This window comes from Streptomyces phaeoluteigriseus, from assembly GCF_001896135.2.
GTDB classification, from domain to species: domain Bacteria; phylum Actinomycetota; class Actinomycetes; order Streptomycetales; family Streptomycetaceae; genus Streptomyces; species Streptomyces phaeoluteigriseus.
Window position 1 is genome coordinate 83,264 of sequence record NZ_MPOH02000017.1, and the last position, 53,228, is coordinate 136,491.

The window sequence follows — 53,228 nt, forward strand, 5'->3', positions numbered from 1 at the left end:
GCGAGCGCGTCGGCCGCCGCGATCCCCCGCAGCATCGCCGGGCCGTTGTAGTGCAGCGGCACAGCGTGGTCGCCGCGCAGGACGACCGGGACGAGCCGGGTGTCATGCGGGTGACCGTGCGCCGCCTCACGCAGAGGCAGCGTGTACGGCTCGGGAGCGGGCCGGCCGGCGAGGGTCCGCAGCAGGGGCTCAGCGAGCGTGAGCAGCCCGGAGACAGCCGCGAGCGGGTTGCCCGGCAGACCGACGAGGTACCGGTCCTCCGTGAGCCTGGCCAGCAGCATCGGGTGGCCTGGACGCACCTCGACGCCGTCGACCAGCAGCTCGGCGCCGAGACGACGCAGGGTCGGGTGGACATGGTCGACAGGCCCCGCGGCCGTACCGCCGGTGGTGACGACCAGGTCGGCCGCGGATGCGGTGAGGGCCTGGTGCAGGGCTTCCGCGTCATCGCCGAGCCTGCGCAGGGCCACCACCTCGGCACCCATCGCCCGCAGCCACGGGGGCAGCATCGGACCGAGCGCGTCACGGATGAGTCCGTCGTGCGGGCGACCCTCGGTGAGCAGCTCGTCGCCCAGGACGAGTACCTCGACCCGGGGACGGGGGACCGCGGCGAGCGTGTCGTATCCGGCCGCCGCTGCGAGTCCGAGGACCGCCGGGGTCACCACCGCTCCGGCGGGCAGCAACTGATCGCCGCTACGGCACTCCTGGCCACGCGGCCGGATGTCCTGGCCGTGCTGGAGATCACGGCCCGGGTGCAGCCGGCCCTTCTCGTCGGTACGGCCGTGCTCGCTGCGCAGCACCGCGGTCGTGTCCGGGGGGATCGTGGCGCCGGTGGCGATCCGGACGGCCTCGCCGTCGACGAGGCCCGCGGGCCCGTGCTGGCCGGCCAGGACGCCCTCGTCCCGTACGGCCCAGGGGCCGGGCCCGGCGACCGCCCAGCCGTCCATCGCGGAGGTGTCGAAGGAAGGCAGGTCGGTGAGGGCGGTGAGGGGGGCCGTCAGGACGAGACCGAGGGCGTCCTCGAGAGCGACGGAGACGGGCGTACGGCGGGCGGCGAGGGAGCGGGCGGCGCGAGCGGCGCGGATGCGGGCGTCCGCCCAGGGGGTCGCGGAGGTCTTCCGGTGCCGTGCTTCGGGGTAGGGGGCGACAGGGGAGCCGTGGCCGCGTGTGGCCGTCGGGTCGTGGGTGGCCTCGGTGGTCGGGCGGCAGGTCGGTTGCCGTCCTTCACGAGGGCGAGCACCTCCTCGACGTCGAGGTCCTCGGCGTCCTGGCCGTCCCGGACGCCGGGGGCGGTCATCCGGCGTCCGGGCGGGTGTCGGGCGTGGCATCGGGGGCCACGTCGGGCTGTCCGGCGGCCGGGGCGAGACCGGGGGCGGTCCCGTCGGCCTTGTCGGCGGCTTTGTCGGTCTCGCTGGTCTCGTCGGCCCAGCGGTTCGCCAGGGCGGTGGCCTTGCGGACCGCCTCGGCGACGGCTTCGGGGCTTCCCCCTGCCCGCCCGGCGGCGTAGCCGACCAGGAAGGTGGTCAGGGGGGCAGCGGGCCGGGCCACTCCGTGGGCGGCGTCGCGGGCGAGATCGAGGAGAGCGCCGGTGTCGACGTCGAGATCGATGCCCAGCTCGTCCTTGACTGCGGAAATCCATTCATCCAACACGTGGCCATGCTCCCTGATGCGTGCTCTGGCGGCGGCGATGTCGTCCCAGGTGTCGCAGTCGAACGACGCGACGGGGTCGGGGACGCGGGTGAGGTCGAGCCCGGCGGTCAGCCGGCGCAGGGGCAGCCCCGTGAGGCCGCCGTGCTCCTCGCCGAGCGCCGACAGTTCACGGCGCAGGGCAAACGTGCGGTAGGCGGCGACGAGCGGCTGGTCACGGCCGTCGGCATCGGTGAGCAGCGCGCCTTCGGCGCCCTGCCGGTCGAGGGCGGCCAGCAGTCGCCGGACGGTGTCCGCCGCGAGGAACGGCAGGTCGGCCGAGAGTACGACGACGGTGTCCGCGGCGGTGTGGTGCAGCCCGGCGCCGAGTGCGGCCACGGGGCCGGCGCCGGGCGGGTCCTCGCGCGCCCAGCGCACGGGCCGGGCGGTCGGCCGTGGGTCGGCGACGACGACAGTCGTGCGCGCCTCGGCGCAGGCGCGGAGCACCCGGTCGAGCAGCGCCCGCCCGCCGACCCGCACACCGGGTTTGTCTGCGCCGCCGAGCCGACGGGCCCCGCCACCGGCGAGCACGACGGCATCGTGGGTGAGGGGCCCGCCGACGCCCTGATCGCAGGGCACGGCGGCGTCCTGGTCGGGGCGATCGCCGGAGGTGACCGCCCGCGGCTCGTTCGGAGTCACCCCCCGAGTATGCGCGGCGCCCCGATCACGGGGAACGCCGGAGCGCTCACGCACTCACGCATTCACGCATTCACGCGGTCACGCGGTCACGCGGTCACGCGGTCACAATGTGCGCAGCAACACCGCCGGTTGTTCCACGCAGTCCGCCACATGGCGCAGGAAGCCGCCCGCCGTGCCGCCGTCGCACACCCGGTGGTCGAAGGTGAGCGAGAGCTGCACGACCTGACGCACGGCCAGTTCGCCGTCGTGCACCCAGGGCTTGGGGATGATGCGGCCGACGCCGAGCATGGCCGCCTCGGGGTGGTTGATGATCGGCGTGGAGCCGTCGACACCGAACACGCCGTAGTTGTTCAACGTGAACGTGCCGCCGGTCAGATCGCCCGGCGTGAGGGTCCCGGTGCGGGCCGCCTCCGTGAGCCGGCCGAACTCCGCGTTGAGGCCATCGGTGTCACGGGCGTGCGCGTCACGGACGACGGGCACGACGAGGCCCCGCTCGGTCTGCGCGGCGAAACCGAGGTGGACCTGGTCCAGCCGGACGATCTCCCTCGTCTCCTGGTCGACCGTGGAGTTGAGTTCCGGGAAGCGGGCCAGGGCCGCCGTGCAGATACGGGCCAGGAGCGCCAGCAGGGAGATCTTCGGCCCCCCTGCCTCGTTCATCGCCGCACGGGCACGCATCAGCTCGGTGGCGTCCGCGTCGACCCAGCAGGTCGCGTCGGGAATCTCGCGGCGGCTGCGGGACAACTTGTCGGCGACGGCACCGCGGACGCCCTTGAGCGGGACGCGGGTGCCGGCGGAGGTCGCGGTGGGGACGGCGGTCGCCGTCGGCTGTGCCGCCACGCGTGGGTGCGACGCGGGCGCCGCCGTCGTGGTCCGGCCCTGCACGGCCGCGGCGCGCAGCGCGTACTCCACGTCGGCCCGCAGGATCAGCCCGTCGGGCCCGGAGCCGGTCAGCTCCCTCAGGTCCAGGCCGTTCTCTCGGGCCAGCCTGCGCACGAGGGGAGAGATCACCGCCACCGGGCCGTCCGCCGACTCGCCGGTTCGGACCCGCCCGTTCGTCGGCTCGGCCGACGCCGGGGGCGGGGCCGGGGGCGCGGTGACGGGAGCCGGCCGGTCCGGCCGTACCCTGCGGCGTCGCGCCGGCGCCTCCGAGGTGCCGTACCCCACGAGGACGTTGCCCGAGCCCTGGCCGTCCGCGGCGGCCGGGGTGCCCTGGGCGACGGGGAGCTTCGCGGCGTCCGTCGGGCCGTCGGAGGCCGGCGCGCCGACCGCGACCGTGATCAGCGGGGCGCCGACGGGCAGTTCCGTGCCCTCCTCGCCGAAGCGGGCGGTGACCACACCGCCGTAGGGGCAGGGCACCTCGACCATCGCCTTGGCCGTCTCGACCTCGACGACCGGCTGGTCAACGGCTACGACATCGCCGACCTCGACCAGCCAGCGGACGATCTCCGCCTCGGTGAGTCCCTCCCCGAGGTCGGGGAGCTTGAACTCCAGCACCTGTGCCATCAGCTCTCGGCCTCCCACTGCAGACGCGCCACGGCGTCCAGGATGCGGTCGACGCCGGGCAGGTGGTGGCGCTCCAGCATCGGCGGCGGGTAGGGGATGTCGAACCCGGCGACGCGCAGCACCGGCGCTTCCAGGTGGTGGAAGCAGCGCTCCGTGACGCGGGCCGCGATCTCCCCGCCCGGGCCTCCGAAGGAGCCCGATTCATGGACGACGACCGCACGTCCGGTCCGTCGCACCGAGGCGGTGACCGTCTCGTCGTCGAACGGCACCAGGGAGCGCAGGTCGACGACTTCGAGGTCCCACCCCTCGGCCCGGGCCGCCTCGGCGGCTTCGAGGCAGACGGGCACGACGGCCCGTACGTGATGAGTGTGGCGCTCCGGCCCGAGCGCCGCACCACCGCGCGGCCGATGGGTTCAACGGCTGACGGCTCCTCCGGGTTCCAGGAGTCTTTGGACCAGTAGAGGCGCTTGGGTTCGAGGACGACGACCGGGTCGTCGGAGGCGATGGCAGCGCGCAGCAGGCCGTAGGCGTCGGCGACCGTGGCGGGCGTGACGACGTGCAGTCCCGGAGTGGCCATGTAGTAGGCCTCGGAGGAGTCGCTGTGGTGCTCGACGCCGCCGATGCCGCCGCCGTAGGGGACGCGGATCGTGACGGGCAGGGGCATGCGGCCGCGGGTGCGGTTGCGCATGCGGGCGACATGGCTGATGAGCTGCTCGAACGCCGGGTAGGCGAAGGCGTCGAACTGCATCTCCACGACCGGCCGGAGGCCGTACATGGCCATGCCGACCGCGGTGCCGAGGATGCCGGCCTCGGCGAGCGGGGTGTCCGTGCAGCGGTCCTCGCCGAACTCCGCGGCGAGTCCGTCGGTGACCCGGAAGACGCCGCCGAGGGTGCCGACGTCCTCACCGAGGACGTGCACGGAAGGGTCGGCGGCCATCGCGTCGCGCAGTGCGCGCGTGAGGGCCTGTGCCATGGTGGCGGGTTTGACGGCGACGGTGGTCATCAGTGCGTTCCCCCCTGCTCCGCCTCGATCTCGGCCCGCAGCAGGTCGCGCTGCTCCCGCAGTTGCGGGGTGGGCTCGGCATACACATGGGCGAAGAGGTCCATGGGGTCGAGCGGAGCGTCCTGGTTCATGCGGGCGCGCAGGTCGGCGGCCATGGCCTCGGCGGCGTCCCGGGCGGCCTGTTTCGTCTCCTCGTCGAGGAGTCCGCGCTCGGTCAGCTCCCGCTCCAGGAGGTCGATCGGGTCGTGTCCGCGCCAGGTCTCGACCTCGGCGTCGCCGCGGTAGCGGGTCGCGTCGTCGGCGTTGGTGTGGGCGTCCACACGGTAGGTGATCGCCTCGACGAGCGTGGGCCCGCCGCCCGCACGCGCGTGCCGTACGGCGTCCGCCAGCACGGCGTGCACGGCGACCGCGTCGTTGCCGTCGACCAGCCGGCCCGGCATGCCGTACCCGACGGCCTTGTGGGCCAGGGAGGGGGCGGCGGTCTGCTTGGCGAGCGGGACGGAGATCGCGAAGCCGTTGTTCTGGACGAGGAAGACGACCGGCGCCCGCCAGACGGCGGCGAAGTTCAGCGCCTCGTGGAAGTCGCCCTCGCTGGTGCCGCCGTCGCCGACCATGGCGAGCGCCACCACGTCGTCGCCCTTGAGGCGGGCGGCGTGCGCGAGCCCCACGGCGTGCGGGAGTTGGGTGGCGAGCGGCGTGCACAGGGGGGCCACGCGGTGCTCGAAGGGGTCGTAGCCGGTGTGCCAGTCGCCCCGCAGCAGTGTGAGGGCCTCCACCGGGTCCACGCCGCGGGCGACGACCGCGAGGGTGTCGCGGTAGCTCGGGAAGAGCCAGTCGCGCTCCTCAAGGACGAGCGCGGCGGCGACCTCGCAGGCCTCCTGGCCCGTGCTGGAGGGGTAGACGGCGAGGCGGCCCTGCTTGGTCAGGGCGGTGGCCTGGGCGTTGTACCGACGGCCGCGCACCAGATCGGCGTAGAGCCGGCGCAGCAGCTCCGGGTCGGCCTGTGCGGCCGCCTCGGTGCCGAGGACGCGGTAGGGCTCCGCGTCGGGCAGCAGCGGCGCGGGGTCGGTGCGGGGCTGCCAGGCGGGCGGCGGTGTCGGCCGGTATCCGCCCCGCTGCTCCATGACCGTCATGACGGCACCTCCTCGTGGGAGTGGCTACGGGAGACGGGTCGGCTGTGACCCGCCTCACCTACCGATTGTTCGGTCGTCGGCACATTTTGGCTACCGGCCCCCTCAGGCTGTGGACAAACGGTTCTCCACAGCCTGAGATGGACGCAGTACGTCCACGGCGGAGAGGCGGGGGGACATGACACCTGAACAAATGGCCGACAGCCCGGACGGCGGCGCACCCCCGCGCGGGGAGGGCAGGGCCGCGCCGCGCGCGGGCACCACGGCGACGTCCGCCCGGAGAGCGGCACCCCGCCCCGCCCGCTCGACGCCATCGATCAGGACATCCTCCAGATGCTCCAGGCGGACGGCCGCGCCTCGATACGGTCGGTCGCCGAGCGGGTCCACGTGTCGCGCGCCAACGCCTACGCGCGCATCAACCGGCTCGTCGAGGACGGCGTCATCCGCGGCTTCGGCGCGCGCGTGGACCATGAGCGCGCGGGCCACGGAACGTCCGCCTACATCACGTTGAAGATCGTGCAGAACTCCTGGCGCACGGTCCGCGAGCAGCTCAGACAGCTGCCCGGCGCCTCCCACATCGCCCTGGTGGGCGGCGACTTCGATGTCCTGCTCCTGGTGCACACCCCCGACAACAGGGCACTGCGCGAGCTGGTGCTCACCCGTCTCCAGGCGATTCCCGAGGTGCTCAGCACGCGCACCCTGCTGGTGTTCGAGGAGGAGGACCTGGAGCCGCAGGGCTGATCTCAGGCCTGCCGCAGCCCTGAGAAGACCAGCCGGGCGACCGCCTCGCTCACCTCGCGCTCGCCCATGCCCCGCCCGTCGGGGCGGTACCACTCGACGATCGAGTTGATCATCCCGAAGACGAGCCTGGTCGCGAGCCGCACCTCGACATCGCCACGTACGTCCCCGTCGGCGGCGGCCGCCCTCAGCAGCTCGGCGACCCGGTGGTCGAAGTCGCGCCGCCGCTCCAGGGCCCACCGCTCGGTCCCCGTGTTGCCCCGCACCCGCAGCAGCAGCGTGACGTACGGCAGCTCGGAGAGGAGCACCTCGACCATGCGCTGCACGACGTACTCCAGGCGCTCCACGGCGCGTCCCACGCGCGCGGGCTCCTCGTCGAGGATCGCGAAGAGGCCGTCGAGCGCCCGGCTCACCGCCCGCCGCAGCAGCTCCTCCTTGCCGCTGACGTGGTGGTATATCGACGACTTGGAGATCCCGGCCGCCTTGGAGAGGTGCTCCATGGAGGTGCCGTCGTAGCCGCGCTGGATGAAGACCTGCACGGCGACCGACAGCAGGGTCTCCGGGGTGTACGTGTCGCGCTTGGCAGTGGTCACGGGGTGCCCTCCCGCTTGTCGGCGGAGTGTCCGTGGCGGTAGAGCGCCAGGGAGGGCGCGTAGCGGCCGGAGGGCTCGCGCAGGTGCAGCTCCTCCAGGAGGTCGTGGGCCCAGACCCGGCCGAGCCTGCGGCTCCACTCGAAGGGGCCGAGCGGGTAGTTGACGCCCAGGCGCATCGCGGTGTCGATGTCCTCCTCGGTGGCGACGCCCTTGGCGACGGCGTCGTGCGCGAGGTCGACGATCCGCGCGACCGTACGGGCGACGATCATGCCGGGGACGTCGCCGATGACGCTGACGTCCTTGCCGAGCGCCTGGAAGAGGCCGATGGCCTCGGACAGCGTCTGCTGAGGGGTGTCCTGGGAGGCGGACACGGCGACGCGGGTGGCCTTGCGGTAGTCCAGGGCGAGGTCGAAGTAGACGACGTCCCGGAACTCCACGGAGGTCTGGCCGTCGGCGAGGGCGAGCTGGCCGCCGCTCGGCAGCACCAGGCGCGTGCCGTTGTCCTCGTCCTCCTCGCGCACGGGGATGCCCGCCTCACGGATCATCGCGAGCAGCTCGGAGGCGGGCCCCAGGTCGCCCTCGACGATGACGTGGGCGGGCGGCCGGCGCTTCTCCGCGGTGTGCGGTTCGGCGCGCTCGGCCCCGTCACGGTGGTCGTACCAGCCCTGCCCGGTCTTGCGTCCCAGGTGGCCGGACTCGACCAGGCGGCGCTGGGACAATGAGGGAGTGAAGCGCACGTCCTGGAAGAAGGCCTGCCACACGGAGTGCGTGACGGACTCGTTGACGTCCTGCCCGATCAGGTCGGTCAGTTCGAACGCGCCCATCCGGAAGCCGCCGGACTCGCGCAGGACCGCGTCGATGGTGGCCGGATCGGCGCCCTGCGCCTCATGGACCGCGAAGGCCTCCGCGTAGAAGGGCCGGGCGATGCGGTTGACGATGAAACCCGGGGTGTCGGCACAGGCGACGGGGGTCTTGCCCCAGAGACGGGCGGTCTCGTACGCGCGCGTGGCCGAGGTGACGTCGGTGGCGAACCCGGAGACGACCTCGACCAGCGGCAGCAGGGGCGCCGGGTTGAAGAAGTGCAGGCCCACGAGGCGGCCCGGGTTGCGCAGGGCGGCGCCGATGGCCGTCACCGACAGGGAGGAGGTGTTGGTGGCGAGCAGACAGTCCTCGCCGACCACGTCCTCCAGGGCGCGCATCAGGTCCTGCTTGACGTCCAGCCGCTCCAGGACGGCCTCGACGACCAGCGCGCAGTCCGCGAGTCCGGCGAGGGTGTCCACGGGCGTGAGGCGGGCGCGGGCGGCGTCCCGTTCGGCGGCGGTGAGACGGTCCTTCTCGACGAGCCGGTCGAGACGGGCACCGATCGCGGCGGCCGCTTCCCCGGCCCGCCCGGCGACGGCGTCGTACAGCCGCACGGGGTGGCCCGCGGTCAGCGCGACCTGGGCGATGCCCTGGCCCATGGTGCCGGTGCCGACGACGGCCACGAGGCTGCTGAGGTCGAGTGCTGTCATGTGCGCGATCCTCCCGCACGGGGTTTTCCACAGATGCGGCGGACCCCCTTGTCCCGACCGATCGTTCGGTTACTCTAACTCTGACTGCCCGTTCCTGTCCCTGTTTCCGTCCAGGTCCGGAGCTCGACGAAGAGCTGTCCAGACGAGGAGATGGTCCCGCATGGCCGCCGAACTCACCGCTCACGATCTGATCGCCAAGCACCGGCCCACTCTCGACCAGGCCCTGGAAGCGATCCGCACCCGCGCGTACTGGTCCCCGCACCCCGAGCACCCCAAGGCCTACGGCGCGGACGGCAGTCTGGACGCGGCGGCCGGCAAGGCGGCCTTCGACGCCGTCCTGGGCACCCGCCTCGACCTCGGCCAGCCCGGCACGGACGACTGGGTGGGCGGCGAGACCTCGCCGTACGGCATCGAGCTGGGCGTCGAGTATCCGCACGCGGACATCGACGAGCTGCTGCCTGCCATGAAGGCCGGTCAGCGCGCGTGGCGGGACGCGGGCGCGGAGATCCGCGCGATGGTCTGCCTGGAGATCCTCAAGCGCATCGGCGACCGGACCCACGAGTTCGCCCACGCGGTCATGCACACCTCCGGCCAGGCCTTCATGATGGCGTTCCAGGCGGGCGGCCCGCACGCGCAGGACCGCGGCCTGGAGGCGGTGGCGTACGCGTACGTGGAGCAGGTCCGCACGCCCGACACCGCGGAGTGGACCAAGCCGCAGGGCAAGCGCGACCCGCTGGCCCTCACCAAGCAGTTCACCCCGGTCCCGCGCGGGATCGCCCTGATGATCGGCTGCAACACCTTCCCGACGTGGAACGGCTATCCGGGCCTGTTCGCCTCGCTCGCCACCGGCAACGCGGTCCTGGTGAAGCCCCACCCGCGCGCGGTGCTGCCGCTCGCCCTGACCGTGGCCGTCGCGCGCGAGGTGCTCGCCGAGGCCGGCTTCGACCCGAACCTGGTCGCGCTCGCCGCCGAGCGGCCCGGCGAGGGCATCGCCAAGACGCTGGCCACCCGCCCCGAGATCAGGATCATCGACTACACCGGCTCGACCGCCTTCGGCGACTGGCTGGAGACCAACGCCCGCCAGGCGCAGGTCTACACCGAGAAGGCCGGGGTCAACACGGTGCTCGTCGAGTCGGCCGGCGACTACAGGGGCATGCTGTCCAACCTGGCGTTCTCGCTGTCCCTGTACAGCGGCCAGATGTGCACCACCCCGCAGAACCTGCTGATCCCCCGCGACGGCATCCGCACCGACGAGGGGCCCAAGACCTACGACGAGGTCGTCGCCGACCTCGCCCGCGCGGTCGACGGCCTGCTGGGCGACGACGCACGCGCGAACGGCCTGCTGGGCGCGATCGTCAACCCGGACGTGAAGGCCCGCCTGGAGGCCGCGGCCGGTCTCGGCGAGGTGGCACTGGCCTCCCGCGAGGTGAGCAACCCGGAGTTCCCGGCCGCCGTCGTGCGCACGCCCGTGATCGTCAAGCTCGACGGGGCCAAGCCCGACGACGAGGCGGCCTACATGAGCGAGTGCTTCGGGCCGGTCTCCTTCGCCGTCGCGGTCGACTCGGCGGCCGACGCCGTGGAGCTGCTGCGGCGCACGATCCGAGAGAAGGGCGCGATGACGGTCGGCGCCTACACCACCGACGAGGAGGTGGAGCGGGCCGTCCAGGAGGTCTGCTTCGAGGAGGCCGCCCAGCTCTCGCTGAACCTGACCGGCGGGGTGTACGTCAACCAGACGGCCGCCTTCTCCGACTTCCACGGCTCCGGCGGCAACCCCGCGGCCAACGCGGCTCTCACCGACGGCGCGTTCGTCGCGAACCGCTTCCGCGTGGTCGAGGTCCGCAGAGAGGCCTGAGACCTCAGGCCTGGGCAAGGCCGCCTACACGCGCGTGGCGCCCCCGGTCGCACTCCAGTGGTACAGCGTCATGGCCACACTGGTGGCGAGGTTGTAGCTGGAGACCTGGGGGCGCATCGGCAGGGCCAGCAGATGGTCCGCCCGCGCGCGCAGCGCCCCGGACAGCCCGCTGCGCTCCGAACCGAAGGCGAGGACGGCGTCGTCCGGGAGCTTCACGCCCCGGATGTCCTCGCCCTCCGGGTCGAGCGCGAACATCGGCCCGGCCGGCAGTTCGTCGGCGGTCAGCCGCTCCACGGCCGTCGCGAAGTGCAGCCCGGCCCCGCCGCGCACCACGGTCGGGTGCCAGGGGTCGAGCGTGCCGGTGGTGACCACCCCGGTGGCCCCGAAGCCGGCGGCCAGCCGGATCACGGCCCCCGCGTTGCCCAGGTTGCGCGGATCGTCGAGGACCACGACCGGCGCGGTGCGGGGCGTGCGGGCCAGCGCCCGCAGATTGGCCTCCCGGGAGGGCCGTACGGCCAGGGCGGCCATGGCGGTGGGATGCGGCCGCGGCACCAGCGAGGCGTACGTCGCCTCCGGCACCTCCGTCAGGAGCGCTTCCAGCGTCGCCCGTACGTCGGGGGCGAGATCGTCGGCGAGGGCGAGCGCCGAGCGCCGGTCCACCGCGACCGCCACCGGCACGTCGGCCCCGAAGCGCACGGCGTGCTTGACGGCGTGGAAGCCGTCGAGCAGCACCGAGGCGTCGGCGAGCCGGCGCCACGGGCCGAGCGGATCGGGGTCGGTCATGCCGTGAAGCCTACGCGGCTGGGCTCGGCCTTCCCGGCCTCGTGCGCCCCCCGCTGTTCCGGTACCGCGGCGCCGCGCCGCGGCAGGAGCGCCTCCCACACGCGCGTGGCCCAACCGCCCAGCCACCGCAGGAACGGCGTCGGCAGGAAGACCGCGTCCGTCGCGATCATCGCCAGCGAGAAGAACGGCAGCCCCAGGATCACCGCGATCGCCAAGTGCTCGGTGATCATGGCGACGAGCAGGACGTTCTTCACCCGCCGGTTGAACAGGGTGAACGGGAAGGCGACCTGCACGACGACCGTCCCGTACGTCACGAGCATCACCATGGTGCCGCTGGCGGACAACAGGTCGCCGAGTGCCGGCCAGGGAGAGAAGTAGTCCAGGTGCAACGGGTAGTAGACGGCGGTGCCGTCCTGCCAGCGGGAGCCCTGGATCTTGTACCAGCCGGCCGTCGCGTAGATCAGGCACGCCTCGGCCATGATCACCAGCAGGGCGCCGTTGTGCAGGATGTCGGTGATCACGTCCAGCACGATCCGGGGTTCCGCGGACGCCGTGAGGCGCCCCACGGCCCACCGCACGCCCAGCGCTGCCCACACCGCCCACAGGATCACCGGCACGGTCCAGTCGCCGTCGAGCCGGCCCCCCGCGGTCGCCGCGACCAGCACCACGCCGAACACGGTCCACAGAGCGGGCCCCACCCGGTCGGTGACCCGCTCCCCCCGCGCGCGTGCCTCGACCGCGCGCCGCTCACGCCGCGCGTCCAGCGACCACACCCGGCCGCAGCGCATGAAGACCAGGTAGATCGACATCAGGTGCAGGACGTTGTCTCCGCCGTCGCCCACGAAGACGCTGCGGTTCTGCAGCGAGAGCACGCCCACCATGAACAGCACCGACATGGCGCGGGTGCGCCAGCCCAGCAGCAGCAGCAGGCTCGACAGGACCGACAGCGCGTACACGGCCTCGAACCAGACCCGGCCGTCCGACCACATCAGGACCGTGAAGGCGCCGTTGTCGTCGATCAGCTGCCGGGCCAGCTCCCAGCTCCACGGCCCGTCGGGGCCGTACAGCTCCGCGCGGTGGGGAATTTCACGCAGCAGGAACAGCAGCCAGGTCAGGCTGAACCCGATGCGGACCACCGCGCTCTGGTACGGCCCGAGCGCCGACCCGGTGACGCGGGCGATGACGGCGGACACCGACAGGGAGAACCGGTTCACTGCGCACCTTCCTCGGTCTCACCGGCGGGCAGCTGCCACCAGGGCAGCACCCGGTAGACCGGCTTCGACGTGACCTTGTCGGTGCCCCACTCGGGGGCCGGCACGTTGGTGGTGCGGGAGCGGACCTGGACGCGCTCTATGACGCCGCCCGGGCCGGCCGCGTCGCCGCGCTCCAGGCGCAGCACCACGATGTTGCGCAGGTAGGTCTCGGAGAGGGCGCCCCGCGGGCCCGCCGAACGCTCGTCGGAGTCGTGCGAGCCCACGTAGAAGTCCCAGGCGCGGCGCAGCTCGTTCTGCTGGGTGTGGCTCGGCACCAGGTTGCCGTCGATGCCGCGGCCGTCCTGGGCGGACAGGTCGAACCAGCCGGTGGTGCGGGCCGCCCCGTCGGCGGCGCGGACGTCGGCGCGGACCTGGACGGCTATGTTCTGCTGGAGCGGGTTGGGCGCGAAGAGCTTCCAGTTCTGCTCGAACTCGGGATAGATGTACTCGTCGATCGCCTCGCCGTGCGTCTTGGTGACCGTGTTGGACGGCGCGACGTGCAGGAACACCATCCCGACGTGCACACAGACGGCGATCGCGACGACCGCGAGCGCCAGAGCGGCGACGACCTGGTAGCGCGGGGAGAGAGCGGCCACACCGCTGCGGGGATCGGACACGGCCGGTGGCCCGGCCTGCGCGGCCTCGACCCGGGCACCTGGCGGACCACCTGCCGGCCGTGCCTCCTCCGCCGACTCCGCCGACTCCGCCGGCTCCTCCACCGGCGTCTCCGGCCCCCGTGACGCCTCGGCCCCCTGCGGAGGACCGGCGCCTCCGTCGTACGCGTTCATTCCGCCCCGTTCCCCGATTCAGTCCGTCCTGCGCCTGCTCGGCCTCGCCGCGGCGACCGTTCGTACGCGCCACCGCCTCACGCCGACCCGCTCTCACGCACCCCGTGCGCGAAGCACGGGGCGGGACAGCCTTCGCACGGCCGTCGCACAGTCGTCGCACGGAACGGTACTCAGCCCGGCCCGTTCCGCGCAGCCCTCCCCCCCGAGCGGACCCGGCCGAGTGGGCGCCGAGGCCGCGCCGCCGACGGGCCGCCCGAGTTTTCCACAGGGAGGCCGGGAGGTTGTCCACAGCGGTTGACACCTTACGACGGCCGTCTCACCATGGAATCGCACGGACCGAACGATCGGTCGGGAGATGGCTCGGACAGAGCCCGAGGTCGAGGGGGACCGCATGGCGACAGCAGCAGCGCACCGGACGGCCGGCACACAGCGGTACGACGGCCGGGAAGCCGCCGAGGGTGAGCAGGACGCCTACCAGCGCGCCTTCGACGCCGCGGTGGCCGCGGACGAACGCATCGAGCCCCGCGACTGGATGCCCGAGGCCTACCGCGCGACACTGGTCCGCCAGATCGCCCAGCACGCCCACTCCGAGATCATCGGCATGCAGCCGGAAGCCAACTGGATCACGCGCGCGCCCTCCCTGCGCCGCAAGGCCATCCTCATGGCGAAGGTCCAGGACGAGGCGGGCCACGGCCTCTACCTCTACAGCGCCGCCGAAACGCTCGGCACGGGCCGCGAGGAACTGCTGGACAAGCTGCACACCGGCCGCCAGAAATACTCCTCGATCTTCAACTACCCCACCCTGACCTGGGCCGACGTCGCGCGATCGGCTGGCTGGTGGACGGCGCCGCGATCACCAACCAGGTCCCCCTGTGCCGCTGCTCCTACGGTCCGTACGCGCGCGCCATGGTCCGCGTCTGCAAGGAGGAGTCCTTCCACCAGCGCCAGGGCTACGAACTGCTGCTGGCCCTCAGCCGCGGCACCCCGGAGCAGCACGCGATGGCCCAGGACGCGGTGGACCGCTGGTGGTGGCCCTCGCTGATGATGTTCGGCCCGCCCGACGACGAGTCCGCGCACTCCGCGCAGTCGATGGCCTGGAAGATCAAGCGGCACTCCAACGACGAACTGCGCCAGCGCTTCGTCGACATCTGCGTCCCGCAGGCGGAGTCCCTCGGCCTGACCCTCCCCGACCCCGACCTGAAGTGGAACGAGGACCGGGGCCAGCACGACTTCGGCGCGATCGACTGGTCGGAGTTCAAGGAGGTCCTCAAGGGCAACGGCCCGTGCAACGAACAGCGGATCACCCAGCGCACCCGGGCGCACGAAGAGGGCGCCTGGGTCCGGGAGGCCGCCGCGGCCCACGCGGCCAAGCACAGCCGTGAGAACCCCGAGAGCCGCGAGAGCCGCGAGACAGGAGCGCAGCAGGCATGACGAACACCGACTGGCCTTTGTGGGAGGTCTTCGTGCGCTCCCGCCGCGGCCTCTCCCACACCCACGCCGGCAGCCTGCACGCACCGGACGCGGAGTTCGCCCTGCGCAACGCCCGCGACCTGTACACCCGGCGCGGCGAGGGCGTCTCGATCTGGGTCGTGCCGTCCGCCGCGATCACCGCGTCCTCACCGGACGAGAAGGACCCGTTCTTCGATCCGTCCGCCGACAAGCCGTACCGGCATCCCACGTTCTACGAGATCCCGGAGGGGGTGCAGCACCTGTGACCACGACCGCGCACACCGACACCGCCGCTCTGGCCCTGGGCGACGACGCCCTGGTGCTCTCCCACCGCCTGGGCGAGTGGATGGGCCACGCGCCCGTGCTGGAGGAGGAGGTCGCGCTCGCCAACATCGCCCTCGACCTGCTCGGCCAGGCCCGCATCCTGCTGTCGATGGCCGGCGACGAGGACGAACTCGCCTACCTCCGCGAGGAACGCGCCTTCCGCAACCTCCAGTTGGTGGAACAGCCCAACGGGGACTTCGCCCACACCATCGCCCGCCAGCTGTACTTCTCCACCTACCAGCACCTGCTGTACGACCGGCTGGCCACGGGGGTCGGGCCGTTCACGGGGCTCGCGGCGAAGGCCGTCAAGGAGGTCGCCTACCACCGCGACCACGCCGAGCAGTGGACCCGGCGCCTCGGCGACGGCACCGAGGTCAGCCATGAGCGGATGCGACGGGCCTGCGCAGCCCTGTGGCGGTTCACCGGCGAGATGTTCCAGCCGGTTGAGGGCGTCGGCACCGACCTGGCCGACCTTGAGGCGCCCTGGTTGGAATCGGTCGGGGCCGTGCTCGGCCGGGCCGGACTGGAGACGCCGGAAGGTCCGCGGGCCGGTGCCTGGCGTGCGGGCGCGGGACGTCAGGGCCTGCACACCGAACCCTTCGGACGGATGCTCGCCGAGATGCAGCATCTGCACCGCAGCCACCCGGGGGCGTCATGGTGACCCTCACCCCGCTGGAGGCGGAACTCCTCGCGGTCGCCGGTTCCGTGCCCGACCCCGAGCTGCCCGTGCTCACCCTCCAGGAGCTGGGCGTCCTGCGCGCGGTCCATGTGCGGGACACGGACAGCGTCGAGGTCGAACTGACCCCGACCTACACCGGCTGCCCGGCCGTGGAGGCGATGTCCATGGACATCGAGCGGGCACTGCGCGACCACGGCGTCCGCGAGGTCACCGTGCGCACGGTGCTCAGCCCCGCCTGGTCGACGGACGACATCTCCGCCGAAGGCCGCCGCAAGCTGCGGGAGTTCGGCATAGCGCCGCCCCGCGCCCAGCGCACGGCGGGACCGGTCGGCGTCACCCTGGGACCGACCCGCACCGCCGAGCAGGAGCCGGTCCGCTGCCCCCACTGCGGCTCGGCCGACACCGAACTGCTCAGCCGTTTCTCCTCCACCGCCTGCAAGGCCCTTCGGCGCTGCCTGGCCTGCCGCGAACCCTTCGACCACTTCAAGGAGTTGTGATGGCCCGCTTCCACCCGCTCCCCGTGGCCGCGGTGGACCGGCTCACCGACGACTCCGTGGCCCTCACCTTCACGGTCCCCGCCGCGCTGCGCGAGGAGTACCGGCACGCGCCGGGCCAGCACCTCGCCCTGCGCCGCAGGACCGACGGGACCGAGATCCGGCGGACGTACTCGATCTGCTCGCCCGCCCCTGAGCCCGGCGGCGAAGGTCCGAGCACCCTGCGGGTGGGCGTGCGGCTGGTCGAGGGCGGCGCCTTCTCGACGTACGCGCTCAAGGAGATCGACGTCGGGGACGAGCTGGAGGTGATGACGCCTGCGGGCCGGTTCACCCTCGATCCCGCACCCGGGCTGTACGCGGCGATCGTCGGCGGCAGCGGAATCACCCCGGTGCTGTCGATCGTCGCCACCCTGCTGGCGCGCGAGCCCGCGGCCCGGTTCTGCCTCGTCCGCAGCGACCGTACGGCGGCGTCGACGATGTTCCTGGAGGAGGTCGCCGACCTCAAGGACCGGTATCCGCAGCGGCTGCACCTGGTCACCGTGCTCTCCCGGGAGGAGCAGCAGGCCGGGTTGCCGTCCGGACGGCTGGACCAGGAACGGCTGACCGCCCTGCTGCCGGCGCTGCTGCCCGTGGCGGACGTGGCGGGCTGGTTCCTGTGCGGGCCGTTCGGGCTGGTCCAGGGCGCGGAGCGGACGCTGCGGGACATCGGCGTCCCCCGCTCCCGCATCCACGAGGAGATCTTCCACGTGGACGTCACGGCCCCCGCGTCCACCACCCCGGCCCCCGCGCACAGCACGGTGACCGCCCGGCTCGACGGCCGGGGCGGCAGCTGGCCCGTGGCGGACGGCGAGTCTGTTCTGGAGACGGTGCTGCGCAACCGGCCCGACGCGCCCTACGCCTGCAAGGGCGGGGTGTGCGGGACCTGCCGGGCCTTCCTCGTCTCCGGCGAGGTGCGCATGGACCGCAACTTCGCGCTGGAACCGGAGGAGACCGAGGCCGGCTTCGTGCTGGCCTGCCAGTCGCATCCGCTGACGGAGACGGTGGAGGTGGACTTCGACCGGTGAATGGGGAAAGGCCGGAACCGCGGATCTGGGGAACTGGGGGCCCACAGACACAAGACCCGCAGACCCGTAGACCCCCCGCAGCCCCCGCAGCCCCCGGAGGCCCCAGAGGCCCCGGAGGCCCCAGAGGCCCCGGAGGCCCCGGAGAAGCTCAGACCTGCGGACCCGCAGACGCACAGACCCGCGAACCGCCCACGAACCGCCCACGGACCCGGCGAAGGGCACGGCGCCCGGCCGTTCCCGTTCCCTTCTTCTAGAACCTGTTCTATCTTGACGGACCGTCAGATCAGCTGACCCGTCGGGAGGACAGGCCGTGGACTTCACCTTCACCGAGGAGCAGGAGGCCGTGGCCGAGGCCGCGCGAGGCGTCTTCACCGACGTCGCGCCCGACGGCGTCCCCAGCCCCGCCTTCGCCAGGGGCGCCGTCGCCGACGACTTCGACCGGGCGCTGTGGGCCAGGCTCGGCGACGCGGACCTGCTGAGCCTGCTGCTCGACGAGGAGTACGGCGGGGCCGGCCTGGACGCCGTCGCCCTGTGCCTGGCGCTGCGGGAGTCGGCGAAGGTACTGGCCCGCGTCCCGCTCCTGGAGAGCAGCGCCGCCGCGGCCGCCGTACAGGCCTACGGCGGTCCCGAGGCGAAGTCGGCGATCCTCGCGCGGGCCGGCCGGGGCGAGACCGTCCTGACCGTCGCCGCGCACGGCCGCACCGGCCACGACGCCGCCGAACTCGCCGTGACCGCCCGCCAGGACGGCTCGGAGTGGGTGCTCGACGGGGTGCAGACGGCGGTGCCCTGGGCGTACGACGCCGACCTCGTGCTCGTGCCCGCGCACACCGGGGACGACCGGAGCGTCCTCGCACTGGTCCCCCGTGGGCACGCGGGCACCTCGCTCGCCGAGCAGATCTCCACCACCGGCGAGCGCCTCGGCGAACTGCGCCTGCACTCGGCGCGCGTCCCCGGCCGGGACGTCATCACCGCCGACGGCGCCTGGGAATGGCTGCGCGGCCTGCTGGCCACCGGCACCTGCGCCCTGGCACTCGGCCTCGGCGAACGCGTCCTGCGCATGACGAGCGACTACGCCGGGCAGCGGGAGCAGTTCGGGCATCCGATCGCCACGTTCCAGGCGGTCGCCGTGCAGGCCGCCGACCGGTACATCGATCTGCGCGCGATGGAGGCCACCCTCTGGCAGGCCGCCTGGCGGCTCGACTCCGGCGCCCAGGGCGCCCTGCCCGCCTCCGGCGACATCGCCGTGGCCAAGATCTGGGCCTCGGAGGGCGTACGGCGGGTCGTGCAGACCGCGCAGCATCTGCACGGCGGCTTCGGCGCCGACATCGACTACCCGCTGCACCGCTACCACGCCTGGGCCAAACACCTGGAGCTGTTCCTAGGGCCCGCGGCGGCGCACGAGGAGGCCCTGGGCGACCTGCTGGCCGCCCACCCCCTCGGCTGAACCGTCCCGCAGGCCCCAGGGGCCTGCGGGACTACAGGACGAAGCCGGGCTGCCCGTCGTCGGTGACGACCGGGCGGCCCACGGCGGACCAGTACTGCATGCCGCCGTCCACGTTCACCGCGTCGATGCCCTGCTGGACGAGGTACGTGGTGACCTGGGCGGAACGCCCACCGGACCGGCAGATCACATGGACCCGCCCGTCCTGCGGAGCCGCCTCGGTCAGCTCGCCGTAGCGGGCGACGAACTCGCTGATGGGGATGTGCAGTGCCCCTTCGGCATGGCCGGCCTTCCACTCGTCGTCCTCACGGACGTCCAGCAGGAAGTCGCCGTCCTTGAGGTCTTCGACCCCGACCGTGGGCACACCAGCTCCGAAACTCATACCCCCGACGCTACCGGACACCCCGCACCCGGCGGCCAGGCCCCACCGGCGAACGACGGACCGGGAACACCGGACCGGAACACCGGACCACAACACCGCACCGGGGTGACAGACCGGAACGACGGACCCGGAACCGACGGACCTAGCCCGCCAGCTCCGCCAGCTCGGCCTCCCGCTTCGCCACCTCGGCCAGAAGCTGGTCGGCGATCTCCTCCAGCAGCCGGTCGGGATCGTCCGGCGCCATCCGGAGCATCGCGCCGATCGCGCCCTCCTCCAGCTCCCGGGCCGCCAGCGCCAGCATCTCCTTGCGCTCGGCGAGCCACTCCAGGCGGGCGTACAGCTCCTCGCTGGGGCTCGGCCGCCGCTCCGCGGGGACCGGACCGGCCGCCCACTCGCCGGCCAGCTCGCGCAGCAGGGCCTCGTCGCCCCGGGCATAGGCGGCGTTGACCCGCGTGATGAACTCCTCGCGCCGCGCCCGCTCCGCCTCCTCCTGTGCGAGGTCGGGATGGGCCTTGCGGGCCAGCTCCCGGTAGAGCTTGCGGGCCTCGTCGCTGGGCCGCACCCGCTGCGGGGGCCGCACCGACTGGTCCGTGAGCATCGCCTCGGCCTCGGGGAACAGCCCGTTCTCGTCCATCCAGCCGTGGAACAGCTCCTCGACCCCTGGCATCGGCATCACCCGGGCCCGCGCCTCGGCCGCCTTGCGCAGGTCTTCCGGGTCGCCGGTGCGGGCAGCCGTGGCCTCGGCGATCTGCGCCTCCAGCTCGTCGAGCCGGGCGTACATCGGACCGAGTTTCTGGTGGTGGAGCCGCGAGAAGTTCTCGACCTCGACGCGGAAGGTCTCCACCGCGATCTCGAACTCGATCAACGCCTGCTCAGCGGCCCGCACGGCCTGCTCAAGCCGCTCCTCGGGCCGCGACTGCTCAGCTTCGGGGGTCGTCACCCGACCAGCGTAGGCCACCCCCGGGACCCCGCTCGCCGTCCGCTTCCCCGGGCCGGACCCCGCTCGCCGTCCGCTTCCCCGGGCCGGACCGCGCCCGCCGTCCGTTTCCGCGGCCCGCCTCATCGGTGGCAACCGGATCCGCACCGGCAGCCGGCCGGACCCGCACCGATGACCGCACAGGCCCCCTCCCTCAGCCCAGGTCCTCCGGGCAGTCCACAGCCACCCAGTCCGCCTCCAGATCCCGGCACACCACGAGGAGCGTGCCGGAGCGGCAGGCCAGCTCGTGGGTGCAGCCGGCGGGGTGGGGGAGGATCTCGTCGAGGACGACCTCGCCGAGGTCACCGAGTGCCGTCGCGCCGAGGCTGTCGGGAGCCGCCTCGCCGAGGTCGTCGAGGGCGCGCCCGCCGAGGATGTCGGCCTGGAAGCGGGAGACACCCAGGTAGCGGACGACCAGGTCCTCGTCGTGCTTCCAGCAGCTGTGCCCGAAGCGGATCTCCACGTTCTCGTCCCCGGTCCGGCGGGCCTCCCTCGGCAGGAGATCCTTCACGCATCGCCTGCCGGAGAAGTCGTAGTGCTCCGGATCGGTGGCGAACGCGCGCGCCCCCGGCGGGAGTCGGCCACCCAGCACCGGCAACCGCTCCAGGTACGGCCCCGGATCGAGGACCCCGGTGAGGTCACCGACCCGCCCGTCCAGCTCGACGTACTTCACCGCACGTCCCTCATGCCGCGCTCACACACCTACCTCGGCCGCGATCCTCCCCGTCCGCACCGCCGTCACCAGCTCGGCGTGGTCCGCCTCCGTACGGTCGGCGTAGGCCACGGCGAAGGACGCCACCGCCTCGTCCAGTTCCTCGTTCTTGCCGCAGTAGCCGGCGATGAGCCGCGGGTCGGCGCTGTGCGAGTGGGCACGGGCGAGCAGGGCGCCGGTCATCCGGCCGTAGTCGTCGACCTGGTCGGCGGTGAGGGCGGTGGGGTCGACGCTGCCCTTGCGGTTGCGGAACTGACGTACCTGGAAGGGCCGGCCGTCGACCGTCGTCCAGCCCAGCAGGATGTCGCTGACGACCTGCATGCGCTTCTGCCCGAGGACCACGCGCCGTCCCTCGTGCTCGACGGCCGGTGTCTCGAAGCCGGCGCTCGCCAGGTGCGGCACCAGCGCCGAGCCCCGCGTCTCCTTCACCTGGAGCACCAGCGGCTCGCCCCGGTGGTCCAGCAGCAGGACGACGTAGGACCGCGCCCCCACGCTGCCCGTGCCGACGATGCGGAAGGCCACGTCGTGCACCGCGTGCCGGGCCAGCAGGGGCAGTCGGTCCTCCGGCAGCGTGGTCACGTACTGCTCGAGGGACGCGGCCACCACCGCGGCCTCGGCGTCCGGGACGCGCCGCAGCACCGGAGCCGCGTCGACGAAGCGGCGCCCGCCCTCCGGGGTCGGCTCGGTCGACTTCGCCGCGAACCGCCCGCTCGTGTTGGCCCGCGCCTTCTCGGAGACCCGCTCCAGCGTGCCCAGCAGGTCGTGGGCGTCGGTGTGCGAGACGAGTTCCTCGTCGGCGATGGCGTTCCACGCGTCCAGCACCGGAAGGGTGGCCAGCAGGCGCATGGTGCGGCGGTAGGCGCCGACCGCGCCGTACGCCGCCTGCCGGCAGGTGTCCTCGTCGGCGCCGGCCTCCCGGCCCGCGAGCACGAGGGACGCTGCGAGCCGCTTGAGGTCCCACTCCCAGGGGCCGTCGACCGTCTCGTCGAAGTCGTTCAGGTCGATGACCAGGCCGCCGCGGGCGTCGCCGTACAGCCCGAAGTTGGCCGCGTGCGCGTCGCCGCAGATCTGCGCCGTGATGCGGGTCATCGGGGTGCGGGCCAGGTCGTACGCCATGAGGCCCGCGGAGCCCCGCAGGAACGCGAAGGGGGTGGCCGACATCCGCCCCACCCTTATCGGCGTGAGCCCGGGGATGCGGCCCCGGCCGGACTCCTCGACCGCCGTCACCGCGTCCGGGCGGGAGGCGTCCAGGTCGAATTCGGCGTGCGCCGCGCGCGGCACCCTGCGGCGCAGGGCCTTGCCCTCCTCCTTCGGCGCCCCCGAGACGGGCCACTCGGCGAACCCCCGCACCCGGGGAAGCCGCGGTCCCGCACCCGCGGTCGCCCGCACGTCCGTATCCGCATCGGACACCGCGTCCGCGCCCACGCCCACCCCGGCACCGTCCTCTGTCACCACGACCGCCTCCCCCGCACACGGACGAACATCAACTCGTGCAGACCGTACCGCCGCCGGCCGAATCCCGTCAGACCCTGTGGACAACCACCCACCGCGCCCCGCCTCGCGGACCACCACACGCAAGACACCTCCACGACCACCCCCGTCGTGCCCGCCCACCAGGCTGCTCACGCACATCACTCCGTCCAGCGCGGCCGCCCGCCGCCGCACCCCCCGACAACACGCGCCCCCCCATCAGCCCCCCCATCACCTCCACCCCCCCACTCCCGTCCCTCTCCCCCGCCCCCGCCCACACCGGGGACGGCTTCGTCCGAGGCGGGGCAGCACCTCCAGGGACCTGGTGGACCTTCAGCCGTTCCAGAAGGGCTTCCTCGGCGCCGCCTACTCCAGCCCCTCACCCCACGACCGCGCCGCCGCCCCTCACCCCACGACCGCGACATCGCGCCGCGCCCCCTTGTCCCGCCCCGCCACCCGTGAGATACCTCACGCGCGCGATATACCGCCGGACACGCGAAAGCCCCGTAGGCCGGAACCTACGGGGCTTTCAACTGTGCGCGAGGGGGGAGTTGAACCCCCACGCCCTTTCGGGCACTGGAACCTGAATCCAGCGCGTCTGCCTATTCCGCCACCCGCGCATTGGGTGTGTCTTCGTGCTGTTGACCTTGCGGCCCGGCGCCTTCCGACACGCAGAACATTAGCACGCGGGCCAGGGTGCGTTCACATCCCTTCCTGCGGGGCAGAGGTCACCGCGAGAGGCCCGCGGCAACCTCCGCAGGTCTCGGCGACGACCGGTTCACGTATCAACCTCGTACCTATGGAGGCCGTCTCCCCAGCAGCCGGGCCGTCTCCATAGTCAGGTGCGGGACACTGGTCCTCGGCCACCTCTACGATCCTGGGCAGAAGGACGAGCAGAAGTGCGAGCAGAAGTGCGGGCGCAGGCGCGGACGGAAGTCCGGGCGGAAGCGCGCGGCGGAGCCACACAGCTGGTGCGGGCAGCCCATGCACGTATCGGAAGCACGCGGAGAAGCCCGTACAGAACCGGGTGGAGGGGACGCCGTCGACACCCGTCGGCGGGCCGACAGGGGGAACCAGCCGATTCACCGGCGCGTGGATACGATCAGTAAGCAGTACCAGGTAAGCAGCACGACACGGGACGCAAGTCACGACGGAGGAGGTGCCCCATGGGAGTCCTGAAGAAGTTCGAGCAGCGTCTCGAGGGTCTGGTCAACGGCACCTTCGCCAAGGTGTTCAAGTCCGAGGTGCAGCCCGTCGAGATCGCGGGAGCGCTCCAGCGCGAGTGCGACAACAACGCGACGATCTGGAACCGCGACCGGACCGTCGTGCCCAACGACTTCATCGTGGAGCTGAGCACGCCGGACCACGAGCGGCTCAGCCCCTACTCCGGCCAGCTCGGCGACGAACTGGCCGGCATGGTCCGCGACTACGCGAAGCAGCAGCGCTACACCTTCATGGGACCGATCAAGGTCAACCTGGAGAAGGCGGACGATCTCGACACCGGTCTGTACCGGGTGCGAAGCCGGACACTCGCCTCCTCCACCAGCGGCCCGCAGGCGCCCGATCGCGCGCCCGCCGGCGGGCCGCGGCCCGCCGGCTACGGCTATCCGCCCGCGGCCGGCGGAGCGGCGGCCGCCGCCGCACCCCCCGCCCCGGCGCGCCCGCCCGCCCCGGCGGGTACGGATACCCGCCCGCGGCCGGCCAGCGCCCCGCGGCGGGCGGCGGACTCGCGGGCGCCCCGGCGCCCGGGTCCCGTACCCGCCACTGGATCGAGATCAACGGCACCCGCCACCAGATCTCCCGCGCCACGCTCGTGCTGGGCCGCAGCACCGAGGCCGACGTGCGGATCGACGACCCCGGCGTCTCGCGCCGGCACTGCGAGATCCGGACCGGAACACCCTCGACGATCCAGGACCTCGGGTCCACCAACGGCATCGTGGTGGACGGGCAGCACACCACCCGCGCTACGCTCCGCGACGGCTCGCGGATCGTCGTGGGCAACACCACCATCATTTACCGGCAAGCCGAAGGGTGAAGCGGGGGCAATGTCAGAGCTGACCCTCACGGTCATGCGGCTGGGTTTTCTGGCCGTACTGTGGCTGTTCGTGATCGTGGCCGTGCAGGTCATCCGCAGCGACCTGTTCGGTACGCGTGTCACCCAGCGCGGTGCGCGCCGGGAGGCGGCCCGACCGCAGCAGGCCCAGCGCCAGGCGCCCCCGCAACAGCGCCAGCAACCCGCGGCGGGGGGCGGGCGCAGGGGGCGCAACGCCCCGACGAAGCTGGTCGTGTCCGAGGGCACCCTCACCGGCACGACCGTCGCGCTCCAGGGCCAGACCATCAGCCTGGGCCGCGCGCACGACAGCACCATCGTGCTGGACGACGACTACGCCTCCAGCCGCCATGCCAGGATCTACCCGGACCGCGACGGGCAGTGGATCGTCGAGGACCTGGGCTCCACCAACGGCACGTACCTCGACCGAACGCGGCTGACGACTCCCACACCGATCCCGCTGGGCGCGCCGATCCGTATCGGCAAGACCGTCATCGAGCTGCGGAAGTAGTGCTACATCATGAGTGAGCGCGAGCGGAGCGAGCACGCCAGGTCGGCCGGCACCCAGGGCCCCTGCGCGCTCCCGACCGGAGGGTGGGCAGTGTGGCTCGACACGACCGGCTGTACCCGGGGCCGACGGGCGAGGTGGGCATGAGTCTGTCACTGCGCTTCGCCGCCGGATCGCACAAGGGCATGATCCGGGAGGGCAACGAGGACTCCGGTTACGCCGGTCCGCGCCTGCTCGCCATCGCCGACGGCATGGGCGGCGCCGCCGCCGGTGAGGTCGCCTCCTCGGAGGCCATCTCCACCATCGTCGCCCTCGACGACGACGTGCCCGGTTCCGACCTCCTCACCTCGCTCGGTACGGCCGTGCAGCGCGCCAACGACCAGCTGCGCTCGCTGGTCGAGGAGGACCCCCAGCTCGAAGGCATGGGGACCACGCTGACCGCGTTGCTGTGGACCGGCCAGCGGCTGGGGCTCGTGCACGTCGGCGACTCGCGCGCGTACCTGCTGCGGGACGGCGTGCTCACCCAGATCACGCAGGACCACACCTGGGTGCAGCGCCTCGTCGACGAGGGCCGGATCACCGAGGAGGAGGCCACCACCCACCCGCAACGCTCGCTGCTGATGCGCGCGTTGGGCAGCGGTGAGCATGTCGAGCCCGATCTGTCGATCCGGGAGGTCCGGGCCGGCGACCGCTATCTGATCTGCTCCGACGGCCTGTCCGGCGTCGTCTCGCACCAGACGCTCGAGGACACCCTCGCCAGCTACCAGGGCCCGCAGGAGACCGTGCAGGAGCTGATCCAGCTCGCGCTGCGCGGCGGCGGCCCCGACAACATCACCGTGATCGTCGCCGACGTCCTCGACCTGGACACCGGGGACACCCTCGCCGGGCAGCTCTCCGACACCCCGGTCGTGGTCGGCGCCGTCGCCGAGAACCAACTCCAGCTGCAGGACAACGGCATCATGCAGACCCCGGCCGGCCGTGCCTCCGGCCTCGGCCGTCAGGGACGCGGTCAGGGCGGCGGCGGCGAGTTCGGCCCGCCCGGCTCCGGCGACGTCACCGGCTTCATCCCCACCGACGGCTTCGGCGACTACACCGACGACGACTTCGTCAAGCCCCGCAAGAGCGGCCGGTGGCTGAAGAGATCCCTGTACGGCGCCCTCGCGCTCGCCGTCATCGGCGGCGGGCTCTACGCGGGCTGGCGCTGGACGCAGACCCAGTACTACGTCGGCACCAAGGGCGAACACGTCGCGCTGTACCGGGGTATCAGCCAGGACCTGGCCTGGGTCTCGCTCTCGAAGGTCGAGAAGGACCACCCCGAGATCGAACTCAAGTACCTGCCGCAGTACCAGCAGAAGCTGGTCGAGGCGACGATCGCCGAGGGCGGCCTGTCCACCGCCCAGAAGAAGATCGACGAACTGGCCGTCCAGGCGTCCGCATGCCGCAAGCAGGCGGAGGCGACCACCGTGACCCCCAGTTCGGCCGGTTCCACAGCGGACGAGGGCGAGGCCGGCGGCACCACGGGAACCACTCCCGTCTCCCTCACGTCCAAGGCAACGCCGACCCCGACCCCGTCGGGATCGGCACCGTCCCCGTCCACGTCTCCGTCCACGTCAGCGACCGCCACTCCCGGCCCCGGCCCCAGCCTCTCGGAGGATGAGCAGAAGGTCGTCTCGCTGTGCGGTAAGCAGTAGGCAAGCCGTGAGAGGCCCCGTCACACGATGAGCAGTACAACCAATTCGCCGACGCACCACACGTCCACGATCGGCTCGATCGGCACACCGAGCCGGCGCAACACCGAACTCGCGCTGCTGGTGTTCGCCGTGCTGATCACGGTGTTCGCCTACGCCAACGTGGGCCTCGCCATCAACGAGGAGGTGCCGTCCGGCCTGCTCAGCTACGGCCTGGGCCTCGGCCTGCTGGCCGGAGCCGCCCATCTGGTCGTCCGCAAGTTCGCGCCGTACGCCGACCCGCTGCTGCTGCCGCTGGCGACGCTGCTGAACGGCCTCGGACTCGTGGCCATCTGGCGGCTGGACCAGTCGAAGCTGCTCCAGTCGATCCAACAGGCAGGCAACGCCGCCCCCCGTCAGCTGATGTACACGGCGATGGGCATCGCCTTCTTCGTCGTGGTGCTGATCTTCCTCAAGGACCACCGCGTCCTCCAGCGCTACACCTACATCTCCATGGTGGGCGCGCTGGTACTGCTGCTGCTGCCGCTGGTGCCCGGTCTCGGCCGCAACATCTACGGCGCCAAGATCTGGATCCAGGTCGGCAGTTTCAGCATCCAGCCCGGTGAGTTCGCCAAGATCGCGCTGGCCGTCTTCTTCGCCGGCTACCTCATGGTGAAACGGGACGCGCTCGCCCTCGCCAGCCGCCGTTTCATGGGCCTGTACCTGCCGCGTGGCCGCGACCTCGGGCCGATCCTGGTCGTCTGGTTCATCTCGATCCTGATCCTGGTCTTCGAGACGGACCTCGGCACCTCGCTGCTGTTCTTCGGAATGTTCGTCATCATGCTGTACGTCGCCACCGAGCGGACCAGCTGGATCGTCTTCGGCATGCTGATGTCGGCGGTCGGCGCGGTCGGCGTGGCCAGCTTCGAACCGCACGTCCAGCAGCGTGTCCAGGCCTGGCTCGACCCGATGAAGGAGTACACGCTCTCCCGGCAGGGCCAGGCAGGCCACTCCGAGCAGGCGATGCAGGCACTGTGGGCGTTCGGCTCCGGCGGCACTCTCGGCACCGGCTGGGGCCAGGGCCACTCCGAACTGATCCGCTTCGCCGCCAACTCCGACTTCATCCTCGCCACCTTCGGCGAGGAGATCGGCCTGGCCGGTCTCATGGCGCTGCTGCTGCTCTACGGCCTGATCGTCGAGCGCGGTGTGCGCACCGCCCTCGCCGCCCGCGACCCGTTCGGCAAGCTGCTCGCCATCGGCCTGTCCGGTGCGTTCGCCCTCCAGGTGTTCGTGGTGGCCGGTGGTGTGATGGGGCTCATCCCGCTGACCGGTATGACGATGCCGTTCCTGGCCTACGGCGGTTCCTCCGTCATCGCCAACTGGGCCCTGATCGGCATCCTGATCAGAATCAGCGACACCGCGCGCCGTCCGGCCCCGGCGCCCGCATCCAACCCCGACGCCGAGATGACCCAGGTGGTCCGCCCGTCATGAACAAGCCCCTGCGCCGGATCGCGATCTTCTGCGGACTCCTGATCCTCACCCTGCTCATCCGGGACAACTGGCTCCAGTACGTCAAGGCCGACGCCCTGGCTTCCGACGACGAGAACCGCCGCGTCAACATCGCCCGCTACGCCACCCCGCGCGGCGACATCATCGTCGACGGCAAGGCCATCACCGGCTCCGTCGAGAACACGAGCGGCGACTACAAGTACAAGCGCACCTGGACCAACGGCCCCATGTGGGCGCCGGTCACCGGGTACTCCTCGCAGGCCTTCGGCGCCAACCAGCTGGAGAAGCTCGAGGACGGCATCCTCACCGGCAACGACGACCGGCTCTTCTTCCGCAACACGCTCGACATGATCACGGGCAAGGCGAAGGAGGGCGGCAGCGTCGTCACCACCCTCAACGCCGCCGCGCAGAAGGCCGCGTACCAGGGTCTGGGCAACAAGAAGGGCGCCGTCGCCGCGATCGACCCGGCCACCGGCAAGATCCTCGCGCTGGTCTCGACGCCGTCGTACGACCCGTCGAAGTTCGCCGGAACCTCCGACGAGGACGCCAAGGCGTGGAACGCGGTCCAGAAGAAGAACAACCCCGACGACCCGATGCTCAACCGGGCGCTGCGCGAGGTCTACCCGCCGGGCTCCACCTTCAAGGTGGTCACCGCGGCCGCGGCGCTGGAGAACAAGATCGTGTCCGGCATCGACGACGCCACCAAGACGCAGGACCCGTACCAGCTGCCGAAGACCACCACCGATCTCACCAACGAGCACGGTGACTGCGAGAACGCCACCCTGCGGTACGCGCTCATGGTGTCCTGCAACACCGTCTTCGCGAAGATGGCCGACACCGTCGGCAACGAGAAGATGATCGAGCAGGCGAACAAGTTCGGCTTCAACAACAAGGAGCTGGACACCCCGGTCCGCGCCTCCGAGAGCGTCTACCCCGAGGACAACGAGCCGCAGAACGCCATGGCCGGCATCGGCCAGGCCTCCAACCGGGCCACCCCGCTCCAGATGGCCATGGTCGCCTCGGCCATCGCCAACGACGGCAAGCTGATGAAGCCGTACATGGTCGACCAGCTCAAGGCCGCGAGCCTCGACACGATCGCGACGACCGAACCCGAGGAGCTGTCCCAGGCGGTGTCCTCGGAGACCGCGCAGAAGCTCCAGCAGATGATGGAGACGGTCGTCAACAATCCGCAGGGCACCGGCGGCAAGGCGAAGATCTCCGGCATCACGGTCGGCGGCAAGACCGGTACCGCCCAGCACGGCCTCAACAACAGCGAGAAGCCGTACGCCTGGTTCATCTCCTACGCGAAACTGGCCGACGGCAGCTCACCGGTCGCCGTGGCGGTGGTCGTCGAGGACGGCGCCGCCAACCGCGGTGACATCAGCGGTGGCGGCCTCGCCGGCCCGATCGCCAGGGACGTGATGAAGGCAGTCATCGACAGCAACAAGTGACCCCCATCACGTCGCCTACACATCGGTGCACGTTGCGATACCGGTCCTGTATCGGGTGACGGGCTTGGCCAGGTCACACAGCGCCGTCCGGGTACGGTATGCCCGGACGGCAGCCACCGACCGCACACGTGTGCCGGTCGGGACCGACGGAGAGGGCTGGTAGGTAGCTATGGAAGAGCCGCGTCGCCTCGGCGGCCGGTACGAGCTGGGCCATGTGCTCGGCCGTGGTGGCATGGCCGAGGTCTACCTCGCGCATGACACCCGTCTCGGCCGCACCGTGGCGGTGAAGACGCTGCGCGCGGACCTCGCGCGCGACCCTTCCTTCCAGGCCCGGTTCCGCCGGGAGGCCCAGTCGGCCGCTTCGCTCAACCACCCCGCGATCGTCGCGGTCTACGACACGGGCGAGGACTACATCGACGGGGTCTCGATCCCGTACATCGTCATGGAGTACGTCGACGGCTCCACGCTCCGCGAACTGCTCCACTCCGGCCGCAAGCTGCTGCCCGAGCGGACGCTGGAGATGACCATCGGCATCCTCCAGGCGCTGGAGTACTCGCACCGGGCCGGCATCGTGCACCGCGACATCAAGCCGGCGAACGTCATGCTCACGCGCAACGGCCAGGTCAAGGTCATGGACTTCGGCATCGCCCGCGCCATGGGCGACTCCGGCATGACGATGACGCAGACCTCGGCCGTGATCGGCACCGCCCAGTACCTCTCGCCGGAGCAGGCCAAGGGCGAGCAGGTCGACGCCCGCTCCGACCTGTACTCCACGGGCTGTCTGCTCTACGAGCTGCTGACCGTGCGGCCGCCGTTCGTCGGTGACTCCCCGGTCGCGGTCGCCTATCAGCACGTCCGCGAGGAGCCCCAGGCGCCCAGCGTCTTCGACGCCGAGATCACGCCCGAGATGGACGCGATCGTGTTGAAGGCCCTCGTCAAGGACCCCAACTACCGCTACCAGTCCGCCGACGAGATGCGCGCCGACATCGAGGCCTGCCTCGACGGCCAGCCCGTCGCGGCCACGGCGGCCATGGGCGCGGTCGGCTACGGCGGCTACCCGGACGACCAGGCGACGACCGCGCTGCGCTCCGCGGACGGCGGCGCGACCTCGATGCTGCCCCCGATGAACCCCGACGACGGCGGCTTCGGCTACGACGACCGTCCCGACCGGCGCCGCCAGAAGAAGTCCAACACCTCGACGATCCTGCTGATCGTCGCCGCCGTGCTGGTCCTCGTGGGCGCGATCCTGATCGGGAAGTGGGCGTTCGACGGTGAGAGCGCGGGCAACGACACGGTGAAGGTGCCCAGCCTGATCGGAAAGACCCAGGCCGGCGCGACCCAGCAGTTGACCAACGTCGACCTCAAGGTCGGAACCGTCACGCAGAAGCCCTGCGAGGACCAGGCCAAGGGCAACATCTGCGCCCAGGACCCCATCCCCGACACCGAGGTCGACAAGAACTCCACCGTCAACCTGGTGGTGTCCACGGGGGCGCCGAAGGTGGCCGTGCCGAGTGTCCTCGGCAAGAGCCTCGAGGAGGCCAAGACGCTCCTCGAGGGCGACAAGTACCAGTTGGTGGTCGAGACCAAGAACGAGATCTCCACGGAGGAGCCCGGCACCGTCCTGGACCAGGACCCGAACCTCGGTGCCGAGGTCGAGAAGGGCTCCAAGGTCACCCTCACCATCGCCAAGGCCGAGGACAAGGCGACCGTCCCCGACGTCCTCAACCAGAGCTGTGACCAGGCCAAGGCCCAGATGGAGGCCAACAACCTGGTCGGCAACTGCGTCGAGGTCGAGACCCAGGACCCGAACCTGGTCGGCAAGGTCATCGGAACCACGCCGCAGGCCAACTCGAAGGCCACCAAGGGCTCCCAGGTCCAGATCCAGATCGGCAAGGCGCCCGCCAACCAGCAGACGCAGGTGCCGGGCAACCTCCAGGGCCAGAGCCTGAAGGACGCCAAGAAGGCGCTCCAGGACGCGGGTCTGAACGTCGGCAACATCACCGGCTCCAACGACGACAACGCGATCGTCCTCACCTCCGACCCGGCCCCGGGCAGCACGGTGAACAAGGGCCAGACGGTCAACCTGGTCACCGCCGGCGGCAACGGGGACGGCGGCAACGACAACGGGGGCAACAACGGAGGGGCCATCTTCTTCGGCGGGACCTCCGGATAGCCGCCAGGCTCCGTTCCCCATGAAGAGGCCTCGGGCCCTGCCGGACCATCCGTCCGGCAGGGCCCGAGGCCTCTGCTCATGCTCAGCGGAGCTGGGCACCCCGCGTCAGCGCAGCTCCTCCGGCGGCGTCCGGTCCGCGTCCACCTTCTCCACGCGGTCCAGTTCGCCCCACACCACGTACCGGTACCGGCTCGTGTAGACGGGCGTGCAGGTCGTCAGGGTGATGTACTTGCCGGCCTTCTTCTTGCCGGACTCCTTCGGGACCGCGCCGAGCACCTCGACGTTGTACTTCGAGGTCTCGGCGAGGACGGCGTACACCTTGTAGACGTACCAGTTGTCCTTGGTCTCGAAGACGATCGGGTCGCCCTCGTCGAGCTTGTCGATGTTGTGGAACTTGGCGCCGTGGCCGTCGCGGTGGGCGGCGAGGGAGAAGTTGCCGTCCTTGCCGCTGGTCGGGAGCGTGGCCTTGACGGGGTCGGTGTAGTAGCCGGCGACGCCGTCGTTGAGGATCTTCGACGAGGTGCCCTTCTCGACCAGGACCTCGCCGTTCCTCATGGCGGGCACGTGCAGGAAGCCGATGCCGTCCCTGGTGTCGAGCGCGCCCGGGCCGGTGTTCTCCTGCGCCCAGATGTCGCGGACCTTGTCGCCCTGCCGGTCCGCCTTGCGGTCGGCGACCACGTTGGTCCACCACAGGGAGTAGACGACGAAGAGGCCGAGCAGCAGCCCGGCCGTGATGAGGAGTTCCCCGAAGAAGCTGACCGCCTGGGCGATCCGGCCGCCGCGCCGCCGCGGTGGCGGGGAGGCGGCGGTCCGCTCGCCGCTGTGCTCTTCGTGCTCGGTGTCGCCGGTGGTCGCTGCCACGTTCACTCTGCCCCTACTCGACTGCACGCCTACTCGACGAGCGCATCCGGCTTGCCCTTGCTGCGCGGCCGTTCCTCGGCCATCTTGCCCCAGACGATCATCCGGTACTTGCTGGTGAACTCCGGCGTGCACGTCGTCAGCGTGATGTACCGGCCCGGCCCGGTGAATCCGGAGTCCGGCGGCACGGGGTCGAGGACGCTCACGTTGCTCGGCGAGGTCACCGGCAGGATCGACGCCATCTTGTAGACGAAGTACTTGTCCTGCGTCTCGACGACGATCGGATCGCCGGGCTCGAGCCTGTTGATGTACCGGAACGGCTCACCGTGCGTGTTGCGGTGGCCCGCGAGCCCGAAGTTGCCGGTCTTCGCATCGGGCATGGCGGTCTTCAGCGCGTCCTCGCCGTAATGCCCGACCATGCCCTTGTCGAGCACGTTCTTGCTGCTGATGCCCTCGGCGATCGGCACCACCACGTCCAGCTTCGGGATGTGCAGGATGGCGAAGCCCTGTCCCGGTGAGAAGGTGCCGGGGTTGCGCTTGCCGTTCGCCCAGTCGTCCTGGAGGCTGCTCGCCTCCCGGTCCGCCTGCGCGTGCGCCCGGACGTTCGTCCACCACAGCTGGTAGGTGACGAACAGGAGCATCAGCACACCGGCGGTGATGAACACCTCGCCGACCGCCCGGCTGGCGACGACCGCCGCGCTCGGCTTCCGGGCCCGCGCCTGCCGGCGGGCCTCCACCCGTGAGAGCGGCCTTCCCGCCGCTCCCGCGGGATCCTCCGAGCCGCCAGGAGCCCCGCGATCCCCAGCAGTGCTCCCGTGGACCCCAGTGCCCCCATGGCGCCCGTGACGGCCCTTGGCGGCCCTTCTGCGGGCCGCGCGGCCCCCTGCCGGGGTTCCCGTGAGAGGAGCGGCCGTTGCGGCTCCAGAAGCCGGTATGGAGTCGCCGCCGAACGCGAACCCGGGCGGCGGCGGCACTCGCAGTGCCACCGTCTCCTCGTCGATGCGAGGCTCGAACGGCTCGCCGCCGTACAGGTCCTCGCGCTCGGGGCGGACTGCGGTCACGCCGTGGCCCTGCCCACCACCGGGGCGAGCCCCGCCGACCTCGCCACGGCACCCCGGTCGCCGCACTCCGCCAGCCAGTTGGCCAGCATCAGGTGCCCGTGCTCGGTGAGCACCGACTCCGGGTGGAACTGCACTCCCTCGACGGGTAGTTCACGGTGGCGCAGGCCCATGACGATGCCGTCCCGGGTGCGGGCCGTGACCTCCAGCTCGGCCGACACCGTCGCCGGCTCGGCCGCGAGCGAGTGGTAGCGGGTGGCCGTGAAGGGCGAGGGCAGACCCGCGAAGACGCCCTTGCCGCCGTGCTCCACCAGCGAGGTCTTGCCGTGCAGCAGCTCCGGCGCCCGGTCCACCACACCGCCGTACGCCACCTGCATCGACTGCATGCCCAGGCAGACGCCGAAGACGGGCACACCGGTGTTCGCGCAGTGGCGGACCATGTCGACGCAGACGCCGGCCTCCTCGGGGGTTCCGGGGCCCGGGGACAGCAGGACGCCGTCGAAGCCGTCCTGGGCGTGCGCCGTCGACACCTCGTCGTTGCGCAGGACCTCGCACTCGGCGCCCAGCTGGTACAGGTACTGGACCAGGTTGAAGACGAAGCTGTCGTAGTTGTCGACGACGAGAATGCGCGCGCTCACTGGTTGTCCACCGTCACATCGTTGAAGGGAAGCAGCGGTTCGGCCCACGGAAAGACGTACTGGAAGAGGACATACACCGTGGCCAGTACCAGCACGATCGAGATCAGCCCCTTGAACAAGGCGTTTCCTGGCAGATGCCGCCAGATCCAGCCGTACATGCCGTCCCTTCCGTCGCACCACGGCACCAGACTCACGCCGTACGTCACCAGACTAACGGCGGAGAGCCTTCGGTCTGCCTGCCTCCACAGGCTGTGTGGAGTCCAGGTGCGCCCAGACGATCAGCCGGTGACTGTGCCCCCACTCGGGTTCGCACGTCGTCAGCGTCAGATAGCGTCCGGGACGCGTATACCCCGACTTACGTGGCACAGGGTCGATCACCTCGACATCCGTGGGCACGGTTCTGTACGGCGCTTGATCGATCCGGTACGTGAACCAGGTCGTGCCGTCCGTCAGCACCACCGCGTCCCCGCGCCGCAGCCTCGGGAAGTCCTTGAAGGGGTCGCCGTAGGTGCGGCGGTGACCTGCGACGGAGAAGTTCCCGGTCTGCCCGAGCCGCGCGGTGCCCGGGTAGTGGCCGAGTCCCTTCTTCAGGGTGCCGGTGCCGGTCCCTTCGAGCACCGGCTTGTTCCACGTGAAACCAAGCCGCGGGATGTACATGATCGCGAAGGGCTTCCCCTTCGAGTACGGCGTCGGCGGCTCCGGGCTCGCGGAGGGGCGGGGCGTGACCGCGGGCTCCTGCGCCCACTGCTGCTGGAGACTGTCGATCTGGTCGTCCATGACGCGGTCGGCCCGCACGCCGGTCCAGAAGAGCACGTAGGCGACGAAGAGGACGATCAGGGTGCCGACGGTGATGAACAGTTCGCTGACGGTTCTGACGATCACACGCACCGGCGGCTCCCCAGAGGCGGCTGGTCCGGCTACTCCACTGGCTTCGCGTAGTGCAGATCCACTGTGCCCGAGTAGCCGGGGAGAGTCACCGTGCCGTCCTCGGTGACTTTCCAGCCGAGCCCGTAGACGTTCACGTACACCATGTAGTTCTGGATCGCCTCGGACTCCGCGAGCGCCCGCTGGAGCTTCTCCGGGTCCCCGACCGCCTGGATCTTGTACGGCGGGGAGTAGACCCGGCCCTGGAGGATCAGCGTGTTGCCCACACAGCGCACGGCGCTGGTGGAGATCAGCCGCTGGTCCATGACCTTGATGCCCTCGGCGCCGCCCTGCCAGAGGGCGTTCACCACGGCCTGGAGGTCCTGCTGGTGGATGACCAGGTAGTCGGGCTGGGGTTCCGGATAGCCGGGGAGCTTGGCGGTGGCGTTCGGCGGGGCGTCGTTGAGCGTGACGGTGACCGCCCGGCCCTTGACCTTCCGGGTGCCCGCCGCGTCCTCGAGCCGGGTCAGCTTCTCGTCCTCGGCCCGGGTGCTGCCGTCGTCGGCCTCGGCCAGTGACTCGACCTGGTCGCGCAGGGCCGCGTTGGACTCGTTCACCTGGCCGTTCTTGTGACTGCGCTCCTGGATGAGGTCGGACAGCTTGAGCAGGGAGGCGTCCGTGCGGATGTCGGTGCCCTTGGCGGTGTCGAAGCTGGTGAAGAAGATGAGGCCCGCGAGGGCGAAGACGCCGGCGGTGAGCACACGGACCGGCCGGAAGCGCGAACGGCGGCCGGGGGTGGACCCCGTTGAACCCGTCCCGGGGAAGTCGGCAGAATTGCTCAACGTACCCTTATCTCCTTCGGCGCCGTAGAAGCACTACGCTAACGGACGCCCGGGGGAGCAGGTCAGTGTCCCCTTGTACGCTGCCCCGAGCCCGACCCAGTACCCTGCGCGGCCACGCAGCGCATCGACAGGAGAGACCCTCGTGCCGAAGTCACGTATCCGCAAGAAGGCCGATTACACGCCGCCGCCCGCGAAGCAGGCTACCGCCATCAAGCTCAACAGTCGTGCCTGGGTCGCGCCGGTCATGCTGGCCCTGTTCCTCATCGGACTCGCCTGGATCGTCGTGTTCTACGTGACCGACGGCTCGCTGCCCATCGACGCCCTGGGCAACTGGAACATCGTGGTCGGTTTCGGCTTCATCGCCGCCGGCTTCGGCGTCTCGACCCAGTGGAAGTAGCTCTCGGACCATCTCTCCCCAGGGGTATCCACTGAGTTATCCACAGCGGTTTTCCACAGTGGGGAAAAAGAACGACCATCTGTGGATAACCTCTCGGACGTTGACGCCGGTGTGAAGAACCGTCAGCACTCGAAAACCTGTTCGCCCCCTGCCTGACCTGCGGAAACGCGGGTCGGTGACAGGGGGCACAGTTGTTCCCGCACGGTATGCACAAGATCGGGCACTCGCTGTGGACAACGCTGTGTCTCCCCACGTGCTCAGGTGAGCTGGGCGGTCCTCAGGAGGGTGACGACCACGACCGCGGCCAGCACCAGCGCACAGGTGCCGTACTGCACCAGGGAGCGGCGGTCGCGGGGTGCGTGAACCATGGCGAGACCGATGACGGCACCGCCGACGAGGCCGCCGATATGGGCCTCCCAGGAGATGTTGCTCCACCCGAAGGTGATGATCAGCGTGATCACCAGCATCGCGGCGACCGGCCGCATGTCGTAGCGCTGCCGCCGCATCAGGACGGCGAGGGCGCCGAACACCCCGAGGATGGCACCCGAGGCACCGAGCGAGGGCGCGTTGGGTTCGTTGAGCAGGTAGGCCAGCGCTCCGCCCGACAGCCCGGACAGCAGGTAGAGGGCGAGATAGCGGGGGCGGCCGAGCGCCTCCTCCACATACCGGCCGATGAACCAGAGGCTGAGCATGTTGGAGAAGATGTGGAAGTAGTCCAGATGCATGAACATCGAGGTCAGCAGCCGATACCACTGCCCCTCGGCGACGCCCTGCACCGAGCCCAGCTCAGGCACGTACGCCAGTCCCAGCAGGCTGAACCGGTCGGTGAACCGGTCCCCGACCGCCATCTGCACCACGAACACCGCGACACAGAGACCCATGAGGACCTTGGTGACCAGATGCGGGTCGGCCTCGACGGTGCCGCCCGCGAGGGTGCGGGGCCGGTTCGCCTCCGGCGCGTGCCCCGTGCCGGAGCCGCCCCGCACACACTCCGGGCACTGGAAGCCGACGGAGGCGCTCACCATGCACTCGGGGCAGATCGGACGCTCGCAGCGCGTGCAGCGCACGCCGGTCTCACGGCCCGCGTGCCGGTAGCAGACCGGCACCCCGCTCTGGGCGTCGTCCGGCCGGCTGCCTGGCGCCTGATCCATGGGCTCCCCCGATCTCTTCGTGAACAAGGCTGTGCCCCGACCGTCCTTACGGACGAGCGGGGCGATTGGTTCCCGCGGCGAACCGGGCGCCGAACCGGGCGCCGCCCTGTCTGCGGCCCGGTGCGTCCCCCGGTGTGCGGCCCGGTGCCACCGGTGCCTGGTCCGGTGCTTGAACCCGGCACTCAGGGCAGGAGCTATCGCTTCTCGACGACGACCGACTCGATGACGACGTCCTTCAGCGGACGCTCGGTGCGCGGGTTGGTCTCCACGCCCGCGATCGCGTCGATGACCTTCTGGCTCGCCGGGTCGGTGACCTCGCCGAAGATGCTGTGCTTGCGGGTCAGCCAGGCCGTCGGGGAGACGGTGATGAAGAACTGCGAGCCGTTGGTGCCCGGGCCGGCGTTCGCCATCGCCAGCAGATACGGCCGGTCGAAGCGCAGGTCCGGGTGGAACTCGTCCTCGAACTGGTAGCCGGGCCCGCCGGTGCCGTTGCCCAGCGGGTCGCCGCCCTGGATCATGAACCCGCTGATCACCCGGTGGAAGACCGTGCCGTCGTAGAGCTTGGCCGAGGACTTCTCGCCGGTGGCGGGGTGGGTCCACTCCCGCCCCCCGGTGGCGAGGTCGACGAAGTTCTTGACCGTCTTGGGAGCGTGGTCCGGGAAGAGCCGGACCTCGATGTCGCCCTGGTTGGTCTTGAGGGTGGCGTAAAGCTGCTCGGCCACGATCTGCCTTCCGTCGTCTTCCTGTGACTCAACGATCCTCGCACGCCCGCCGTGGCCCGTCGCCCGCCCACCACCGCGTGCACAGGAACCGCCCACTTCGCGTACGGAAAAGCGCCGGACCCGGCCAGGACAGGGGCAAGGCGGGCCGATCCGTGACATTGTCGACGACACGTTCCCGTTGCCCTGTATTCGTCCGTCCGTTCCCGCATCGGATCAGGACAACACGGGAAGACGATCGGGACGTCCGCACCCGTATGCCCGTCCGCGCATGCCCCGGAGGCCATCCGCAGGCATGATCCGTAAAAGGGTGGAAAGTCGAAATACCGTACGCCACCGAGGAGGAGGAACCCGTGACCCGCATCGACAGCGTGCGCGCCGCGACCGGTTCGGCGAAGGACAGCGTGCTGCACGCCGCGGAAGTGGTGGCGCCCTACGCCGACACGGCCAAGGAGAGGGCCGCGCTCTACGCGCACGAGGCCCGCGTACGGCTCGCGCCCAAGGTGTCCCAAGCCGCCGAACAGGCCCGCGTGCAGTACGACGCCCGGGTGGCACCCAGGCTGGAGCAGGCGAGGGCGCATGTCCCACCGAAGGTCGACCAGGCCGCTCATGAAGCTGCCTCCCGTACCCGTCTGGCCGCACGGCAGGCCGCCGAATACTCCCGGCCGAAGCTCGAACAGGCGGTGGCCGCGGCCGGGCCCGTGAAGGACGAGGCCGCCGCCCGCAGTGTCGCCGCGATGGCCGCCCTGCGCGGTCAGGTGACCCCGAAGGACATCCAGAAGCTGGTGCGCAAGCACCGCCGCCGAGCCAGGGCCGGCAAGCTCGCCAAGGCACTGGCGCTGGCCGGTGTCGTGGCCGGAGGCGCCTACGCCGCGTGGAAGTGGTGGGACAAGCAGGCCAACCCGGACTGGCTGGTCGAGCCCCCCGCTGCCACCGAGGTACCCGCCGCGGGCGGTCTGACGTCCGTGGACGGCAGCGAGGACGTCTCGGCCCTCGATCCCGAGGTGCAGGTGAAGGAGGACGAGGAGACCTTGAACCGCGAGGACCGCGGCTGAGCTTCTCCGCCTGCTCCGCGTCTCCGGGCCCACGTTTCACGTGAAACAGCTCGACAGCTCGACAGCCCTACAGCCCGACGTCCCAGGGATAGCAATGGGGCCGCAGCGAAGAAGAGCCCCTCCGTCCGGTGACCACCGGACGGAGGGGCTCTTTCGATGTGGAGCCTAGGGGAGTCGAACCCCTGACATCTGCCATGCAAAGACAGCGCTCTACCAACTGAGCTAAGGCCCCTCACGGGAAGCGACCAGCCGGAGGGAACGATCCCGGCGGGTGCCGAGGACCAGAGTAGCGGGTCACCCCCCGTATCTCGCAAAAAGATTGGGGGTCCCCGCGGATGACCACTCTCCGTAAGATGCTCCGCGTGGTTCGCTACAGCGAACCGCGGTTTCTTGGGGAAGCGATGGGGAGACGCACATGGACGCCGCACAGCAGGAAGCCACCGCGAGAGCGCGGGAACTGCAGCGGAACTGGTACGGGGAGCCGCTGGGGGCGCTCTTCCGTAAGCTCATCGACGATCTTGGTCTCAACCAGGCTCGTCTCGCGGGGGTACTGGGGCTGTCGGCACCGATGCTGTCCCAGCTGATGAGCGGGCAGCGGGCGAAGATCGGGAACCCGGCGGTCGTGCAGCGGGTGCAGCTGCTGCAGGACCTGGCGGCCCAGGTCGCGGACGGGAGCGTCAGCGCCGCCGAGGCGACCGAACGCATGGACGAGATCAAGCGGTCGCAAGGGGGATCGGTGCTCAGCAACACCACGCAGACGACGAGCGGTTCGGGTGCGCCCACGGTCAAGCGGGTCGTCCGCGAGATCCAGTCGCTGCTGCGCTCGGTGGCCGCCGCCGGCGACATCATCGACGCGGCCGACACCCTCGCCCCGACCCACCCGGAACTGGCGGAGTTCCTCAAGGTCTACGGCGCCGGCCGCACCTCGGACGCCGTGGCGCACTACCAGTCCCACCAGAACTGAGCCCTGCCCGGTGGCCGAAGGGGGTTCGGCGACCGGGCGGACAGCACGGTGCGGGACCGCGAGGGGCGCAGGGGTGGCGCACTTCGCCGGAGGATGACGCGAGCCGGATCGTGACGGGCCACGGGGGTCGTATCACTCATCACCGGGTAGCGAGGGGACAGCAGGGGGAATCCCGAGGGGGAGGAGCGACGCACCGCCATGGGTGAGGTCTTCGCCGCACGCTACGAACTCGCCGACCCGATCGGTCGAGGAGGGGTCGGCGCCGTCTGGCGTGCCTGGGACCATCGCCGTCGCCGCTACGTGGCCGCCAAGGTGCTCCAGCAGAGCGACGCCCACGCGCTGCTCCGTTTCGTGCGCGAACAGGCGCTGCGCATCGACCATCCCCATGTCCTCGCCCCCGCCAGCTGGGCCGCCGACGACGACAAGGTCCTCTTCACCATGGACCTGGTCGCCGGCGGCTCCCTGGTCCACCTCGTGGGCGACTACGGCCCCCTTCCTCCCCTCTTCGTCTGCACCCTCATCGACCAACTGCTGTCCGGACTCTCCGCGGTCCACGCGGAAGGCGTCGTCCACCGTGACATCAAGCCCGCCAACATCCTGCTGGAGGCCACCGGCACGGCCAGGCCGCGGCTGCGGCTGTCCGACTTCGGCATCGCGATGCGGCTGGGCGAACCACGCCTGACCGAGACCAACCTCGTGGTGGGAACGCCCGGTTACCTCGCCCCCGAACAGATGATGGGCGCCGAACCCGACTTCCCCGCCGACCTCTTCGCCGTCGGCCTGGTCGCCCTGTACCTCCTGGAGGGCGCCAAGCCGGACGCCAAGGCGCTCCTCCAGTACTTCGCGGAGCATGGAACCCCAGGTGCCCCCAAAGGGGTTCCCGAGCCGCTGTGGCAGGTCGTGGCCACGCTGCTGCAACCGGACCCCCAAGCCCGCTTCCGCACCGCCACGGGTGCGCGCAAGGCACTGGCGGCGGCCGTCGAACTGCTTCCCGAGCCCGGTCCGGACGACGAGCAGATCGAGATCTTCGACCAACTCGGGCCGCTGCCGCAGGGGTTCGGCCCGCAAGGTCCCTCGCAACCGGCGCCGGGGCCGGCCGGGGCGCCCCCACCCTCCGGCCGGACGTCCCCACAGCAGGACATCACCGGGTCCACTCCCGCCCGGCCGGGCGGGGACCCCCTCCCGGCGTGGCCGGGCACGGGCTCCGTGACGTCCGGAATCCCGGCCCCTCCGCCCGGACCGCCCCCGGTGCCGCCCTCCGCGTCGGCTCCGGTTCCGCCGCCGGCATGGACTCCCGTGCCGTCGGCCGAACCGGGACCGGGCGCAGGCGCCGCACCGCACGGGGCGGGCGCGGACGACGCCGTAGCGTCCGGTTCGGACCTGCCCGGCGGGTCGGGTACGGGCGCTTCCCGGGCGCAGGCCCCTCCACCGCCGTCCTCCGATCCGCGGAACCTCGCACACACCTCGACGGGCGGTCCACGTCAGCCCCTGGAGGCCTCGTCCGCCGGTCCCGGCCGCGCCATGTCGGACACCGGCAGCTTCCCTCCGTCGCCCCCTCCGGGTGCGCCCCTGCGGCAGGCTCCCGCCCACGGCGCACCGGGCGACGCCACCTTCGTGCTGCCTCCCCGGCCCGCGGCCGAACAGCGCGTCGATACCTCCACCGCTTCGTACACCGCTCAGGACCCGCAGGTTCCTCCCGCGGCCCCTCTTCCGCCGCCTCCGGCTGCGCCGGAACGCGTCCGCCGCAGGGGTCACCGCCGGGCCCGGGCGGCCCGGCGCCCCGGACCGCCCGCCAAGGTCGCGCTGCCGCTCCTGCTGCTGGCCCTGGTCTGCTACGCCGTCGGGTTCTGGGCGCTGGCCCGGATCTGAGCGGAGGCGCGGCGCCGCGCCGTCACCGTCCACACGCCGAGCACCAGCAGCAGCGCGCTGCCGGTACCGAGGCCGCCCACGGCGACCGCCGTCATGGCGCCGTCGTCCGCAGCGCCGTCACCGCCGCCCGCCGTGCCTCCCACCGAGGCGCTCGGCCCGCCCCGCGTGCCGGTGTCGAACACGCCGCTCGGCACCGGCCTGCCCTCGTACGCCGGTCCGGCCTGCGCGGTCCCGCCGATCCTGACGCGCAGCTTCACGCCGTAGGGACCGTCGCCGAAACGCTCGGCGACGTGCGCCGAGAGGTACACCGCGAGGTAGTGGAAGCCCGCGAACCGCAGGCTCTGCGTGGGATCCGTCGGGGCGTACCGGTTGACGTGGCGGACCGGCGGAAGAAGCGGCAGGGAGGCCGACTTCTGGGTGCCGCCGTAGCCGATGCTCGTGCCGGCGATCTCGGCGCGCACCGGGTTGTACGCCGTCAGGTCCAGGGCCGGCACCACGAAGCCCGCATTCGTGCCCGCGCTGTCCAGGTCGACGGCGGCGTACAACTGCTGTCCCCAGTCGACGGGCACCTTGTAGAAGAGGGTCTGGCCGGGGACGATCTCGTCCCGCCAGACGCCCTGCCGCACGGCGGTCGCGTCGGAGAAGCCCCCGCCGCCCGGACGGTCCACGGGTTCCTCGACGAGGGGCGCGGGCGTGGCGGAGTTCCATGCCTCGGGCACGCTCGTCGCACCGGCCCGGGCCGACGGCGGCTCGGACACGGGCGCCAGTTCCAGCTCCCAGGGCTGCCCGTCCTCGGTACCGGTCTCGGTGCGCTCGACCACCAGGAAGTAGGTGCCGGCCTCCTGGCACAGCCCTTTGCCGGCCAGGATCTCGCGCGCCCCCCAGGCGGTGATCGGATGCGCCTCCCCGGAGGCACCCACGGTCACGGTGTCGTAGGAGCAGCTGCCGCTGTCGGCGTTCTGCACGGACACCCTGACGCCGTCACCGCTGGCGAGCGCGGTGCCCGCGCGCGGGACGGCCGTGACGGAGACGTACGCGTTCGAGGCGTCGTCGAGTTCCAGCCGGTAGTAGACCTTCTCGCGGCCCGCGAGGGAGCTGCGGTACGTGGTGCCCGGCTCCAGGCGTACGGCGTCGGTGGTGCCGTTGGCGGCGGTGATGCCGCGGGCGTTCCGGTCGAAGGCGTAGGACGGCACGTCCGCCGCACCGGCGGCCTCGGCCACGGTCCCCGGCAGCCCGGCCGAGGCCACGCAGAGCGCCGCCGCCACCGCGGCGACCCGCCCGACGACCGTCCGCGCCGCGGCCTCGCGCAACGCGGTCACCCACCCCGTACGCCGGCCCATCACACGCCCCCTCGCCCTCGCCGGCACCGGCCCTGTCCGGACCCGGCCGTGGGCCATCCTGCCCTGCCGACCCGCGCGGCACCCGCGCATCCGCACGAACGACCGAAACGACTGCCTCCGACCCGTGCCGTCCGCCCCTAACCGGGGTCGGGGTCCCCCGCAACACAAAACCCCGACCGCGCTGAGCGGCCGGGGTCTGGTCAGTTTTCGGTGTCGGTACTCAAGAACCCGTGGGCACGGAGTCGGTCGCCTCCGTCCACAGATCCTGCTCGGCGCGATCCGCCTGGATCTGGCGGTACACGAGGAGCCCGCCGATGGCGGCCAGTGCGACCAGGAGAAGCTTCTTCACCGCGCGACCTCGTCTTTCCTTGACGTAGGGGACTTCTGGCGCCCGACTATACACACCGACCGATACCGATCGGTGACCTGCGTCGGCCCCTCAACTCCCGCCCTCGACAGCCCAGTAGACGGGGCGGCGACGGAGGATCAGACCCTCGGATCGGAGAGTGATCACACCGGCACGGAGGGTTACTTCGCCCCCTTTCATTGGCCTATCAGCCCACTTGCGCCCATACGGGTGGTGTTCATCGGAACAACGCCACGCCACGAGCGTCGGTCCACCACTTCGCGTTCCACATACACATCATGAGGAAAGTACGCAAATCGCCCAACCCGAAAGTGAGGGGCCATGACCGACAACCGGGTCATGAAGCTGTGGACCGCCATCGTCACCGCCTTCCTCGCGCTGTGCACGGCGCTCGGACTCGTCACCACCACCGCCACGGCGGCGGTAGCGCAGAGCGAGCCGACGCGCAACAGCAGCGAGAGCGGAAGCCCCGTACCCGCGAACGTGGCGGCCGCCTCACCCTGGGCCTGGATCCTCGCCCGGTCCCTGCCCCCCACGATGAAGCAGCGCATCCACGCCGAGGCCCACGGCAAGTCCCCCAGCTGCCGTCACCGCCCTCTCCCCGAGACGGAACCGGACGACCACTTCACGGCCCCCTGCGACGACCTGGAGTCCGGCTCCGCCGCCGAGCCCGCCGTACCCCTCCAGCGCTGACACCCCGGCACACCGTGCCGCACCCCGCCACGATCACGACGTAACGGCGAACTTGCGTACAGCCGCACGATGCAGGCCCGGAAGCTCCTCAGGAGCAGCCGGGCCTTCGCCGTGCCCACCCCAGAACCGCCCCACCCGCCCCTCGCACGCACCACCCACCGGGCCGGCTGGTCGGCCGGCTGGTCGGTCGGTTGGTCGGTCGGTCGGTCGGTCGGTCGGGAGCACTCAGCCATCCCCCAACGCTCCCGCAGCACGCGGACCCTCGGCACCCGACCGCTCCGACACCCGGCCGCTCCGCCACCCGGCGCTCCGACACCCGGCGCTCCGGCACCCGGCCGCTCAGACACCCCTATCCCGAGCCCCGGCAGCCGCCCCGCACGACCCCGGCGGGCGCCTTCCGCTCCGCCCCAACTCCTCGCGCACACGCCGAAGGCCCCCAACCTGACCGGTTGGGGGCCTTCGTACTGGTGGGGCTAACAGGATTTGAACCTGTGGCCTCATCCTTATCAGGGATGCGCTCTAACCAACTGAGCTATAGCCCCGCCGCGCTCTGCGGTGTATGTCCCGCGCGCTGACTCCTGAAGATTAGCGCACGACGCGGGCAGTCCCAAAATCGGTTGTCGCCGGAGGTTCGGCGGAGGTTTGGAACGACGTCGGCGGCCAAGTCACTCGTCTTCGGCGAGGGTCAGTTCGACGCCGCCCACGAAGCCCGCGGAGAGGTTGTAGATGAACGCGCCGAGCGTCGCCAGGGCCGTCGCGAGGACGACGTCGATGACCGCGATGATCGACGTGAACAGCAGGACGTTGGGCAGCGAGAGGAAGGACTGGAGGTCGAAGCCGTTCGACTCGTTGGAGCCGGTCGCCTCCGAGATCGTGCCGCCGACCGTCGAGAAGACGCCCATCGCGTCCATGACCATCCACAGGACGGCCGACGCGATGATCGTGCAGATGCCCAGCGCGATGGAGAGCAGGAAGCTGACCTTCATCACCGACCACGGGTCGGCCTTCGCCACCCGCAGCCGCGCCTTGCGCACCCGGGGCGTGGTCCGGGCGCCGGTGCGCGGTCGGCGGACCGCGCCGGCCGGGGCGGGGGTCGAGTAGGCCTGCGGCGGGTGGTACGGCCCGGTGGGCTGCTGTCCCTGGCGCTCGCCGGGCAGCGGGGAGGCCTGCTGGGCCTCGGAACCGGCCTTGCCCGCTCCAGCCGCGTACTGCTGGGTCTGCGGGCCTCGGGTGTCCGTCACAGTTCCCCCCTGGGATCCATGCGTGTCGGGCGAGTGCGAGTCTTTCGCGGGTGACTTGATCGCCTGGAGGTTGGTCGTGTGCGGATCCGTCGCGCGCGCGTCGGCCGTTCGGGCGTCGGTTCCCCGCCCGTCGGTGGGCCGTGCGTCGGTCGTACGCGCGTCCTTGTTCACCGCGGCGAGCCACGGCCGCCGTCCGTTTCCGTACCGGTAGAGGTACCGGTCGAAGGGTCGGCAGAGGTGCCGGCCGATGTTCCGACCGAACCGGCGCCCGTGGCTCCGCTCACGATGACTCACTCCTCGTGCTACTCGGTCGAGGGCGCCTCACCCTCGTCCGTGCCGCTGGTCGCGGCGTCCTCGGCGGTCTCGTCCACGGCGACGTCGCGTCGATCTCCTCCGCCTCACGCCCCGCCTCGGCGTTACGTGCGATGCCGACGACGGCATCGCGCTTGCCCAGGTTGATCAGTTGGACGCCCATGGTGTCACGGCCCGTCTCCCTGACCTCGTTGACTCGCGTGCGAATCACACCGCCGGACAGTGAGATGGCGAGGATCTCGTCCGTCTCCTCGACGATCAGCGCGCCGACGAGGGAGCCGCGGTCCTCCACGATCTTGGCAGCCTTGATGCCGAGGCCGCCGCGACCCTGGACGCGGTACTCGTCGACGTTGGTCCGCTTCGCGTACCCACCGTCTGTGGCAGTGAACACGAACGTACCGGGTCGAACAACATTCATCGAGAGCAGCTCGTCGCTCGCACGGAAACTCATGCCCTTGACGCCCGAGGTGGCACGGCCCATCGGGCGCAGAGTGTCGTCCGACGCGGTGAACCTGATCGATTGGGCCTTCTTGCTGATCAGCAGCAGATCATCGTCGGCCGAAACGAGTTCGGCTCCGATCAGTTCGTCGTCGGATCCGTCCTCGCGCTCCCGCAGATTGATCGCGATGACACCACCGGAACGCGGCGAATCGTAATCCTTCAGAGGCGTCTTCTTGACCAGACCGCCCTTGGTGGCCAGGACCAGGTACGGCACCGCGTCGTAGTCGCGGATCGCGAGGATCTCGGCGATCGCCTCGTCCGGCTGGAAGGCCAGCAGGTTCGCCACGTGCTGTCCGCGCGCGTCGCGCCCGGCGTCGGGCAGCTCGTACGCCTTCGCCCGGTAGACACGGCCCTTGTTGGTGAAGAACAGCAGCCAGTGGTGCGTGGTGGAGACGAAGAAGTGGTCGACGATGTCGTCTTCCTTGAGCTTCGCGCCCCGTACGCCCTTGCCGCCACGCTTCTGCGCCCGGTAGTCGTCGGCCTTGGTCCGCTTGATGTAGCCACCGCGCGTGACGGTGACGACGATGTCCTCCTCGGCGATGAGGTCCTCGATGGACATGTCACCGTCGTAGGGGATCAGCTGGGTCTTGCGGTCGTCGCCGTACTTCTCGACGATCGCGGCCAGCTCGGCGCTGACGATGCCGCGCTGGCGGACCGGCGAGGCGAGGATCGCGTTGTACTCGGTGATCTTCGCCTGGAGCTCGTCGTGCTCCTGGACGATCTTCTGACGCTCCAGGGCGGCCAGCCGGCGCAGCTGCATCTCGAGGATGGCGTTCGCCTGGATCTCGTCGATCTCCAGCAGCTCCATCAGGCCCGTGCGCGCGATGTCGACGGTGTCGCTGCGCCGGATCAGCGCGATGACGTCGTCGATGGCGTCCAGGGCCTTCAGCAGGCCGCGCAGGATGTGCGCCCGCTCCTCGGCCTTGCGCAGCCGGAACTTCGTACGGCGGACGATGACCTCGATCTGGTGCGTCACCCAGTGGCGGATGAACGCGTCCAGGGACAGCGTGCGCGGCACGCCGTCGACCAGCGCCAGCATGTTGGCGCCGAAGTTCGTCTGGAGGTCGGTGTGCTTGTACAGGTTGTTCAGGACGACCTTGGCGACCGCGTCCCGCTTGAGGACGATCACCAGACGCTGGCCGGTGCGCGACGAGGTCTCGTCACGGACGTCCGCGATGCCGCCGATCTTGCCGTCCTTCACGAGGTCGGCGATCTTCTGCGCGAGGTTGTCCGGGTTGACCTGGTAGGGCAGCTCCGTGACCACCAGGCACTGGCGGTTCTGGATCTCCTCGACCTCGACGACCGCGCGCATGGTGATGGAGCCACGGCCTGTGCGGTACGCCTCCTCGATGCCCTTGCGGCCGACGACGAGGGCGCCGGTCGGGAAGTCGGGGCCCTTGATGCGCTCGATCAGCGCGTCCAGGAGCTCCTCGTGCGAGGCCTCCGGGTTCTCCAGGTACCACTGGGCACCGGACGCGACCTCGCGCAGGTTGTGCGCGGGGATGTTGGTCGCCATACCGACCGCGATACCGGCCGAACCGTTGATCAGCAGGTTCGGGAAGCGGGCCGGCAGGACGGTCGGCTCCTGGGAGCGGCCGTCGTAGTTGTCCGTGAAGTCGACGGTCTCCTCGTCGATGTCGCGGACCATCTCCATCGACAGCGGCGCCATCTTGCACTCGGTGTACCGCATGGCCGCCGCCGGGTCGTTGCCCGGCGAGCCGAAGTTGCCGTTGGAGTCCACGAGCGGCATCCGCATCGACCACGACTGCGCGAGGCGGACCAGCGCGTCGTAGATCGAGGAGTCGCCGTGCGGGTGGTAGTTGCCCATGACGTCGCCGACGACGCGGGCGCACTTGTAGAAGCCGCGCTCCGGCCGGTAGCCGCCGTCGTACATGGCGTACAGGACGCGGCGGTGGACGGGCTTGAGGCCGTCACGGACGTCCGGCAGCGCACGCGAGACGATGACGGACATCGCGTAGTCGAGGTACGAGCGCTGCATCTCCGTCTCGAGCCCGACGGGCTCGATGCGCATGGCGATTTCGCCGCCCTCTTCAGGGCTGACGGGAGTGTTCTCGTCGGTCATTGCTGGTGTTGATCCTTCCTGGTCCGGTCAGCTGAGACCGACTCAGATGTCGAGGAAGCGGACGTCCTTGGCGTTGCGCTGGATGAAGGCACGGCGCGCCTCGACGTCCTCGCCCATGAGGACCGAGAACAGGTCGTCGGCCTGTGCGGCGTCGTCCAGGGTGACCTGGCCGAGGACGCGGTGCTCCTGGTCCATCGTGGTGATGCGCAGTTCCTCGGCGTTCATCTCGCCGAGGCCCTTGAAGCGCTGGATCGAGTCCTCGCGGACCCGCTTGCCGCGCTGGCGGCCCATCTCGAGCAGCGCGTCGCGCTCGCGGTCGGAGTACGCGTACTCGATGTCGTCCCGGCCCCACTTGATCTTGTAGAGCGGGGGACGGGAGAGGTACACGTGCCCGGCCTCGACCAGCGGCCGCATGAAGCGGAACAGGAAGGTCAGCAGCAGGGTGCTGATGTGCTGGCCGTCGACGTCGGCGTCCGCCATCAGGATGATCTTGTGATAGCGGAGCTTCTCGATGTCGAAGTCCTCGTGCACGCCCGTACCGAAGGCGGAGATCAGGGCCTGGATCTCCTGGTTCTGCAGGATCTTGTCGATCCTGGCCTTCTCGACGTTGAGGATCTTGCCGCGGATCGGGAGGATCGCCTGGTACTGCGGGTTTCGGCCGGACTTGGCCGAGCCGCCGGCGGAGTCACCCTCGACGATGAAGATCTCGCACTTGGTGGGGTCGTTCGACTGGCAGTCGGAGAGCTTCCCCGGCAGGGACGCCGACTCCAGCAGACCCTTGCGGCGCGTGAGGTCGCGGGCCTTGCGGGCCGCCACGCGCGCGGTGGCCGCCTGGATGCCCTTGCGGACGATGTCCGCCGCCTCGACCGGGTTGCGGTCCAGCCAGTCGTTGAGGTGCTCGTAGACCGCCTTCTGGACGAAGGTCTTGGCCTCGGTGTTGCCCAGCTTGGTCTTGGTCTGACCTTCGAACTGGGGTTCGCTCAGCTTCACCGAGATGATCGCGGTCAGACCCTCGCGGATGTCGTCACCCGTGAGGTTGTCGTCCTTCTCGCGCAGCAGCCGCTTGTCACGCGCGTACTTGTTGACCAGGTTGGTCAGCGCCGCGCGGAAACCCTCTTCGTGCGTACCGCCCTCATGCGTGTGGATGATGTTGGCGAACGAGTAGACGCCCTCGCTGTAACCGCTGTTCCACTGCATCGCGACCTCGAGGGACAGGCTCTTGTCCTTGTCCTCCGCCTCGAGGTCGATCACCGTCGGGTGCACCGCTTCGCCCTTGCGGGAGTTGAGGTACTTCACGAAGTCGACGATGCCGCCGTCGTAGCGGTACGTGACGGTCTTGACCTCGTCCCTGTCGTCCGCGCCCGCCTCGTCCGCACCGGCGGTGGCCTTCGCCGACTCGCGCTCGTCGGTGAGTTTGATCGTCAGACCCTTGTTGAGGAACGCCATCTCCTGGAAGCGCCGCGACAGCGTCTCGAAGGAGTACTCAAGGGTCTCGAAGATGTCGCCGTCGGCCCAGAAGGTGACCGACGTGCCGGTCTCCTCGATCGCCTCGTGCTTGGAGAGCGGCGCCGTGGGGACGCCCATCTTGTACTCCTGGGTCCACCGGTGGCCCTCGGTCCTGACCTCGACGGAGACCTTGCTCGACAGGGCGTTCACGACGGAGACGCCCACGCCGTGCAGACCGCCGGAGACCGCGTAGCCGCCGCCGCCGAACTTGCCGCCCGCGTGCAGCACGGTCAGGACGACCTCCAGGGCCGGCTTGCCCTCCGAGGGAACGATGCCGACCGGGATGCCACGGCCGTTGTCGATCACTCGGACGCCGCCGTCGGCCAGGATCGTCACGTCGATCGTGTCCGCGTGGCCGGCCAGCGCCTCGTCGACGGAGTTGTCGACGACCTCGTACACGAGGTGGTGCAGGCCGCGCTCGCCGGTAGAACCGATGTACATACCGGGTCGCTTGCGGACCGCGTCCAGGCCCTCGAGGACGGTGATGGCACTGGCGTCGTAGGAGGCCGTGACCTCACTGCTGGAGGTCGCGGCCTCGCGGACGACGCCGGCGTCGGTGGACGGGATGTTCTCGTTGGGGTTGCCGGAATCGGCCACGAAGCGCCCTTTCTGGCACAGCACGAGCCGGGCTCGTCGGCGGGTTGCCGGAGCGGCTGCGGCATGTTGCGTTGGTAAGCCTTGATCAGCGTTGCTCAGCGTTTCCCGGGCGGTCCCCACGTTTGGGGCGGGATTACCTTCCAGTCTACCGGTAGCGCCGACAGTGATGGGGGTTTGCCGGTACCTGAGTCCGCATGTGCCGCCCTCAACCGGTCTCCACCGGGTCCCCATATGTGGAGCGGGCCTCCAAGAGGCTCACGGAGGCACTCAGCGCTTCCGGGTGTCAACCCTTGGCTACCGGCGAGTCAACTCCGTATTCGCCACCCCTTCCGGACCCGCGAGGACCCTTCCGAACGGGCTCCGAACACGCTCCGAGCGGGCTCCGGACGCGCGCGGGCGGCACTGGCCCACGGGGGGCCCGCACGGCCATCACAGCAGGACGGCCGGGACGGTACGACGGCACCGTCCCGGCCGGATTACGTGACACATGTCACCCGTAGGTGTCGCCGGGGCCCTTGCTGCCCGGGGCCCGCAGAGGGCCGTAGCGACGGACCGGGCCCGCCGGGCCCTGCACCTTGATGTGCTGCACCCTGCCGTGGCCGAGGTCCTCGTTGAGGCGGGCGACCAGCGTCGGGGCGAGCAGCCGCAGGTTCGTCGCCCAGGCCGTGGAGTCGCAGCGCACGAAGAGCACCCGCTCGTCCTCGTCGTACCGCTCCGGTTCGCAGTGCTTGGCGATGTCCTCGCCGACGATCTGCGGCCAGCGCCCCATCACCCCGCCCACCGCGGCCGGCGCCTCCCAGCCGCGCTCGGTGAGGAGCCGGTTGATGGCCGAGCCGAGCGCCATGGGGTCGCGGCCGTCCGCCCGCGCGCCGGAGCGCAGGCCGCCCCCCCGCCGCGCCTGCTTCTTCTGCTGCGCCGCGTCCCCTCGCGCGCGTGCCTGCTCGCGCGCCGCCCTCAGCGCCACGCGCGCGAGGTCGACACCGGAGGGCTCGGGCGTCTTCTTCGACTCCGGCGTCATCTTCGGATCGGGCACGTTCTTCGGTTCCTGCGCCGTCATGCGCGCTCCACCGCCCCCTCCGCCACGGCATACCGGGCGCCGCGAGCACGTGCGGTACGTCGTCGTCGACGGCGGCCGTGACCAGCACCTGCTCACCGGGCGCGACCAGCTCAGCCAGCCGCTCTCGCCGCCGGGTGTCCAGCTCGGCGAAGACGTCGTCGAGGACCAGGACCGGCTCATTGCCCTCGGCCCGCAGCAGGTCGTAGGAGGCCAGCCGCAGGGCGAGCGCGTAGGACCAGGACTCGCCGTGGGAGGCGTATCCCTTGGCGGGCAGTTGACCGAGTTTGAGCAGCACGTCGTCGCGGTGCGGACCCGCGAGGGTGACGCCCCGCTCGATCTCCTGCTTGCGGACATCGGCGAGCGCGCCCATCAGCTGCTCGTAGAGGTGCTCGCGCGTGTGCGCCTCGCCCGGCGCCGACGCCTTGTACTCCAGCGCGACCGGGCCGCCGCCGGGGGCGAGCTGTTCGTACGCCTTGTCGGCGAGCGGCTGGATCGCGGCGATCAGGTCGAGACGCTGGGCGAGCAGCTCGGCGCCCACGCGCGCGAGGTGCTGGTCCCACACGTCGAGCGTGGACAGGTCCATGGTCCGGCCACCGTGCCGGCGGGCCAGCGCGGCGGACTTCAGCAGGGTGTTGCGCTGCCTGAGGACGCGCTCGTAGTCGGAGCGCACGCCCGCCATCCGCGGGGAGCGCGCGGTGATCAGCTCGTCGAGGAACCGGCGCCGCTCCCCGGGATCGCCCTTCACCAGAGCGAGGTCCTCGGGCGCGAACAGCACGGTCCGTACGATCCCCAGCACGTCACGCGGCTTGACCTGGGAGGACCGGTTGATGCGGGCGCGGTTGGCCTTGCCGGGGTTCAGCTCCAGCTCGATCAGCTGCTGCCGCTCGCCCTGCCGGACCTGCGCCCGGATGACGGCACGGGCGGCGCCCATGCGGACCAGGGGGGCGTCGGAGGCGACCCGGTGACTGCCGAGGGTGGCGAGATAGCCGACGGCCTCGACGAGGTTCGTCTTGCCCTGCCCGTTGGGACCGACGAACGCGGTGACGCCCGGGTCGAGCGGGACTTCGACCCGGGCGTACGAGCGGAAGTCGGCCAGCGACAGATGCGTGACGTGCATGGTCGTTTCGCCGACCTCCCCCGGCGTGGTGGACCGCCGAAAAAACGATCCCGTGATGGGCCGCCGAAACGGTCCGGTGGACTACTTCTTCTCGACCGCGTGGCCGCCGAACTGGTTGCGCAGCGCCGCGATCATCTTCATCTGGGGCGAGTCCTCCTGGCGGGAGGCGAACCG

The 53,228-nt window shown here is 71.0% G+C and carries 42 protein-coding genes, 3 tRNA genes and 7 pseudogenes; 19 read left to right on the forward strand and 33 right to left on the reverse strand.

All coding sequences use genetic code 11. The annotated features are described in order from the left end of the window. From BM536_RS27785 to pdhA, 5 genes and pseudogenes are all read right to left on the reverse strand, one after another. Positions 1-1,325: molybdopterin molybdotransferase MoeA (locus tag BM536_RS27785; protein WP_107439634.1), on the reverse strand; the 1,325-nt coding region annotated here is incomplete at its 3' end. Beyond that, positions 1,291-2,214 carry an NTP transferase domain-containing protein gene (locus tag BM536_RS27790; RefSeq protein WP_073493997.1) on the reverse strand — a complete coding sequence of 308 codons (924 nt, stop codon included), beginning with the start codon at positions 2,212-2,214 and terminating at the stop codon, positions 1,291-1,293. The genes BM536_RS27790 and BM536_RS27785, both read right to left, overlap by 35 nt. Positions 2,215-2,424: 210 nt before the next feature. After that, a complete protein-coding gene (locus tag BM536_RS27795) occupies positions 2,425-3,825 on the reverse strand; it encodes a dihydrolipoamide acetyltransferase family protein (protein WP_073493983.1) in 1,401 nt (466 codons plus the stop codon). Continuing rightward, positions 3,825-4,828: pseudogene (locus tag BM536_RS27800) on the reverse strand (alpha-ketoacid dehydrogenase subunit beta). The gene BM536_RS27795 and the pseudogene BM536_RS27800 overlap by 1 nt, the downstream one beginning before the upstream one ends. Then, entirely contained in the window at positions 4,828-5,961 is a 1,134-nt protein-coding gene (pdhA, locus tag BM536_RS27805; protein WP_073493980.1) for a pyruvate dehydrogenase (acetyl-transferring) E1 component subunit alpha, read from the reverse strand. Before pdhA ends, BM536_RS27800 begins: the two are co-directional and overlap by 1 nt. A 330-nt stretch (positions 5,962-6,291) precedes the next feature. On the opposite strand from pdhA, the gene BM536_RS27810 reads away from it, so the two are divergent. Then, positions 6,292-6,699, forward strand: coding sequence for an Lrp/AsnC family transcriptional regulator (locus BM536_RS27810; protein ID WP_245873843.1), 408 nt, complete (start codon positions 6,292-6,294; stop codon positions 6,697-6,699). Positions 6,700-6,701: 2 nt separating this feature from the next. On the opposite strand, the gene BM536_RS27815 is transcribed toward BM536_RS27810, so the two are convergent. Next, complete coding sequence (locus tag BM536_RS27815; protein WP_073493976.1) at positions 6,702-7,289, reverse strand: TetR/AcrR family transcriptional regulator; 588 nt, start codon at positions 7,287-7,289, stop codon at positions 6,702-6,704. Further along, positions 7,286-8,800, reverse strand: a complete 1,515-nt coding sequence (locus BM536_RS27820) for a 3-hydroxyacyl-CoA dehydrogenase (RefSeq protein WP_073493974.1) — start codon at positions 8,798-8,800, stop codon at positions 7,286-7,288. Before BM536_RS27820 ends, BM536_RS27815 begins: the two co-directional genes overlap by 4 nt. Positions 8,801-8,960: 160 nt before the next feature. On the opposite strand from BM536_RS27820, the gene paaN reads away from it, so the two are divergent. Next, positions 8,961-10,652: a phenylacetic acid degradation protein PaaN gene (gene paaN, locus BM536_RS27825; protein WP_094103661.1), complete on the forward strand. Its 1,692-nt coding sequence runs from the start codon at positions 8,961-8,963 to the stop codon at positions 10,650-10,652. 24 nt (positions 10,653-10,676) lie between these two features. Here paaN and BM536_RS27830 read toward each other — a convergent pair whose 3' ends face one another. Genes BM536_RS27830 through BM536_RS27840 form a run of 3 tightly spaced genes read right to left on the reverse strand, consistent with a single transcriptional unit; the run spans position 10,677 to position 13,476 of the window. Next, positions 10,677-11,435, reverse strand: coding sequence for a TrmH family RNA methyltransferase (locus tag BM536_RS27830; protein WP_094103662.1), 759 nt, complete (start codon positions 11,433-11,435; stop codon positions 10,677-10,679). Continuing rightward, positions 11,432-12,649, reverse strand: a complete 1,218-nt coding sequence (locus BM536_RS27835) for an HTTM domain-containing protein (RefSeq protein ID WP_073493972.1) — start codon at positions 12,647-12,649, stop codon at positions 11,432-11,434. Before BM536_RS27835 ends, BM536_RS27830 begins: the two co-directional genes overlap by 4 nt. Further along, complete coding sequence (locus BM536_RS27840) at positions 12,646-13,476, reverse strand: DUF5819 family protein (protein ID WP_073493971.1); 831 nt, start codon at positions 13,474-13,476, stop codon at positions 12,646-12,648. The genes BM536_RS27835 and BM536_RS27840 overlap by 4 nt, the downstream gene beginning before the upstream one ends. A 532-nt stretch (positions 13,477-14,008) precedes the next feature. Between BM536_RS27840 and paaA the strand changes: the two are divergent. The 6 genes and pseudogenes from paaA to BM536_RS27875 all read left to right on the forward strand — a co-directional run bounded on the left by paaA (position 14,009) and on the right by BM536_RS27875 (position 18,930). Next, a pseudogene (gene paaA, locus BM536_RS27845) lies at positions 14,009-14,907 on the forward strand (1,2-phenylacetyl-CoA epoxidase subunit PaaA). Further along, entirely contained in the window at positions 14,904-15,191 is a 288-nt protein-coding gene (gene paaB, locus BM536_RS27850; protein WP_073493969.1) for a 1,2-phenylacetyl-CoA epoxidase subunit PaaB, read from the forward strand. Before paaA ends, paaB begins: the two are co-directional and overlap by 4 nt. Beyond that, a complete protein-coding gene (paaC, locus tag BM536_RS27855; protein ID WP_073493967.1) occupies positions 15,188-15,910 on the forward strand; it encodes a 1,2-phenylacetyl-CoA epoxidase subunit PaaC in 723 nt (240 codons plus the stop codon). The genes paaB and paaC overlap by 4 nt, the downstream gene beginning before the upstream one ends. Beyond that, a complete protein-coding gene (gene paaD / locus BM536_RS27860) occupies positions 15,904-16,425 on the forward strand; it encodes a 1,2-phenylacetyl-CoA epoxidase subunit PaaD (protein ID WP_073493965.1) in 522 nt (173 codons plus the stop codon). The genes paaC and paaD overlap by 7 nt, the downstream gene beginning before the upstream one ends. Continuing rightward, a complete protein-coding gene (locus BM536_RS27865; protein ID WP_073493963.1) occupies positions 16,425-17,486 on the forward strand; it encodes a 2Fe-2S iron-sulfur cluster-binding protein in 1,062 nt (353 codons plus the stop codon). Before paaD ends, BM536_RS27865 begins: the two co-directional genes overlap by 1 nt. Positions 17,487-17,796: 310 nt before the next feature. Beyond that, positions 17,797-18,930: an acyl-CoA dehydrogenase family protein gene (locus BM536_RS27875; RefSeq protein WP_094103664.1), complete on the forward strand. Its 1,134-nt coding sequence runs from the start codon at positions 17,797-17,799 to the stop codon at positions 18,928-18,930. 31 nt (positions 18,931-18,961) lie between these two features. Here BM536_RS27875 and BM536_RS27880 read toward each other — a convergent pair whose 3' ends face one another. The 5 genes from BM536_RS27880 to BM536_RS27900 all read right to left on the reverse strand — a co-directional run bounded on the left by BM536_RS27880 (position 18,962) and on the right by BM536_RS27900 (position 23,087). After that, positions 18,962-19,291: a rhodanese-like domain-containing protein gene (locus BM536_RS27880; protein WP_073499822.1), complete on the reverse strand. Its 330-nt coding sequence runs from the start codon at positions 19,289-19,291 to the stop codon at positions 18,962-18,964. Between the two features lie 160 nt (positions 19,292-19,451). Then, positions 19,452-20,249, reverse strand: coding sequence for a hypothetical protein (locus tag BM536_RS27885; protein ID WP_073499820.1), 798 nt, complete (start codon positions 20,247-20,249; stop codon positions 19,452-19,454). Positions 20,250-20,439: 190 nt separating this feature from the next. Next, positions 20,440-20,958 (reverse strand): hypothetical protein, encoded by a 519-nt coding sequence (locus tag BM536_RS27890; protein WP_073499818.1) that lies wholly within the window; start codon positions 20,956-20,958, stop codon positions 20,440-20,442. A 21-nt stretch (positions 20,959-20,979) separates the two neighbouring features. Then, the gene (locus tag BM536_RS27895; protein ID WP_425444693.1) at positions 20,980-22,449 is read right to left on the reverse strand and encodes a DUF2252 domain-containing protein; all 1,470 of its coding nucleotides are present in this window, start codon (positions 22,447-22,449) and stop codon (positions 20,980-20,982) included. 554 nt (positions 22,450-23,003) lie between these two features. Then, positions 23,004-23,087 (reverse strand) — tRNA-Leu (locus BM536_RS27900). Positions 23,088-23,633: 546 nt separating this feature from the next. On the opposite strand from BM536_RS27900, the pseudogene BM536_RS27905 reads away from it, so the two are divergent. The 6 genes and pseudogenes from BM536_RS27905 to pknB all read left to right on the forward strand — a co-directional run bounded on the left by BM536_RS27905 (position 23,634) and on the right by pknB (position 31,825). Further along, a pseudogene (locus BM536_RS27905) lies at positions 23,634-24,502 on the forward strand (FhaA domain-containing protein). 10 nt (positions 24,503-24,512) lie between these two features. Further along, a complete protein-coding gene (locus BM536_RS27910; RefSeq protein WP_073495160.1) occupies positions 24,513-25,028 on the forward strand; it encodes an FHA domain-containing protein FhaB/FipA in 516 nt (171 codons plus the stop codon). A 140-nt stretch (positions 25,029-25,168) separates the two neighbouring features. After that, positions 25,169-26,716, forward strand: a complete 1,548-nt coding sequence (locus BM536_RS27915; RefSeq protein WP_245873844.1) for a Stp1/IreP family PP2C-type Ser/Thr phosphatase — start codon at positions 25,169-25,171, stop codon at positions 26,714-26,716. A gap of 27 nt (positions 26,717-26,743) precedes the next feature. Then, entirely contained in the window at positions 26,744-28,183 is a 1,440-nt protein-coding gene (locus tag BM536_RS27920) for an FtsW/RodA/SpoVE family cell cycle protein (RefSeq protein WP_094103666.1), read from the forward strand. Next, positions 28,180-29,652, forward strand: a complete 1,473-nt coding sequence (locus tag BM536_RS27925) for a peptidoglycan D,D-transpeptidase FtsI family protein (protein WP_073495157.1) — start codon at positions 28,180-28,182, stop codon at positions 29,650-29,652. Before BM536_RS27920 ends, BM536_RS27925 begins: the two co-directional genes overlap by 4 nt. Before the next feature lie 169 nt (positions 29,653-29,821). Next, complete coding sequence (gene pknB / locus BM536_RS27935) at positions 29,822-31,825, forward strand: Stk1 family PASTA domain-containing Ser/Thr kinase (RefSeq protein ID WP_073495155.1); 2,004 nt, start codon at positions 29,822-29,824, stop codon at positions 31,823-31,825. A 105-nt stretch (positions 31,826-31,930) separates the two neighbouring features. Here the strand turns inward: pknB and BM536_RS27940 are convergent, their stop codons facing one another. The 6 genes from BM536_RS27940 to BM536_RS27965 are packed head-to-tail and all read right to left on the reverse strand — an operon-like array spanning position 31,931 to position 36,085. After that, positions 31,931-32,686 carry a class E sortase gene (locus tag BM536_RS27940; protein ID WP_073495166.1) on the reverse strand — a complete coding sequence of 252 codons (756 nt, stop codon included), beginning with the start codon at positions 32,684-32,686 and terminating at the stop codon, positions 31,931-31,933. A 29-nt stretch (positions 32,687-32,715) separates the two neighbouring features. After that, a complete protein-coding gene (locus tag BM536_RS27945) occupies positions 32,716-33,744 on the reverse strand; it encodes a class E sortase (protein WP_073495153.1) in 1,029 nt (342 codons plus the stop codon). Beyond that, a complete protein-coding gene (locus tag BM536_RS27950) occupies positions 33,741-34,379 on the reverse strand; it encodes an aminodeoxychorismate/anthranilate synthase component II (RefSeq protein WP_073495151.1) in 639 nt (212 codons plus the stop codon). The genes BM536_RS27945 and BM536_RS27950 overlap by 4 nt, the downstream gene beginning before the upstream one ends. Continuing rightward, positions 34,376-34,585 (reverse strand): hypothetical protein, encoded by a 210-nt coding sequence (locus tag BM536_RS27955; protein ID WP_073495149.1) that lies wholly within the window; start codon positions 34,583-34,585, stop codon positions 34,376-34,378. Before BM536_RS27955 ends, BM536_RS27950 begins: the two co-directional genes overlap by 4 nt. Positions 34,586-34,589: 4 nt before the next feature. Continuing rightward, positions 34,590-35,267, reverse strand: a complete 678-nt coding sequence (locus BM536_RS27960; protein ID WP_073495147.1) for a class E sortase — start codon at positions 35,265-35,267, stop codon at positions 34,590-34,592. Between the two features lie 29 nt (positions 35,268-35,296). Further along, positions 35,297-36,085: a DUF881 domain-containing protein gene (locus tag BM536_RS27965; RefSeq protein ID WP_073495145.1), complete on the reverse strand. Its 789-nt coding sequence runs from the start codon at positions 36,083-36,085 to the stop codon at positions 35,297-35,299. 142 nt (positions 36,086-36,227) lie between these two features. Between BM536_RS27965 and crgA the strand changes: the two genes are divergently transcribed. Beyond that, entirely contained in the window at positions 36,228-36,482 is a 255-nt protein-coding gene (gene crgA / locus BM536_RS27970; protein WP_073495143.1) for a cell division protein CrgA, read from the forward strand. 257 nt (positions 36,483-36,739) lie between these two features. On the opposite strand, the gene BM536_RS27975 is transcribed toward crgA, so the two are convergent. Both BM536_RS27975 and BM536_RS27980 read right to left on the reverse strand, forming a co-directional pair. Beyond that, positions 36,740-37,633 (reverse strand): rhomboid family intramembrane serine protease, encoded by an 894-nt coding sequence (locus BM536_RS27975; protein WP_073495141.1) that lies wholly within the window; start codon positions 37,631-37,633, stop codon positions 36,740-36,742. A gap of 194 nt (positions 37,634-37,827) precedes the next feature. Then, complete coding sequence (locus BM536_RS27980; RefSeq protein WP_073495140.1) at positions 37,828-38,355, reverse strand: peptidylprolyl isomerase; 528 nt, start codon at positions 38,353-38,355, stop codon at positions 37,828-37,830. Positions 38,356-38,705: 350 nt separating this feature from the next. On the opposite strand from BM536_RS27980, the gene BM536_RS27985 reads away from it, so the two are divergent. After that, positions 38,706-39,407 (forward strand): DUF5324 family protein, encoded by a 702-nt coding sequence (locus BM536_RS27985; protein ID WP_073495138.1) that lies wholly within the window; start codon positions 38,706-38,708, stop codon positions 39,405-39,407. A 159-nt stretch (positions 39,408-39,566) separates the two neighbouring features. On the opposite strand, the gene BM536_RS27990 is transcribed toward BM536_RS27985, so the two are convergent. Then, positions 39,567-39,639: transfer RNA gene (locus BM536_RS27990), tRNA-Ala, on the reverse strand. 183 nt (positions 39,640-39,822) lie between these two features. Between BM536_RS27990 and BM536_RS27995 the strand changes: the two genes are divergently transcribed. Then, on the forward strand, positions 39,823-40,371 hold the full coding sequence (locus BM536_RS27995; protein ID WP_073495136.1) for a helix-turn-helix domain-containing protein: 549 nt from the start codon (positions 39,823-39,825) through the stop codon (positions 40,369-40,371). A gap of 198 nt (positions 40,372-40,569) precedes the next feature. Next, entirely contained in the window at positions 40,570-42,240 is a 1,671-nt protein-coding gene (locus BM536_RS28000; protein ID WP_094103667.1) for a serine/threonine-protein kinase, read from the forward strand. Here BM536_RS28000 and BM536_RS28005 read toward each other — a convergent pair. Both BM536_RS28005 and BM536_RS28010 read right to left on the reverse strand, forming a co-directional pair. Then, entirely contained in the window at positions 42,204-43,580 is a 1,377-nt protein-coding gene (locus tag BM536_RS28005; RefSeq protein WP_094103668.1) for a hypothetical protein, read from the reverse strand. The two genes, BM536_RS28000 and BM536_RS28005, sit on opposite strands and share 37 nt — an antisense overlap. Before the next feature lie 220 nt (positions 43,581-43,800). After that, on the reverse strand, positions 43,801-43,929 hold the full coding sequence (locus tag BM536_RS28010) for a DLW-39 family protein (protein ID WP_003999697.1): 129 nt from the start codon (positions 43,927-43,929) through the stop codon (positions 43,801-43,803). Positions 43,930-44,268: 339 nt separating this feature from the next. Between BM536_RS28010 and BM536_RS28015 the strand changes: the two genes are divergently transcribed. Beyond that, positions 44,269-44,640: a DUF6344 domain-containing protein gene (locus tag BM536_RS28015; RefSeq protein ID WP_073495132.1), complete on the forward strand. Its 372-nt coding sequence runs from the start codon at positions 44,269-44,271 to the stop codon at positions 44,638-44,640. A 465-nt stretch (positions 44,641-45,105) separates the two neighbouring features. Here the strand turns inward: BM536_RS28015 and BM536_RS28020 are convergent. The 7 genes and pseudogenes from BM536_RS28020 to BM536_RS28050 form a co-directional block, all read right to left on the reverse strand. Continuing rightward, positions 45,106-45,182: transfer RNA gene (locus BM536_RS28020), tRNA-Ile, on the reverse strand. A gap of 123 nt (positions 45,183-45,305) precedes the next feature. After that, positions 45,306-46,165: pseudogene (locus tag BM536_RS28025) on the reverse strand (DUF3566 domain-containing protein). 18 nt (positions 46,166-46,183) lie between these two features. Further along, positions 46,184-48,777 (reverse strand): annotated as a pseudogene (gene gyrA, locus BM536_RS28030) (DNA gyrase subunit A). Between the two features lie 42 nt (positions 48,778-48,819). Then, the gene (gene gyrB / locus BM536_RS28035; protein ID WP_211362963.1) at positions 48,820-50,880 is read right to left on the reverse strand and encodes a DNA topoisomerase (ATP-hydrolyzing) subunit B; all 2,061 of its coding nucleotides are present in this window, start codon (positions 50,878-50,880) and stop codon (positions 48,820-48,822) included. Positions 50,881-51,370: 490 nt separating this feature from the next. Further along, positions 51,371-51,937, reverse strand: coding sequence for a DciA family protein (locus BM536_RS41905; RefSeq protein ID WP_425444688.1), 567 nt, complete (start codon positions 51,935-51,937; stop codon positions 51,371-51,373). Next, positions 51,934-53,054, reverse strand: a pseudogene (gene recF / locus BM536_RS28045) (DNA replication/repair protein RecF). The gene BM536_RS41905 and the pseudogene recF overlap by 4 nt, the downstream one beginning before the upstream one ends. An 81-nt stretch (positions 53,055-53,135) precedes the next feature. Beyond that, a pseudogene (locus BM536_RS28050) lies at positions 53,136-53,228 on the reverse strand (6-phosphogluconate dehydrogenase); the annotation flags it as partial.

Excerpts from the sequence above, each read along its gene's own strand:
- BM536_RS27795 (WP_073493983.1), bottom strand. The coding sequence starts at position 3,825 with ATGGCACAGGTGCTGGAGTTCAAGCTCCCCGACCTCGGGGAGGGACTC.
- pdhA (WP_073493980.1), bottom strand. The coding sequence starts at position 5,961 with ATGACGGTCATGGAGCAGCGGGGCGGATACCGGCCGACACCGCCGCCC.
- BM536_RS27810 (WP_245873843.1), top strand. The coding sequence starts at position 6,292 with ATGCTCCAGGCGGACGGCCGCGCCTCGATACGGTCGGTCGCCGAGCGG.
- BM536_RS27820 (WP_073493974.1), bottom strand. The coding sequence starts at position 8,800 with ATGACAGCACTCGACCTCAGCAGCCTCGTGGCCGTCGTCGGCACCGGC.
- paaN (WP_094103661.1), top strand. The coding sequence starts at position 8,961 with ATGGCCGCCGAACTCACCGCTCACGATCTGATCGCCAAGCACCGGCCC.
- BM536_RS27830 (WP_094103662.1), bottom strand. The coding sequence starts at position 11,435 with ATGACCGACCCCGATCCGCTCGGCCCGTGGCGCCGGCTCGCCGACGCC.
- BM536_RS27840 (WP_073493971.1), bottom strand. The coding sequence starts at position 13,476 with ATGAACGCGTACGACGGAGGCGCCGGTCCTCCGCAGGGGGCCGAGGCG.
- paaB (WP_073493969.1), top strand. The coding sequence starts at position 14,904 with ATGACGAACACCGACTGGCCTTTGTGGGAGGTCTTCGTGCGCTCCCGC.
- paaD (WP_073493965.1), top strand. The coding sequence starts at position 15,904 with ATGGTGACCCTCACCCCGCTGGAGGCGGAACTCCTCGCGGTCGCCGGT.
- BM536_RS27865 (WP_073493963.1), top strand. The coding sequence starts at position 16,425 with ATGGCCCGCTTCCACCCGCTCCCCGTGGCCGCGGTGGACCGGCTCACC.
- BM536_RS27910 (WP_073495160.1), top strand. The coding sequence starts at position 24,513 with ATGTCAGAGCTGACCCTCACGGTCATGCGGCTGGGTTTTCTGGCCGTA.
- BM536_RS27915 (WP_245873844.1), top strand. The coding sequence starts at position 25,169 with ATGAGTCTGTCACTGCGCTTCGCCGCCGGATCGCACAAGGGCATGATC.
- BM536_RS27920 (WP_094103666.1), top strand. The coding sequence starts at position 26,744 with ATGAGCAGTACAACCAATTCGCCGACGCACCACACGTCCACGATCGGC.
- BM536_RS27925 (WP_073495157.1), top strand. The coding sequence starts at position 28,180 with ATGAACAAGCCCCTGCGCCGGATCGCGATCTTCTGCGGACTCCTGATC.
- pknB (WP_073495155.1), top strand. The coding sequence starts at position 29,822 with ATGGAAGAGCCGCGTCGCCTCGGCGGCCGGTACGAGCTGGGCCATGTG.
- BM536_RS27975 (WP_073495141.1), bottom strand. The coding sequence starts at position 37,633 with ATGGATCAGGCGCCAGGCAGCCGGCCGGACGACGCCCAGAGCGGGGTG.
- BM536_RS27995 (WP_073495136.1), top strand. The coding sequence starts at position 39,823 with ATGGACGCCGCACAGCAGGAAGCCACCGCGAGAGCGCGGGAACTGCAG.
- BM536_RS28000 (WP_094103667.1), top strand. The coding sequence starts at position 40,570 with ATGGGTGAGGTCTTCGCCGCACGCTACGAACTCGCCGACCCGATCGGT.
- BM536_RS28005 (WP_094103668.1), bottom strand. The coding sequence starts at position 43,580 with ATGGGCCGGCGTACGGGGTGGGTGACCGCGTTGCGCGAGGCCGCGGCG.
- BM536_RS28015 (WP_073495132.1), top strand. The coding sequence starts at position 44,269 with ATGACCGACAACCGGGTCATGAAGCTGTGGACCGCCATCGTCACCGCC.
- BM536_RS41905 (WP_425444688.1), bottom strand. The coding sequence starts at position 51,937 with ATGACGGCGCAGGAACCGAAGAACGTGCCCGATCCGAAGATGACGCCG.